The 55,763-nt window shown below is 55.1% G+C and carries 59 protein-coding genes and 2 tRNA genes (1 of these 61 cut by a window edge); 47 read left to right on the top strand and 14 right to left on the bottom strand.

The features are described 5' to 3' along the window. The 33 genes from FHS90_RS03815 to FHS90_RS03655 all read left to right on the top strand — a co-directional run. Window positions 1-1,557, top strand: the 3' portion of a protein-coding gene (locus FHS90_RS03815; protein ID WP_182511863.1) for a BT4734/BF3469 family protein. Its footprint begins 873 nt before the window's first position; the window shows 1,557 of its 2,430 coding nt (coding positions 874-2,430); its start codon lies beyond the left edge, outside the window; the stop codon is at window positions 1,555-1,557. A gap of 158 nt (window positions 1,558-1,715) precedes the next feature. Further along, window positions 1,716-1,922, top strand: a complete 207-nt coding sequence (locus FHS90_RS03810) for a hypothetical protein (protein WP_182511862.1) — start codon at window positions 1,716-1,718, stop codon at window positions 1,920-1,922. A 48-nt stretch (window positions 1,923-1,970) separates the two neighbouring features. Beyond that, window positions 1,971-2,342 (top strand): VRR-NUC domain-containing protein, encoded by a 372-nt coding sequence (locus FHS90_RS03805; RefSeq protein ID WP_182511860.1) that lies wholly within the window; start codon window positions 1,971-1,973, stop codon window positions 2,340-2,342. Beyond that, the gene (locus FHS90_RS03800; RefSeq protein WP_182511858.1) at window positions 2,329-2,568 is read left to right on the top strand and encodes a hypothetical protein; all 240 of its coding nucleotides are present in this window, start codon (window positions 2,329-2,331) and stop codon (window positions 2,566-2,568) included. The genes FHS90_RS03805 and FHS90_RS03800 overlap by 14 nt, the downstream gene beginning before the upstream one ends. Window positions 2,569-2,591: 23 nt before the next feature. Then, the gene (locus FHS90_RS03795; protein ID WP_182511856.1) at window positions 2,592-2,837 is read left to right on the top strand and encodes a hypothetical protein; all 246 of its coding nucleotides are present in this window, start codon (window positions 2,592-2,594) and stop codon (window positions 2,835-2,837) included. 186 nt (window positions 2,838-3,023) lie between these two features. Next, a complete protein-coding gene (locus tag FHS90_RS03790) occupies window positions 3,024-3,467 on the top strand; it encodes a hypothetical protein (RefSeq protein WP_182511854.1) in 444 nt (147 codons plus the stop codon). Continuing rightward, window positions 3,467-4,231, top strand: a complete 765-nt coding sequence (locus FHS90_RS03785) for a DNA cytosine methyltransferase (RefSeq protein WP_182511852.1) — start codon at window positions 3,467-3,469, stop codon at window positions 4,229-4,231. Before FHS90_RS03790 ends, FHS90_RS03785 begins: the two co-directional genes overlap by 1 nt. Before the next feature lie 29 nt (window positions 4,232-4,260). After that, window positions 4,261-4,455: a hypothetical protein gene (locus tag FHS90_RS03780; RefSeq protein ID WP_182511849.1), complete on the top strand. Its 195-nt coding sequence runs from the start codon at window positions 4,261-4,263 to the stop codon at window positions 4,453-4,455. A 161-nt stretch (window positions 4,456-4,616) separates the two neighbouring features. Further along, window positions 4,617-5,063 (top strand): DNA-packaging protein, encoded by a 447-nt coding sequence (locus tag FHS90_RS03775; protein ID WP_220482972.1) that lies wholly within the window; start codon window positions 4,617-4,619, stop codon window positions 5,061-5,063. A 10-nt stretch (window positions 5,064-5,073) separates the two neighbouring features. After that, window positions 5,074-6,495: a phage terminase large subunit family protein gene (locus FHS90_RS03770; RefSeq protein WP_182511845.1), complete on the top strand. Its 1,422-nt coding sequence runs from the start codon at window positions 5,074-5,076 to the stop codon at window positions 6,493-6,495. A 22-nt stretch (window positions 6,496-6,517) separates the two neighbouring features. Further along, on the top strand, window positions 6,518-6,847 hold the full coding sequence (locus tag FHS90_RS03765) for a hypothetical protein (RefSeq protein WP_182511843.1): 330 nt from the start codon (window positions 6,518-6,520) through the stop codon (window positions 6,845-6,847). After that, window positions 6,844-7,551, top strand: coding sequence for a hypothetical protein (locus FHS90_RS03760; protein ID WP_182511840.1), 708 nt, complete (start codon window positions 6,844-6,846; stop codon window positions 7,549-7,551). The genes FHS90_RS03765 and FHS90_RS03760 overlap by 4 nt, the downstream gene beginning before the upstream one ends. Before the next feature lie 75 nt (window positions 7,552-7,626). Continuing rightward, window positions 7,627-8,100 carry a hypothetical protein gene (locus FHS90_RS03755; protein ID WP_182511838.1) on the top strand — a complete coding sequence of 158 codons (474 nt, stop codon included), beginning with the start codon at window positions 7,627-7,629 and terminating at the stop codon, window positions 8,098-8,100. Further along, on the top strand, window positions 8,100-9,350 hold the full coding sequence (locus FHS90_RS03750; RefSeq protein ID WP_182511836.1) for a hypothetical protein: 1,251 nt from the start codon (window positions 8,100-8,102) through the stop codon (window positions 9,348-9,350). Before FHS90_RS03755 ends, FHS90_RS03750 begins: the two co-directional genes overlap by 1 nt. A gap of 2 nt (window positions 9,351-9,352) precedes the next feature. Next, complete coding sequence (locus tag FHS90_RS03745) at window positions 9,353-10,171, top strand: hypothetical protein (RefSeq protein ID WP_182511834.1); 819 nt, start codon at window positions 9,353-9,355, stop codon at window positions 10,169-10,171. Beyond that, entirely contained in the window at window positions 10,172-10,726 is a 555-nt protein-coding gene (locus tag FHS90_RS03740; RefSeq protein WP_182511832.1) for a hypothetical protein, read from the top strand. After that, window positions 10,726-12,822 (top strand): hypothetical protein, encoded by a 2,097-nt coding sequence (locus FHS90_RS03735; protein ID WP_182511830.1) that lies wholly within the window; start codon window positions 10,726-10,728, stop codon window positions 12,820-12,822. The genes FHS90_RS03740 and FHS90_RS03735 overlap by 1 nt, the downstream gene beginning before the upstream one ends. 95 nt (window positions 12,823-12,917) lie before the next feature. Next, window positions 12,918-15,035 (top strand): hypothetical protein, encoded by a 2,118-nt coding sequence (locus FHS90_RS03730; protein WP_182511828.1) that lies wholly within the window; start codon window positions 12,918-12,920, stop codon window positions 15,033-15,035. A 152-nt stretch (window positions 15,036-15,187) separates the two neighbouring features. Then, complete coding sequence (locus FHS90_RS03725; protein ID WP_182511826.1) at window positions 15,188-16,087, top strand: ATP-binding protein; 900 nt, start codon at window positions 15,188-15,190, stop codon at window positions 16,085-16,087. A gap of 30 nt (window positions 16,088-16,117) precedes the next feature. Beyond that, entirely contained in the window at window positions 16,118-16,414 is a 297-nt protein-coding gene (locus FHS90_RS03720; RefSeq protein ID WP_182511824.1) for an STAS-like domain-containing protein, read from the top strand. Window positions 16,415-16,592: 178 nt separating this feature from the next. Further along, window positions 16,593-17,060 carry a hypothetical protein gene (locus FHS90_RS03715; RefSeq protein ID WP_182511822.1) on the top strand — a complete coding sequence of 156 codons (468 nt, stop codon included), beginning with the start codon at window positions 16,593-16,595 and terminating at the stop codon, window positions 17,058-17,060. A gap of 95 nt (window positions 17,061-17,155) precedes the next feature. Beyond that, window positions 17,156-18,511 carry an XkdF-like putative serine protease domain-containing protein gene (locus FHS90_RS03710; protein WP_182511821.1) on the top strand — a complete coding sequence of 452 codons (1,356 nt, stop codon included), beginning with the start codon at window positions 17,156-17,158 and terminating at the stop codon, window positions 18,509-18,511. A gap of 26 nt (window positions 18,512-18,537) precedes the next feature. Next, window positions 18,538-19,527, top strand: a complete 990-nt coding sequence (locus tag FHS90_RS03705) for a hypothetical protein (RefSeq protein WP_182511819.1) — start codon at window positions 18,538-18,540, stop codon at window positions 19,525-19,527. Window positions 19,528-19,530: 3 nt separating this feature from the next. Continuing rightward, window positions 19,531-19,803: a hypothetical protein gene (locus FHS90_RS03700; protein ID WP_182511817.1), complete on the top strand. Its 273-nt coding sequence runs from the start codon at window positions 19,531-19,533 to the stop codon at window positions 19,801-19,803. Next, window positions 19,803-20,342: a hypothetical protein gene (locus tag FHS90_RS03695; protein ID WP_182511815.1), complete on the top strand. Its 540-nt coding sequence runs from the start codon at window positions 19,803-19,805 to the stop codon at window positions 20,340-20,342. Before FHS90_RS03700 ends, FHS90_RS03695 begins: the two co-directional genes overlap by 1 nt. 1 nt (window position 20,343) lies before the next feature. Next, the gene (locus FHS90_RS03690) at window positions 20,344-20,829 is read left to right on the top strand and encodes a hypothetical protein (RefSeq protein WP_182511813.1); all 486 of its coding nucleotides are present in this window, start codon (window positions 20,344-20,346) and stop codon (window positions 20,827-20,829) included. A gap of 6 nt (window positions 20,830-20,835) precedes the next feature. Beyond that, window positions 20,836-22,311 (top strand): hypothetical protein, encoded by a 1,476-nt coding sequence (locus FHS90_RS03685; protein ID WP_182511811.1) that lies wholly within the window; start codon window positions 20,836-20,838, stop codon window positions 22,309-22,311. Continuing rightward, window positions 22,295-22,672 (top strand): SH3 beta-barrel fold-containing protein, encoded by a 378-nt coding sequence (locus FHS90_RS03680; protein ID WP_182511809.1) that lies wholly within the window; start codon window positions 22,295-22,297, stop codon window positions 22,670-22,672. The genes FHS90_RS03685 and FHS90_RS03680 overlap by 17 nt, the downstream gene beginning before the upstream one ends. Beyond that, on the top strand, window positions 22,672-23,160 hold the full coding sequence (locus FHS90_RS03675; RefSeq protein ID WP_182511807.1) for a DUF6712 family protein: 489 nt from the start codon (window positions 22,672-22,674) through the stop codon (window positions 23,158-23,160). The genes FHS90_RS03680 and FHS90_RS03675 overlap by 1 nt, the downstream gene beginning before the upstream one ends. Beyond that, window positions 23,160-23,354, top strand: coding sequence for a hypothetical protein (locus tag FHS90_RS03670; protein ID WP_182511805.1), 195 nt, complete (start codon window positions 23,160-23,162; stop codon window positions 23,352-23,354). The genes FHS90_RS03675 and FHS90_RS03670 overlap by 1 nt, the downstream gene beginning before the upstream one ends. Further along, on the top strand, window positions 23,351-23,866 hold the full coding sequence (locus tag FHS90_RS03665; RefSeq protein WP_182511803.1) for a hypothetical protein: 516 nt from the start codon (window positions 23,351-23,353) through the stop codon (window positions 23,864-23,866). Before FHS90_RS03670 ends, FHS90_RS03665 begins: the two co-directional genes overlap by 4 nt. Beyond that, entirely contained in the window at window positions 23,863-24,054 is a 192-nt protein-coding gene (locus FHS90_RS03660; protein WP_182511801.1) for a hypothetical protein, read from the top strand. The genes FHS90_RS03665 and FHS90_RS03660 overlap by 4 nt, the downstream gene beginning before the upstream one ends. Then, a complete protein-coding gene (locus tag FHS90_RS03655) occupies window positions 24,054-24,533 on the top strand; it encodes an N-acetylmuramoyl-L-alanine amidase (RefSeq protein ID WP_182511800.1) in 480 nt (159 codons plus the stop codon). Before FHS90_RS03660 ends, FHS90_RS03655 begins: the two co-directional genes overlap by 1 nt. Before the next feature lie 102 nt (window positions 24,534-24,635). Here FHS90_RS03655 and FHS90_RS03650 read toward each other — a convergent pair whose 3' ends face one another. The 4 genes from FHS90_RS03650 to FHS90_RS03635 all read right to left on the bottom strand — a co-directional run bounded on the left by FHS90_RS03650 (window position 24,636) and on the right by FHS90_RS03635 (window position 27,536). Continuing rightward, window positions 24,636-24,899, bottom strand: coding sequence for a hypothetical protein (locus FHS90_RS03650; protein ID WP_182511798.1), 264 nt, complete (start codon window positions 24,897-24,899; stop codon window positions 24,636-24,638). A gap of 30 nt (window positions 24,900-24,929) precedes the next feature. Next, window positions 24,930-25,430, bottom strand: coding sequence for an RNA polymerase sigma factor (locus tag FHS90_RS03645; protein ID WP_182511796.1), 501 nt, complete (start codon window positions 25,428-25,430; stop codon window positions 24,930-24,932). Window positions 25,431-25,594: 164 nt separating this feature from the next. After that, window positions 25,595-25,667: transfer RNA gene (locus tag FHS90_RS03640), tRNA-Met, on the bottom strand. 75 nt (window positions 25,668-25,742) lie between these two features. Beyond that, window positions 25,743-27,536 carry a BamA/OMP85 family outer membrane protein gene (locus tag FHS90_RS03635; RefSeq protein WP_182511794.1) on the bottom strand — a complete coding sequence of 598 codons (1,794 nt, stop codon included), beginning with the start codon at window positions 27,534-27,536 and terminating at the stop codon, window positions 25,743-25,745. 84 nt (window positions 27,537-27,620) lie between these two features. On the opposite strand from FHS90_RS03635, the gene hemW reads away from it, so the two are divergent. The 10 genes from hemW to FHS90_RS03585 all read left to right on the top strand — a co-directional run bounded on the left by hemW (window position 27,621) and on the right by FHS90_RS03585 (window position 38,554). Continuing rightward, window positions 27,621-28,760 (top strand): radical SAM family heme chaperone HemW, encoded by a 1,140-nt coding sequence (hemW, locus tag FHS90_RS03630; RefSeq protein ID WP_066838125.1) that lies wholly within the window; start codon window positions 27,621-27,623, stop codon window positions 28,758-28,760. Between the two features lie 877 nt (window positions 28,761-29,637). Continuing rightward, window positions 29,638-30,762 (top strand): MBL fold metallo-hydrolase, encoded by a 1,125-nt coding sequence (locus FHS90_RS03625; RefSeq protein ID WP_220482971.1) that lies wholly within the window; start codon window positions 29,638-29,640, stop codon window positions 30,760-30,762. Between the two features lie 129 nt (window positions 30,763-30,891). Next, entirely contained in the window at window positions 30,892-31,803 is a 912-nt protein-coding gene (locus tag FHS90_RS03620; protein WP_066838120.1) for a bestrophin family protein, read from the top strand. 120 nt (window positions 31,804-31,923) lie between these two features. Next, the gene (locus tag FHS90_RS03615) at window positions 31,924-32,223 is read left to right on the top strand and encodes a hypothetical protein (RefSeq protein ID WP_182511792.1); all 300 of its coding nucleotides are present in this window, start codon (window positions 31,924-31,926) and stop codon (window positions 32,221-32,223) included. 106 nt (window positions 32,224-32,329) lie between these two features. Beyond that, window positions 32,330-33,424 (top strand): SGNH/GDSL hydrolase family protein, encoded by a 1,095-nt coding sequence (locus FHS90_RS03610; RefSeq protein ID WP_182511790.1) that lies wholly within the window; start codon window positions 32,330-32,332, stop codon window positions 33,422-33,424. A gap of 127 nt (window positions 33,425-33,551) precedes the next feature. Next, window positions 33,552-34,124: a pentapeptide repeat-containing protein gene (locus FHS90_RS03605; RefSeq protein WP_182511788.1), complete on the top strand. Its 573-nt coding sequence runs from the start codon at window positions 33,552-33,554 to the stop codon at window positions 34,122-34,124. Between the two features lie 70 nt (window positions 34,125-34,194). Beyond that, window positions 34,195-34,875 (top strand): 2'-5' RNA ligase family protein, encoded by a 681-nt coding sequence (locus FHS90_RS03600; protein ID WP_066838113.1) that lies wholly within the window; start codon window positions 34,195-34,197, stop codon window positions 34,873-34,875. A 157-nt stretch (window positions 34,876-35,032) separates the two neighbouring features. Continuing rightward, window positions 35,033-35,893: a LytTR family DNA-binding domain-containing protein gene (locus tag FHS90_RS03595; RefSeq protein WP_066838111.1), complete on the top strand. Its 861-nt coding sequence runs from the start codon at window positions 35,033-35,035 to the stop codon at window positions 35,891-35,893. A gap of 132 nt (window positions 35,894-36,025) precedes the next feature. Beyond that, the gene (locus FHS90_RS03590) at window positions 36,026-37,318 is read left to right on the top strand and encodes a TraB/GumN family protein (RefSeq protein WP_182511786.1); all 1,293 of its coding nucleotides are present in this window, start codon (window positions 36,026-36,028) and stop codon (window positions 37,316-37,318) included. 420 nt (window positions 37,319-37,738) lie between these two features. Next, window positions 37,739-38,554, top strand: coding sequence for a cyclase family protein (locus FHS90_RS03585; protein ID WP_182511784.1), 816 nt, complete (start codon window positions 37,739-37,741; stop codon window positions 38,552-38,554). A gap of 1,503 nt (window positions 38,555-40,057) precedes the next feature. Here the strand turns inward: FHS90_RS03585 and FHS90_RS03580 are convergent. The 7 genes from FHS90_RS03580 to FHS90_RS03550 all read right to left on the bottom strand — a co-directional run bounded on the left by FHS90_RS03580 (window position 40,058) and on the right by FHS90_RS03550 (window position 49,202). After that, entirely contained in the window at window positions 40,058-40,738 is a 681-nt protein-coding gene (locus FHS90_RS03580; protein ID WP_182511782.1) for a proline and serine-rich protein 1 family protein, read from the bottom strand. A 156-nt stretch (window positions 40,739-40,894) separates the two neighbouring features. Further along, window positions 40,895-42,064, bottom strand: a complete 1,170-nt coding sequence (locus FHS90_RS03575; protein ID WP_182511780.1) for an AIR synthase related protein — start codon at window positions 42,062-42,064, stop codon at window positions 40,895-40,897. Between the two features lie 148 nt (window positions 42,065-42,212). After that, window positions 42,213-42,416: a hypothetical protein gene (locus FHS90_RS03570; RefSeq protein WP_182511777.1), complete on the bottom strand. Its 204-nt coding sequence runs from the start codon at window positions 42,414-42,416 to the stop codon at window positions 42,213-42,215. A 1,189-nt stretch (window positions 42,417-43,605) separates the two neighbouring features. Beyond that, on the bottom strand, window positions 43,606-45,534 hold the full coding sequence (locus FHS90_RS03565; protein WP_241499126.1) for a CHU_0125 family OmpA-like outer membrane integrity protein: 1,929 nt from the start codon (window positions 45,532-45,534) through the stop codon (window positions 43,606-43,608). A 22-nt stretch (window positions 45,535-45,556) separates the two neighbouring features. Beyond that, window positions 45,557-46,039, bottom strand: a complete 483-nt coding sequence (locus tag FHS90_RS03560) for a hypothetical protein (RefSeq protein ID WP_066839796.1) — start codon at window positions 46,037-46,039, stop codon at window positions 45,557-45,559. A 564-nt stretch (window positions 46,040-46,603) separates the two neighbouring features. Then, window positions 46,604-47,377 (bottom strand): (Fe-S)-binding protein, encoded by a 774-nt coding sequence (locus FHS90_RS03555; RefSeq protein ID WP_066837217.1) that lies wholly within the window; start codon window positions 47,375-47,377, stop codon window positions 46,604-46,606. 466 nt (window positions 47,378-47,843) lie between these two features. Next, complete coding sequence (locus FHS90_RS03550; protein WP_153042806.1) at window positions 47,844-49,202, bottom strand: 4Fe-4S dicluster domain-containing protein; 1,359 nt, start codon at window positions 49,200-49,202, stop codon at window positions 47,844-47,846. Window positions 49,203-49,378: 176 nt separating this feature from the next. Here FHS90_RS03550 and FHS90_RS03545 point away from each other — a divergent pair. From FHS90_RS03545 to FHS90_RS03530, 4 genes are all read left to right on the top strand, one after another. Further along, window positions 49,379-49,454: transfer RNA gene (locus FHS90_RS03545), tRNA-Phe, on the top strand. Window positions 49,455-49,627: 173 nt separating this feature from the next. Beyond that, window positions 49,628-50,755 carry a Fic family protein gene (locus FHS90_RS03540; protein ID WP_343049568.1) on the top strand — a complete coding sequence of 376 codons (1,128 nt, stop codon included), beginning with the start codon at window positions 49,628-49,630 and terminating at the stop codon, window positions 50,753-50,755. Window positions 50,756-51,099: 344 nt separating this feature from the next. After that, a complete protein-coding gene (locus FHS90_RS03535) occupies window positions 51,100-51,966 on the top strand; it encodes a DUF5694 domain-containing protein (protein ID WP_066837227.1) in 867 nt (288 codons plus the stop codon). Between the two features lie 154 nt (window positions 51,967-52,120). After that, on the top strand, window positions 52,121-53,074 hold the full coding sequence (locus tag FHS90_RS03530) for an HNH endonuclease (RefSeq protein WP_066837230.1): 954 nt from the start codon (window positions 52,121-52,123) through the stop codon (window positions 53,072-53,074). Between the two features lie 4 nt (window positions 53,075-53,078). Here the strand turns inward: FHS90_RS03530 and FHS90_RS03525 are convergent, their stop codons facing one another. From FHS90_RS03525 to FHS90_RS03515, 3 genes are all read right to left on the bottom strand, one after another. Then, window positions 53,079-53,846 carry an HNH endonuclease gene (locus FHS90_RS03525; protein ID WP_066837233.1) on the bottom strand — a complete coding sequence of 256 codons (768 nt, stop codon included), beginning with the start codon at window positions 53,844-53,846 and terminating at the stop codon, window positions 53,079-53,081. A gap of 102 nt (window positions 53,847-53,948) precedes the next feature. Then, entirely contained in the window at window positions 53,949-55,130 is a 1,182-nt protein-coding gene (locus tag FHS90_RS03520) for a putative sensor domain DACNV-containing protein (protein WP_241499066.1), read from the bottom strand. Window positions 55,131-55,485: 355 nt separating this feature from the next. After that, complete coding sequence (locus tag FHS90_RS03515; RefSeq protein ID WP_066837236.1) at window positions 55,486-55,746, bottom strand: hypothetical protein; 261 nt, start codon at window positions 55,744-55,746, stop codon at window positions 55,486-55,488. Window positions 55,747-55,763: the final 17 nt, after the last annotated feature.

The following is a 55,763-nucleotide window of genomic DNA, read 5'->3' as shown; positions in this document are numbered from 1 at the left end:
CGCACCGGCCGCCGCCACGGCGACACCCAGGAGGTGGTGGTCTCCCGAATCGTGGCCAGCAACGGCGGCAACACCGCCGCCATCGCCCAGGCCGTGCAGGAGATCTACCTGGAGAAGGAGCACAAGATTGAGGCCTTCTGGAGCGTGGACTATGACGAGAAGAAGGATACCTACAAGCTTATGCTCTCCCGCGTTAAGTACACCGCCTTCCTGGAGGAGGCCGGTTTCCGGAAGTATAGAGTAGGTGAAGGCTGTATTTTCGTACAGGTAGCAAACAACGTTGTGAAAAGGGTTGTTCGTGACCAAATCAAAGACTATGTAATAGGTTACCTTAATGCTCTTCCCTTTGAGTTTGACAATATTTTCCGAAGCCAGTTAATTGACCAAATACAGCGGGAACACCGACAGTTTTTTGAAGAAGGTATACTTGAATTTCTTAAAGAACTACCTGACAACTTCCTCCGAGATACAAAATTGAAATCGTATTTCTTTTTTACTAACGGCTATGTAGAAGTAAGCAAGGATACTACAGTCCTTTTAGAATATAATTCACTTCCAGGCCTTATCTGGGAAAAGCAGATAGTGCCACGCGAGCTCTCCCTCATGGATGCCGACGAGGTAAACGATGAGTGCGACTTCTACCGGTTCCTGTTCAACATTTCCGGAGAAAACCCGGACCGCCTAGCCACCCTGTTAACCGCCGTCGGTTACCTCCTACATGGGTATAAGGCCCCGGCCAACCCGAAGGTGATCTGCCTGGTGGACGAGGCCATCAGCGACACACCCAGCGGCGGCACGGGCAAGAGCCTGGTGTTTGAGGCCATCGGGCACATGCGGGAGATGGTGCGCCTGGACGGCAAGAATATAGACTTTAAACAACAATTCGCCCTGCAGGAGATATCGGAGTCGACCCGCGTGGTGTTCTTCGACGACTGGGACGGCAAGCGTCTTTCGTTTGAACGTCTCTTTGTGATGGCAACGGGTGAAATGAAGATAGATAAGAAATTTGTTGGTGTATCTGCAATCCCCTATGCCCGCTCCCCCAAGATAGGCCTAGCCACCAATGACATGGTAGGCGGTGAAGGGGATAGCAATGCGCGCCGCAAGTTCGAGGTGGAGGTGGCCCCTTACTATTCCAAAGAACTATCGCCGGCCGAGGACTTCGGCCACGAGTTCTTTAATGACTGGAACGAGGCAGAGTGGAACCTGTTCGACAACCTTATGCTGGGCTGCTGCAAGCTGTTCCTAAAGGTAGGGCTCAAGGCCGCCGCGCCCATCAACCTCCAACGGCGCAAGCTGCTGCAGGCCACGAACCCTGAGTTCGCCGAGTTCTGCGACGGGCTCACCCGCGACTTCCCGCACCGGAAGGATTTGGCCTATGACGAGTTTATCCAGACGTTCGGCTTTGACTCCAAACAGCTGACTCAAATCAAGTTTAGTAAGTGGCTCAAGACCTACGCCAGCCTTACCGGATTAGAGTATTCTGACTGGCAAAATCAAAGCGCTGGAGCAGATTTCAAGAAGTATTTTTTCACCCTAAATAACTTAAGAACTTAAGATTCCCCTAATATCTTTTTACCCTTATTTATTTTATACTTTTCCTATACACTATATATAAATAAAGTACAATATAAATAGTATAGGGTATATTATAGAGTAAACTTAAGTTCTTAAGTTTTAGAAATAGATTTTTCACTTTAACCAATTATTTACACATGAGACATTTAGTAGTAGAAGTACAGGAAATTGCCAAAGACCTTAGACAGGATCAGCCGGAATTGACCTTAGTTGAATCTCTGCAAATTGCTGCCACCATTCAACAAAACAGAGTCCTGGAAAGAGCCTTCTGTTTGAGCAGCGAAAATATCCCCGTCGCCCTCGAAGCAATAGCGATCCAGCTCGGTTCCAAAGGAACCTACTAACCTAACCCACCACCCGCTTACCCATTTCAATAATCCACCTTACCGCTTATGGAATCCACCACCCGCATCTCAGAGGCCCGCCTGCAGTCCTGCTGCGTGATCTGGTTCAAGAACACCCACCGCCAACACGCGGACCTGCTCTACCAGATCAAAAACGACGGCAGGAAACATGCCATCTCCGCCTCCTCCGACAAGGCCCTGGGCCTCACCCCCGGGATCCCCGACACCTTCATGGCCATCCCCCGAGGCCCCTGGCACGGCCTCTACGTCGAGTTCAAACGCCCCGGCGAAAAACTGTCCGACGCCCAGAGGAAGGTGATCCCCCAGCTCCAGGCCCAGGGCTACCGCGTGGAGGTGGTCACCACCGAGGAGCAGTTCCGCATGCTGGTCTATGAGTACCTCGCACATGGAACCGCGTGAGGAGCTTCTGGCGCTGGCGGAACGGTACCGGAAAAGCAAAACCCGTCGACTGGCCGCCATCTTCACCGACACCCCCAGCCCCTTTAAGGGAGCAGTAGCCGAGAGCCTGGGGGTTGACCGGTCCGCCGCCTACAAGTACCCGCACCAGATCAGGAAACGGGAACTGGAACAGCAGGAGCTCCGCCAGAAGATCGCCTCACTCCGCCGACCAAACCTTGCCGCCTAATAATCCGCTGAACCCTTACGACAATGCAGCTAAACCTATTCGCCCAGCAGCCCCCGCCGCTGCACCTGAAGCTCTCCCGTACCGCCAGAAAGCGCAGGGACTTCACCACCGCCGACCGGCGCTTCATCATGGCAAACTACACCCACGGGTGGATGCGCGCCAAGGAGGTGGCGCAGAAACTTGAAAGGACCTACGACTCTGTGCGCGTGTTCATTGAACGGAACCCCGAGCTCCAGAAACACCCCAGACCCGCCAAACAGGCGGCATAATTGACGCAGAAACGATTTCGTGTAACAATAAAATCTAATGGTTTTTTAATACGCCTATGGGAGCAGCAACCGCACCTTTCATCCATCCAGAGCAGCAAAAGTATCACCTGAACATTTGGAGTTGGGTATCAACAGACCAAAAAAGAATACCCAGAAAATTAAAGAAACGTCTAAAGAAACAAAGCCATGAAAACGCCAGAACAAATCTTATTACCCTTTTATAACCAATCCCACAATGGATTTCAGGAGTGGATAGAATGGGATGATGCAGTAAGAGCAATTAAAGAGGACAGAGAGCAGCGTTCTGCCAAAGCAGAGGATATAGTTGCCAAAATCCAGAAAGTGATTTCCTACCATGTTCCTTCAACAGTAAAAGGAGAGCATAATGCCAAAAATGCCATTGAAGATATTATAAAAATCTTAAATGGTGGCGAATCAACTGACCAAGAAGAATATAGGGACTACTACGAAGTTATGCGTGATACTTGGGCGCAATCTTTCGGATGTTGGCTTATGGGTAACAAGAACAGTGAAAAATACGCCAAAAACCCAGAGGAAAACATTAGTGACATTTGGCGTGATTATCAGGATTTCAAAGAAGAAATGGTTAAGTGTGGCAAAAATATCTAATGATTTTAAAGCACAACGCCTTTTTTAATGGTATCGGCGGATTTTGCCTAGCCGCAAAGCAAGAAGGCATAGAGACAGTGGCCACCGTTGAAATTGATGAGTGGTGCAATAAACAATCTAAAAGACATTTTCCGGATGCAATACAGTTCACAGACATCAACACAGTTACCTCTCTTCCCTTTGCCGACATCTGGAGTGGTGGGTTCCCCTGCCAAGATGCAAGTAATGCCAGGACACACAGCTCAGGAGGAAAGCACACCGGCCACGGAGTTGACGGCGCAAGAACCGGGCTCTGGTGGTCCTGGCTTGAGCTTATCAAAACCCACCGGCCGCAAATCATTGTCGGAGAAAACGTCACCGCTATCAGAAGCAAAGGACTTGACAAAATTCTTCAAAGCCTTGCCGAAATCGGGTACGATGCGGAATGGTGTGATCTGTCAGCCTCTGAGTTTGGTGCACCACACAGCCGTGCGCGTACGTGGGTTGTGGCTTACCCCCATGGCTTCGGACGGGGAGAAGAGAGCATCATTTTCAGCCAAATCGTTGGCAGGCCGATTCCACAAGCACCCGAATGGGAACCTAGCAGAGCAATATGCAGCACTTACCGGAAAAAGACTTTGCCCGAGGCTTACGGAATACATGATGGGTTACCCAGAAAACTGGACAAAGGTGGCCTAGACCCTGAGATTAAGGCATATGGCAATGCAATTGCGCCTCCTGTTGCAAGAGCCATATTTAGAGCTATAAAGGAGGTGTTACTATAAAATCTAATGATAAACTAAAACACAAAGCCATGAAAATTACAATAGAAGTAAGTGTTGAGAATTTTAAAGATGAGGATGTAGAGCAAGAGTTTACCCGTGTAAGAACAGAAGCTCCTCATACACCAGCTAGTGACTATCCACGCACAAGGTCAGACAAAACTTATAAATCCAGACAAGAGGCTGTGGCCGCTTTGACAGATTTCTTAGCCAAGCAGTTACTATAAAACCTAAAGGTTAAGCCAGTAACGCATACGCTTTATACGCACCAGAACAAATCTAAGTGCCTTTTCCGCAACCCTGCGGGAAAGGCTTTTTAGTTTCGGGTATTATGGCAGCACCTGAAGGAAACCAGTTTTGGAAGCAACGCGCAACACATGGAAGAGATATGCTTTTCGCATCCCCAATACTTCTATGGGAGTCGGCGTGTGAGTATTTTGAGTGGTGCGACAACAACCCCTGGTTTAAAAAAGACTGGGTTGGTAAGGATGCTAACGAGGTAGACCGCCCTAATGCCCGCCCCTACACGATGAGCGGACTCTGCCTGTTTCTGGACTGCAGCGAGTCATACTTTAGGGTGTTTAAATCTAATCCACCCAAAAAAGCCTCCGAAGATTTTTTAACGGTCATTACGCGCATAGAGCAAACCATCTACACCCAGAAGTTTGAGGGCGCAGTAGTTGGTGCGTTCAACGCCAACATCATTTCTCGCGACCTCGGGTTGGTGGATAAAAAAGAGGTGTCTGACCCGAGCGCCACCCCTGACCTCACGAAGCTCTCTGATGAGGAGCTGGATCTTTATATCACCCTAAAGGAGAAAACGAAGCGTGGCTAGGGAGGCAACCTTGGATGAGCTGAAGGGCGAACGCTGCAAGCGCCGCTTCTACTTCTTCTTCCTGGAGTTCTGGGAAACCATAGAGGCCGTGGAGCTGGTGCCCAACTGGCACATTGAGGCGGTGTGTGATGAGCTGCAGGAGGTGTACGAGATCTGGAAGCGGGGCGAGAGCCAGCCGGACATGCTTATCAACATCCCCCCGGGCTCCTCCAAGTCAACCATGGTGACGCAGCTCTTCCCTGCCTGGCTATGGGTGAACGAGCCCAGTATACGGGTGATCTCCAACAGCTATTCCTCCACTCTGTCCGTGGGGCATGCGGTCAAGACCCGCGACTGCCTGAAGTCTGACAAGTTCCAGCGGTACTACCCTGGACTTATTGAGTTCAAGCATGACAGTGACGGCAAGAGCGCCTTCAAGAACACCAGGAAGGGCGAGCGTTTTACCACCAGCACCGGCGGTACGGTGACGGGGGTACACGGTGACTTCATCATAGATGACGACCCCCTGAACCCTGAGATGGCAGAGAGTGAGGTGGAGCGGAACACCGCCAACCGCCACGCCTCCAGAACGCTCTCAACCAGAAAGACCAACCGCAACAGGACGGTGACAATCCGGGTGATGCAGCGCCTGCATGAGGACGACCCCGCCGGGCGCATGCTCAAGAAGAAGCGCAAGCCCCGGCACATCTGCCTGCCCGGTGAACTTACACCCAATGCGGTGGTGAAGCCGGAGCGCCTACGTGAGAAATATGTGGACGGGCTGCTGGACGCAAACCGTCTGGACCGTGAGGCGCTGGCCATCCTTGCCGAAGACCTTGGGAGCTACGGCTATGCCGGACAGGTGCAGCAGAGCCCTAGCCCCGAAGGCGGGGGGCAGTTGAAGAAGTCCTGGTTCAAGAAGATTACCTGGCCTGAGTTCCTGGAGAAGACAAAGGGCATGCAGCTGGATTGGCAGTTTGACGCTGACACGGCTTTCACAGAAGACCAGAAGAACGACCCTAGCGCATTCATGTCATCGGTGTATATCCCGCCATTGCTCTATATCAGGAATGTGGCTGAGGAGTGGCTGGAGTTTCCGCAGCTAAAGAAGCGCCTCCCTGAGTTCTGCCTACAGAACGGGTATGGGCCGAGGAGCAAGGTTCATGTGGAGCCCAAGGCCACGGGCAAGCCCATCGTGCAGGAATTGCGCAGCATACGTGAATTGAATTTTGTGGAGGCACCTAACCCGGAGAAATCAAAGCGGGTGCGGGTAAACGGTATTGCCCCCTTCTGCGAGGCCGGGCGTGTAGTGCTGATTGACGGTGCATGGAATGATATGTTCCTGGACCAGTGCGCCGGGTTCCCCATGGCCACCCATGATGACATGGTAGACGACCTGGTGCAGGCTGTCAACAGGGCCAACGGCAAGAAGAAGTCCTTTGGCTACGCATAATCAAACCCAAATCAATAATCCAATGGCAAAACACACACTTACACCAGAGATGGACCACGCCTTGAAGCAGTTCGCCGAGCGGCTGCCAGAACCGGAGCAGCAGAAGCCAGGAGTAGTACAGGCACCGCGAACCGGTGCGGAGATACTGGCCGAAAACCCCGAGATCAGAGATAAAGACGGAAAGCCGCTGAACCCTGAGAAGCATTACTACCTGGCCGAAACACACACCCGCATCAACCACCTGCGCCGGCTGCGCAAAGCCTTCCGGAAGGGCGGCAAGGACGCGGTGGTGGAGTACCTGCGCCCCTATGAGAAATTCCTTCACACACCTGAGACGGAGGCAGCGCAATGAAAACCCTCACCCTCACCGATGCCGACGGCACACAAGTGCAAGGCCGCATCCCCACCGGCTGGCACGCCGTCACTCTCGCCACCTATCTGGACTATCACGCCGCCCTGAAGGGCAAACCCGAAGGCATGGAGGCACTGGTGGCGGTCTCCTGCCTCTGCGATCTGCCCACAGACATACTGAGGGAAGATGTCTCTCTGGTACCCGCCCTGATGGGGTACATGCCGTTCCTGGCCCAGCTGCCTGAAGCCTCCCCCCTGCCTTACTTCTCCCATGAGGGGCAGCTGTACGAGCACGTTGGCAACCTGGAGAAGGTCAGCGCGGGGCAGCTGGAGGCGCTGCTCACCTTTCTGCAGGAGGCAGAGGGTAACCCCATCGCCGCCGCCCCGCTGCTGCTGGCAGTGCTCTACCGCCAGCAGGGGACTGAACAGGACTCCACCACGGTGGCCGCCGCCTCTGAGGTGTTCCGCAGCCTGCCCATGTCCACCGCCTGGGGGGCGCTTGCTTTTTTTTTGACCAGCTCGACCAGGCTAGCCGAGCGCATCCGTCAGTATTCAGATCTGCGCGCCGAGGCGGTGGGGACAGTGGAGAAGATGATGCGGCAGACAGCAGCGGCGCCACCTTCACCGACCTCCTCTTCACGTACTGCGAGGTGGCTAAGGTTGAGATATTTGAGATCCGTCCGCGTAACGCTGGCGAGGTTCTAGAGGCAATGGACCGCAGGTTTAAAAATATTTCCAAGCAAAGGGCGTAACAGAACGCCCTTTCTGCATTACCCTACCATGGAAACACCCCAATCACTGACCGCGGTTACTGGCTACCTGCGGAGCTTGGCCGAGCGGTACGAGCCGCTGGCCTCGTTCGGTTACGGCTTTGAGGAGGAGCAGGGTAGCGGCGGGAACACCGCCTATCCGCACCTGTTCCTGGAGGCGGAGATGGAGGTGACAGAACCCAACCCCGGGCTGGACGGGTACAACGTCGCCCTGCTGTTTCTGGATAAGCCGCAGCAGCAGGGCACCCAGCCCGGCACCGCTGCCGAACTTCACATCAGCAGCAGCACCAAACAGATCGCCGACGAGGTGCTGGAAATTCTGCGGATGGAACAGCAGCTGCTCAGTATCAAGGTGGGGTCGCGTCTCTCCCTCTCCCAGTTCGGGCCAGACAGCGCATACGGCTGGCGCGTGGAGGTGTATTTCGAGATTCCCAAAGCCATAGACCGCGCCGCCATCCGGCAGCGCTTAACTCCGCTACAGTAATGCAGGAACAGGAATTACAGAACCTATTAAACTCCACCTTCAGGGATGAAGGCACAGATGCGCATAACCTCAAAGGGCCTACCAAGGCCGCGGAGGCGCGCACCTTCTTCTCCGGGATTATCAGCTGGGCAAAGGTCAGCTTTGCTACCATCGCGGCACTAGGAGGCAAGGAGAACACTGGCGTGGCGCAACAGTTGATCAACGAGCTGAAAGGAGATGTCCCTATAGCCGGCAACACGCTGGCCAAACTTCACGCCACCCTCTCAACCCTGAGCGCAACCAGCGCCGCGGAACAGGAGAAGGTGGCAGCCATACAGGTGTTGCTCTACAGCAACGACCTGACACTGGACACGGTGCAGGAGATCGTTGCCTACATAAAGGCCAATAAGAGCCTGATTGACTCTGTCACCACCAACAAACTGGACAAGAGCATCTATGATGCGTTCCTGCAGCAGTACGCACAGGACCTGGCGGGGAAGGAACCGGCACTTCCCGCCCCCACTACCTCGGGCTGGGCGCTGTTCTGGAACGGCGTAGCCAAGGTGTGGGCCCCGGTCACCGCCACGGCCACTGGTGGTACAGGGGCCGTTCAGGTCGCCTCTGTAAACGGCACTAGCGAAGGCAACCCCAACCTGATCATGGACGCGGTGAACAAGCTGCTCACCCTTGGGGTTGGCTGGAAGTTTAAGATCAACAGTACCGTAAGCCGCATCACCGCCTTGCCCGGGAAGACGATGGAATTTATCTTCTCTGACGGGCTGGCGGTGGCGGCGGTGTTCAAGTCTGTAACGGGGAAAGTTTTCCTGTTCTTCAGGACTTCCGGGGACCAGGCCGTGATTGTGGGCGAGGCCTTTGACCACAATGCCAATATCGGAATGACCTCCAAAAAACGGATGGGGGCAGTTGCCACCGCCTCTGCCACGAAAACCTATTTTAAGATACCGGACGGGAGCGCAGACATTCAGATGAACATCGCTAACAACGGCAACAACATCACGGGCCGCATGGTGTTTATCGGCCGCAGCGAAACGCAGTACATAAAGGTGATCATGGAGGTTTCCGCCTTCAAGACGGGAGGGGTGATCACCGTGGACAACCAGGTGGCCCGCACTACCTCGCTGGGTTCCTCCATTACTGCCACCTGCGGCATTGAAGCCACCGGGGACAACATGGGCATTAAGGTGTTTGTGACGCCGGGTGTGGCCTCTGCCCTGGACTGGACATTGTACAACGACTACTTAGATATCTAGCCATGGCATTTCTGGAGGGACTTGAACTGGAGGGCTGTGAGTTGGGAGGTGTCTCCGTGGAGGAGATGCCGGGGGCTGTTTTTTACCTGAACACCAACGAGGGTCTGGAGCGCAGCGTGGGGAACTACGTCAACAGGTGGACAGACCGGATTTCTGGCATGGTGCTGGACCGCGTGGGCACCAAAGTGGAGGCGACTCCCACCAGCGTGCCCATGGTGAAGATGCCAAACGGCAACTATCTGCGAAGCGGCAGCGCCTCCAGCAACTTCAAGTTGGCGTGGGTGGCCACAGGCGTACCCTTCACGTTCTGGGTGTTCCTTAGGGACGCCACCGTTACAGCGGGGACCAACAACCCGGTGTTGCAACTTGCCATCACGGCCAGCACCGGGGGGAACAGCAGCTTCTATGTGAACAAGAACGACCTGAGCGGGGCAAACATAATCACCGCCGGCATGGCGAACATTATTCAGGTGGCGGGGGCCAACGGCTCTTTCCCTTCTGTCCCGTCCATCCTGAAGTTTAGATACAAAAGGGTAGACAGCCAGAACCAAGCCTCTCTGTACCGGCACTACGTGACCGAGGCCGGTGGGGTGAAGACGCTGCACCGGGATTTGCTTATAGGGTCCAACACCACCGCCTCTGCTATAAAAAACCCGGCCAACTTTACAGCGGAGCAGTTCCAGCTAGGGGGTGCGCCCACTGCCGCCACATTCGGGGATATGGTCTTCATGCGGGAGGACACCGGGCTGGCCCAGGCCGAGATAGACAAGAACATCCTGGAGATAGACAACCTGCTGATAGCCCGCTTTCTGGGAATGTAAATGGAGGCAATAAAAGACACCCTGCAGGCCATCGGCGAGGCGATGCGCCTGCACATGATCAAGGCCCTGGAGAGTGGAAAGCACCCGCTGGACCGGAATACCAGCAAGTCGCTAAAGTCGCTCTCGGTGCAGGTCAACCAATCCCGCAATGCGGCGGGGCAGTTCCAGGGGTTCAGCCCCAGCTCTCAGGTAGTGTTATGGGCGGAGGATTATCTGGAATACCTGAACTGGGGGCGGTATTCGGTTAAGGAGAAGCCCAGCATAAAAAAGGTACCGATCTCGGCCCTCCTCAAATGGATAAAGCAGCGACGGATCAGGGGCAGGGTGCGAAAGGGTAAGGGGGCCGGGCGGTTTATATCTGACAACCGCCTGGCGTTCATGATCCAGAACTCAATTTACAAGAACGGGATCAGGGGCCGCCACTTCATCCAGCCCGCCCTGAAGCATGGAGACGAACTGTTTGACATTTATATCAACAACCAGCTGCTGGAAGATATGACCTACGAGTTTGACAGGGTAATGAAATTTGGTTCCACAGGAAGAACAATGAGATAATGGCCATCATACTGCTTAAAAACGTTTACGAGTACACCGGCTCCCAGCAATACGAGCAGTACACGGACTATTTCTACAACTATACCAAATGGGAGTTTGACACCGCCACCAGGCAGACTGTGACAGTCACTGTCCCCATTACCATTTCGGATCCGTCCAATGCTGAAAACTACAGCCGCCCAACTGGCGAGATGTTCTATTGGGAGTGTCTGCAGGGGACAACCACCCGCCGCGACTACTACCACAACGGGAACGGCGGTTTCACCTATCAGGACACCCCGAACTCCACCAGCTGCAACTACACACCGGCACCGCTCACCCTTTTGGTGCAAAGCAAGACCAACCCCACCTCCGCCACCAGCAGCGACGGGGCGGCAACACTTTTGGCATCTGGTGGTGCGGCCGCCTATGAATACAGGCTTCTCCCGTCTGGCCCCTGGGTGGGGTCCCCTGTTTTTGCGGCTTTGTCGCAGGGTGCCTACTCCTTTCAGGTGCGCGACTCACTGGGGGCGCTGGCCTCTGCGCAGGTGACGCTGGCGGCCCCGGTGCCTCCTGTCTATGGCTGTACTGACCGGGCCGCCACCAACTACAACCCAGAAGCCAATACGGATGACGGTACCTGTGATTACCCGGTGCCGATGACCGCCACCCTCCCCGCCCCGCTCACGGTGGTGGGCAACCCGGTGGAGGCCGTGCTGGTGAGCGGGCCGATGGGTACGCCTGCCGCTAAAGCCACGGCCGAGATCACACTGGGCGAGATGGCGGACGGTAGCGCGCTTACTGTAAACGGCGTCAGCCTCACCTTCTCGCTGGAGCCGGAGGCGGGCCAGTTCTACAACGGGTCCACCCTGGCACAGGCGCTGGCAGACGAGGAGACCATCACCCTGCGCTATGCCATCTCACAACCCTCCTTCAACCAGGTGCGGCTGGAGGCACTCAGGACCGGGTCCGGGTTGACGCCAGAGGTAAGCGCCTCCCCCGGCATTACATGGGTTATCACCCCCGGGCAGGACGGGCTACGCTCCCAGGCCTATGGCGACTGGGGCTGCTACGTGGAGGTATGGGCCTGCAGTGGTATGTTTGGCGGCGAGGTGGACAAAGAGGGTGCGGTGCTGCTGGAGCGCCAGGAAAAGCTGCGCCAGCCGGGGAACAGCTACCGCTTTGACCTGGCCCCGGTCCTGTCAAGAAACCTGCGCCACGCGCTGTTCACCGAGAGCGACAGGATGCAGGCTTATTTCGTGCGCTATGGCGAGACCTACACGCCGGACGGGCAGAGACTCAGACGCAGGGTCCCGGTGTCCGAGAGCAGCGTCCTGTGGACAATGGAGGGGGCGTTGCCCCTTTACACCCTGAACCAGGTCACCGCACCGCGCCTGCTCACCGCCACGCCTGGGAGACTCCGCACACCTCTCCATGGGTTGGCGTATGCCGAGGCGTTATACGTTCTCTCAGGTGGGGGGACGGTGATAGTCGGCGGGAAATACACAGCCTTTGACGGCACATACACTGAAGAGGAGTCCATTGTGCAGGAGGTGCCAGGCGGTGTGTGCCGGATACCGTTGCAGCCTGTTTACACAAGGGCCTTTGCACTGGACGGCGTGAAGAAGCTGGCGGTACTTACCCTGACGGTAACGATACAAGCGGGGTCGGCAAGTTCCACCCTTGGCGTTTACACGCTTTTTTTTCAAAAACAGGCCGAAAACATGCGGTGTGTGGTGTTCGCCAACAGCATGGGCGCCTATGACACCTTCTGGATGGAGGGGCTCCCGGAGACCAAAGCAAAACGGAGCACGGAAGTGTTTTCCCGCGGCCTCCCTGCCGTCCGTACCTCCTCCTCCCGTAGCCTCGTCACGCGAAGTGTGACACTTGAAAGGCAGCAGGTGCTGCATACCGGGGTACTGGACAGGGAAACCTTTGAGTGGCTTGCCAGCGAAATGGCGGGGTCCCCTGACGTCTTCCTGTTCAACCCCATCACATCGCAGTTTTCCGCCGTCAATATCTCAGACTTTGACCTGAGGGAAGATGTTGCCGAGGAGGAGTATTCCATCAGCCTGGCGGTTGAGCCGGGGTTACCAATCAACACACTCACGAACTGATGCAGCCGGAAGTTAGACTCTTCATAAACGACACCGAGGCAGACCTGCCCTCGAACTTTGCACGCCAGCTGAAGGTGAACAAAGGCGGCATGGACATGGCAAACATCGACAGCCGCACCGCCGACCATTCCTACACCCTCACCCTGCCCCCCACAAGGGTGAACGATGCCATATTCAAGGGGAGGGCGTCACACCATCAGACGGGCAAATTCTTTTTTGCCGAGCCGCTGGCGGCAAGGCTGGAGGCGAATGGTCGGGTGGTGCTGTCCGGCAGTTTCCGCCTGTCCGGGATAAAGGGCGGGTACGAGGGGCGTATCACCTCCAGCGAAATTGACATCTTCGCCCTGCTGGGCGAGAGGACGCTGCGGGAGATCACCACCTTTGCCCCTTGGCGGTACCGTGGTAAATACTCCTTCCCCGCCGTATTAAGCGCCACCGCCGACACCTCACCCGTGTGCATGGCGCTGGTGGCGTACGGCAACTTCTACGCCCCGGAGGAAACCGCCGGGGTAGATGTGCCACCCTCCAACAGAATCCACGCCGGGCTGGAGGTGGACGATTACGTGCCCGGCTTCTTCCTTACCCCTGTGGTGCGGAACATCTTCCGCTCCCTGGGCTGGATGGCCAAGGGGGAGCCGCTGGAGGACCCTTTCTTCAGCGAGCTGTACATGCCTTACACCGGTGACGGCTTCGCCTGGAACTGGGGGGAGCTGCTGAAGCTCACCGCCTACTCCCCCACCATCAGCAATACCACCGAGGCGGATCGCTTCTCTGAGGGGTTCAGCCTGTTCGGTTACGACGAGGAGGCGAACACAACCAGCTTCTACAAGCGCATCTCCCCGGGCGAGACCTACAACCCCGCGCAGCGCTACCGCAACTGGGATGAAGACTTTCAACTGCACAGCGTCTACAGCACCCGGTTTGCGGGTTCTCTGGATGTCAGGTTTTCCTGTTCTTCCGCCTCGGTGGATTTCTCCTATACCGTGCCGCCCGCCTCCTACTCCATCTCAGCCCAGCTGCTGCGCCTTCCGGTCGGGTACAACCACATGGACCTGAAGGCTACTGCGGAGGTGCTGGCTAGCTTCCCGCTTGGAAAAGGCGTCAGCACCCCGGTCAGCCTTTCCGCGCCGCTGGCGCTGGTGGAGTCGGGCGACGTGGTCCTTCCCGTGCTGGTGATCACGGTACCGGCGGGCTACGGGGTGCCAAATAGCACCTATGAGCTGCAGGGTGTCCGCCTGTCCATTACACCGGATGCGCAGACGGGGCCTGAGGCGGTGGACGTTGCGGCCAACCTCCCAGACTGGAACCAGCGAGATTTCATAAAAGCCTTCCTCACCCTGGGCAATCTACGCTTCACGGCTGACCCGGTGCGCAGGGTGTTTACCTTCCATTACCCGTGGCGGTATGAGCTGCCCGCCGATTTCGCGGTTGACCTCTCCCCGTTTGCCGACCCGGCCCTGAGCCAGGAGGCACCGGCCACAGAGGCGAGGCGGCTGCTGTTCAGCTATGCGGGCGACAGCTCAGACGGGCTGCTGGCCGCTGACTGGGAGTATGGCAACCTGACCATTGACACAGGCAACGCCAATGCGGAGGGGAAGCAGGAGGTTTCAGTGCCTTTTGCCGCCACAAAAATGCGGGACTACCATGTGTGGGACCCTGTGGAGGGGAAGATAGCGCAGGTTTCCCTGCCCTGCATCGCGTCTTCTGAGCAGCTGGACTCCCCCCTCAACACCGTCTCATGGTCCCACTCCTATACACCGCGGCTGCTGCGCTACCTGGGCCCCTCCGCCGCGGGTGAGGTCGTGCCCCTTGCCTTCCTGCCGACGGTAACCAGCACGGGTGCCGGGGAGCCCTCCCGCTCCCGTTTCGGCAAAAGCAGCACGCATGGGCTCACATGGGGGGAACTGTACGAGCGCCATTACGGGGGGCAAGTGGGGCAGCTGGCCAGGGGGCACATTACAAAGAACAGCTTCGCCATCGGGGCGGACCTGTACGCGCAGCTGCACCCGGCGCGGCCGGTCCTGTTCCACGGGGTGCTCTACCGGCTCAACAAGCTGCAGGGGTTTGCGCTGGCCGACCCGTCCGCAAAGGCGGAGATTGAGCTGTTCCCGGTAGTAAAGACCGCCTACGGGGGCGGTAAACCCACAGACAGCGGGGAGTCCGGCGGCAAGGAGTTTTACGGTAAAGAGTTTTATTCTAAAGAATGGTATTGAAAAAAAGAGGAACACTGTTTAACAGTATTCCTCTTTTTTTTTAGCTCTGAAACGCATAAAGCTCTGAAATGTGAGGCTTTGTGCTTGCAAGCTCTCTTATCATCCTATGAAATTTAGATTAATATAGTACCTTTGCACCCTCGTTTCAAAGAATGGCAAAGGAGCACAGGATTACCGTTATAGCTTATAATATGAACCAATGGCTGAAACTCATTGGGGATAACAGGCTATTATCAAGGCCTGTGGGTGCTTTGGACAAGCTTGTAGTGGATTTTTCCAAAGCTAAGTTTTTACAGCCTTGTCATTTGGTGTCTCTTGCTTGCTTGATTGAGGAATATTATAAAGCTGGTGTCCAGATAGAGTTTATAGAAGCTGTAGGCGATGTTCACAAATACCTTTGCAATATAAAGTTCTACCATTATTGGACACCTGGGTTCAATCGTAACAGGTATACTAGGGGTGAGATCAATACGGCACTTTGCCTTTGGCAGGTTGATGAGGAAATGATTGACACTTACAGTACCGAAGCCAAGCGCTACTATGAGGCCAATTATTTTAACGATAAGGATCTCGGGAATTTAAGCAGACCCCTGCAGGAAGTCTTCAACAATATCTATGACCATGCGGAGTCCCCAGTCTCAGGTTATGTCTTGACGCAGTACTACCCCAATAGGGACGAGATCAAATTATCCGTTTGTGATTTCGGCATGGGTATACCTACCAAGTTGAACGATACTTGGAAAACTGAGGGGAAGGAGCGCTTGTCGGATGAAGACACTCTCAAGGCTGCATTCGAGGCTGGGGTGTCATCTAAATCAACCCCGAGGAACAAGGGGTTAGGGTTGTTCTATCTTCTGTCAAATGTAAAAGAATTGGCGGGGAGCTTGACTCTTTGGAGTAATAACGCTTTATTAGAATATGGAAACGCTAACGGCGAATCAGTCTTCAGGCGGAATAACAATTTCTTTGGGGGCACGTTAATAGATGTAGTTCTCAAAACGGACTTTCTTCCAGACGCGGAAGAAACAGAGGAATCTGAATTTATTTTTTAATATACATGTTATAAGGGAAAAGGAAACCACATGGATGCACGCACAATTAAATTGATGGACTGTGTAACGGGTACTTCCACCAACACTGAAGGCTTAGCATTATCATTAGTACTCTTGACTGAGTTGAAAGATGGTAATGTCGTGAAGCTTTCCCTAGACGGTTGTACTCCGATGTCATCGTCATTCTTAAATTCTTCTTTCGGCGAGGTAGTTGAAGAGGTAGGTATGGATGTAATCAAAAACCAATTGAGATTGGTGGATTATAAGCCATCTGAAGCAAAGCAGATTAAAGACTACTTAGCACTGGTTAGCTCTTTAGTGAAATAAGCGTATTTTTAACACAACAAAAAAGCCCTTCCAATATGGTGGGGCTTTTTTGTTATTGTTGTAGCAGCCTTCCGGTGTTCATGTAAGAATAACACGTCTGCTTATTTACTTTATAACCCTCTCCGCTACCCTTGCCTTATTTCACGTTTTTCCCGTACTTTCCGAAAACAGGCCGAAAATGAAGAAGTTTATCATATTCCTACTGCTGGTGTTGCCGCTGGAGGTGTTCGCCCAAAAGTACGAGTACAGGGGAATCAAGAATTTCCCTGTGAACGCCGAGACCGGCAAGGTGTCCTATGACAGCGTGGTGGCGGTGGAGAAAATAAACCGCCTGGGCCGCAGCATGCGGTTCGTCGCCATCCCCGCCCACCAGGTGCGGCGAATGGCCGAGGGCGGCGCCCTGCCCGGGGACGGCGGGGCGCAGGCGGCAGGCAATGCCCCCGAGGGCTACACCATGGTGCCGAATGTGACGCTGGAGCGGATTGAAGGTTATCTGGCCGACATAGCGGGCTCTAATTCTCAGATAGCCACCTCTAATGCGCACATAGCTGCAAAGCCGCCGATTGACAGGACCGGGGCTTGGCAGCTAACCCAAATGGCGAAAGAGGAACAGGCGGACATAGATTTTGGCCAGCTTCTTAAATAACCCGAAGGGCACCCCACCGGTGCCCTTTTTCTATGCCCCTTAAAATATTTTTTCCCTAAACCTGTAACAGAACCGCACTTCTGCATTACTACTTTATGAAGCGGAAGGAAAAGGCCCCTGTTTACGCCATCAGCATTGACGACACGGAGAAGACCGGGGTAAACCTGATCTCCTTTGTGAGCCGGCCCGCGATTGAGGCGGACTTTGTGGCCCTCTCCAAACCCGCACCCCTCCTACTGGCGAAAGACGCCCACAAGCAGATTCTTACCGGGCCCGTCCTGGTGCCCGATAAGAAGATTTTCCGCCTGTCTGAAGACGAGGAGCCGTTTTACATCACCTTTTCAGCGGAGACCATTGAGGGGATCCGCAATAAGTTCTTCAAGCAGGGGCATACCCAGGCCACCAACCATGAGCATGAGTTGCCGCTGGACGGAAATTATGTGGTGGAGTCCTGGATTATTACCGACGCCGAGAAGGACAAGGCCTTTGCCCTGGGCCTCTCCGGCCTGCCTGTGGGCACCTGGATGGTTTCCTACCATGTGCCGGATGCTGACTACTGGAGGGACAAGGTGATGACCGGAGAGGTGAAAGGCTTCTCGCTGGAGGGCTTCTTCAATAATGAGGAGGTAAAAGAGCAACTGTCAAAAACCGATATGCCAAACCCCAAAGGCTGGCACGCCAAAATGAGCGGCCTGAAGCTCTCTACCATTGAGTTGGAAGACGGCAGCACCATCGTGCACGACCCTATCAGCAACAAGCTTTACAGCTCAGATAACGATATCCTGCCCTCCGGCATCTACAAGACCAAGCAGGGCGTGTCCTTTAAGGTGGAGACCTCCACCAACGTGTACCAGTGGTGGTACGAACAGACCGAGCAAAAACTATCTACTGATATGTCTAAAAACACCAAACCCGCGAGCCTCTTCGCCCGCATGATGAAGACCTTCAATTCTGATAAGGCCGCCTACAACAAACTCCTCATGGCCGCCAAAACCCTGGAGGGAGGCGACCAGATCGAGATTGACGACGACACCAAGGAGGTGTTCAAGCTGGACGCCGAGGGCAACCGCGGCGAGGCGCTGCCTGACGGCACCTACACCCTGGAGGACGGAACCACCATTGAGGTGGTGGAGGGTAAGCTGAAAGAGGCAGAGGAGACACCTTCCGCCGAGGAGGAGCTTTCCACCGCCAAGGCCATGATTGCCGACCTCACCAAGCAGCTGCAGGAGGCCAACGCCGCCAAGCTGGCCGCAGAGACCGCCCTGGCCGCCGAGAAGGAGAATAGCACCAAACTGGCCGCCGACAAGGTGGCCCTGCAGGCGCAGGTGGACAAGAAACCCGCCGCCGCGCCGGTGAAGTTGGGCGGCGACCAAGGACCGTCGGGGGACGAGAAGCTGTCAGTAGGAGCCCAACACTTGGCCGAGGCCCGGAAACGCGCCGGAAGAAACTAATCAACTAAGCACCCACATAAACCGATATGGAATATAATCCTAGAGTCTTTAACGGCGAGCATGCGGAGGATATCTTCGCCGAAGTCGTACACTCCAACCGCATGGCCGAGAAGGTGCGTGTGCTGGAGAACGTCAAAAACGAAATCGTGGTAACCTCTATCACCGGCGAGCTGGAGTATGTGCCTTACAAGGAGAAAATCCGAGAGGCAGACATCGACGCGGCCAACAACAACCTGAAATTCGGTGACAGTAAGGTTGCCCCGAAGAAAATGATGGCTTTCACGGTCTTCACCATGGATGAGCTGCGCAACTCACGTTTCTCCAAAGACATGGCAGGCGGGGCGGCGAACACTGGCTCGAACGAGTTTGAGCAAACGGTAATCAACCATACCCTGCCGCGTTTGGGCCTTGGCTTTGAACGTACCGGGTGGAACCACATCTCTGCCGCCACCAAAGCGGCTATCGCGGTCAGCGATGCCACAGCGGCACAGAAGGCCTGGGCAGCCGCTCAGCCCGCCAAGTTGGTGGATGGCCTTCTGGCACAGATGATCGCTGCTGGGACCATCAAAAACCAAGACTTCGGGAAAGTCATTCCCATTGTAGGTGACAGCGCAGGCTCGCTGAAAGGTGAGTACAAGAAAATTTACGAGAAAATCCCTTCGGAGGTACTGGAGAAAGGTGACGCTGTCATCTATTCGCCTTTCGTGGATAGACAGAAAATCAACATGGCCAACATGGATGAGCAGTTCCGTGATGTGTTCACAGTTGCGAACGGCAGCTACTCCTTCCTGGGCGTGAAGATTGAGTTTATCCCCATCCCCAACAATATGAAGGCAGTAGGACGCGGCGGCTCAATGGGAGACTTCATCTTCGCCACTGACCTCCTTTCCGACATCAGTTCCTTTGAGATTAACAAAGTGAACAATGCCGGTGATGAAATCTTCATGAAGCAGGTGGCTGTGCTGGATACCGCTATCGTGGTGCCGACCCAGAAAATCCTCTACATCGCAGCCTAACCCATGGAAGGGAATAAGGACTTAGAGCAGGGCACCCCAGGCGGTGCCCCTGCCAACTCCCCGGAGGCGGCGAAAGCCCAGGAACCGGCCAAAACCGACAAGGCCAAGAAACCGGAAGACCCGCGCGTGAAGGAGTGCCTGAACGCCCTGGCCGCTTTCCCGGTGCTGGAGGAAGGTTACATCTGCAAAAAAGGTATCTATTTTGACAAAGAGGTGGCTGAATCCAAACTGGAATCAGGCGAGAAACTGATTGTCATCAAACGCCCTAAGAAATAATGGCAAAGCTGACCAAAAGCATCCGCAAAGAGAACGGGTACGCCCTGGGCGGACTCACCCAGATTCTCGCCTTCGCCACCTTCCTGGCGAACGGCATCACACCGAGCGCCACCCTTACGTTCGGGGCTGACGGCCTGGTTTCTGACATCGACCTGAACGAGGCGGTGAAGCCGGTCCTGATTGAATCCGAGGAGGATAAGGCTAACTTCACCGACAACCTCGCCATCGGCGCGGGACGCTATAAGACGCAAACGCTGGGCTTCAACCTGGCGGGCATGAGCGCGGCTAAGTCCAAGGCGCTGGAAGATATTGACCTGGTGAAGCACTCCTACGTGGTGCGCGCCAAGTCCGGCAAGTACTTCCTGTTGGGGGCAAAGAACGGCCTTATCGCCTCGCAGAACAACGCAGGCGTGGGTGCCGGTGTGGGTGACGCCAACGGCTATGACATCATCGTAGGCGGCGCTGAGAACGGCCCTGCCCTTGAAGTGTCAGAAGCCGCCTGGGCCGCCCTGTCCCTATTAGTCCCTGCCGACGTCTAAGATGGTACGGCACCTCACCCCGAAGTACGCGCAGGCAGGTGTAAAAGCCTGCCTGCTTACTTTTTTCCAGCCGGAGGCCACCGTGTACTACACCACGCCCCAGCTGGACACCATCGGCACGCTAGGCCTCTCCTTCCAGGCTGGGCTTTCCGCGCTGGTGGAGGGTGCACAGGGCAATCTCTTCTCTGAGACCTACACCAGCGACCGGAACGGGAGGCTGTATGTGCAGGTGGTAAACCTCTCCAGCCCGCAACTGACGGCGGACAGGCGCACCCTCATGGAGGCCATCTCCCGGGGGAGGGCACACGCCCTGATCCAGGACATGGACGGCCAGTGGTGGCTCTACGGTCAGGAGCGGGGGCTGAAGCTGCGCTATAAGACCGACACCGACACATTTCTCACCATCTCCCTATCAGGCATGGAGCGGGAGCCCGCCCGGCTGGTTTCCCCCAACCTGATCCCCGGATTTTTAGCCTTTCTGAATTAGACACCCATGAATGCGGAATATATATCTGTAGCGTTAGCTGTGCCCGAACCGCCCGAAGTGAAGGTGAACACCTCCAAGGGCTGGGTGGAGTACGGGAAGAAGCACAGCTACTGGGGTGAGCTGATCAAGCTGCGCAAGAAAAGCCCCACCCAGCGCTCAGTCACCGCCACCAAAGCAGCCCTGCTGCGCGGGGGCGGGTTCTCCTACGACCAGAAAAACAAGCACCTCCATGAGTTCATACAGAACATGGGGGGTAAAGGAAAATCTGGCAATGCCCAGCTGGGCGGCGTGACAGCCGACAAAGGATTCCTGAACGCTTGGGCGGTACAGGTGGTCTGGAACCAGGCAGGGGACAGCATCGCAGAGATTCACCACCAGCCTATCCGGACGGTGGCCTGCGGTCCCATGAATGATGACGGGGTGATTGAGCAGTACTGGCTCTGCCGGGACTGGAGCAAAAGCGGGGAGGCCAAGTTTAAGCCGGTTTCCATTGCAGCCTTCAACCCGGAGACCGCCGCAAGAGACAAGGTGCAGCTGTACGTGCGCATGGTACCGTCTGACAGCAACGACTATTACCCGGAGCCGGAGTGCGACGCCGCGCTGAACTACCTGCAGCTGGAGTCTGACCTGTCTGAGTTCCACCTCTCCAATGTGCAGAACAACTTCGCGCTGGGGAATATCCTGACCGTGCCGGAAGATCCTGTTGATGACGTAAACGGTACGGCTGACTCCAAGCGCAAAGCCTTCAAGAGCGAAGTGGAAAAAAACTTCGTGGGCCCAAAAGGCAAAAAACTGATGGTGCTGTTCGGTATCACCGGCGACAACGCCGCTCAGGTTCTCTCCTACAACGCCCAGAACAACGACAACCTGTACGACACCTACTCCAATCTGTGTGTGGAGAAGATACTGGCCGCCAACCGTGTCACCTCACCGGTGATTGTGGGCCTGCCAGGTGGTGCCTCCCTGGGCGGTGACGCCAATACCATCCGCGCCGCCTACGAGTTGTACTACAACACCGTGGTGCGCCCTGAGCAGGTGGATATTATCGACGGCTTCCTGGAGCTGCTCTCCCATGTGAAGGGGGTGGAGCTGGACGGTGACGCCGACACGCCCGCCCTGGATATCGTGACCACCCTCCCGGTGAAACAGACCTTCTCAGAGGGATTGCTGCAGGACATCGCCGACGTGGACGAGCTCCGCGCCATGGTGGATATGACACCTAGGGAACAAGAAGAGGAGGACGGTGAGAACCCGATGAACCCGCCCGCCGCCAATGACCCCAACGCTGTTGCCCAGGCCGCCTTACGGGGCTCCGTGGGTGGTATCACTGCCATCATGGACTTGATGGAGCGGGTAAGCAAGCAGGTGATTGACCGCGCGGCCGCCATCGGGATTTTGAAGAACTTCTACGGATTGACCGAAGAACAGGCGGAGGAAACGCTGGGCAAACCTAAACCGCTGGAAGTTGGAGAAGAAATTTAACCAGGTAAAGCTCCATACCCGCAAAGGGAAGAAGTGGGGGCAGCGGGAGTACCTGATGCAATTGCTGGCCAAGACGGCGGTGCGGTTCACCTATATCACCGTCACCGACGGCAGCAAGAACGGCGGAAGCCCCAAGGGCAGGACACGCCTGGCGGACGGCACCCGTAACCTGGCGCTGGTCCCAAAGTCCAAACACCCCAAGAGTTTCCGCCCCTACAGCTCCAGGCTGAAAACCTACTACGATTACACGAAGAAGGCGTGGCGCTCCTTCCGCACAATGGAGGTGGTGAGCATCATCTCCTACAAAGACCCCAAGACGGGCGAGATTCTGCCCTTCTCCAAACTTTTAGACGTGGACTGATGGCACAGAAATATTTCGTCACACCCGAGGAGGTGAAACAGCATACCGACGCGCAGCAGAACGTGGACAACCAGCTGCTGGAGCCGCGCATCCCGCGCTGCCAGGAGAAGTACATCAAACCCGTCCTGGGGCCTGACCTGTACGAGGATCTGGACGCCGCGCTGCAGGCCGAGCAGCAGGAGATGCCGGTGACCATGCCCGATCACCTGGACGCGCTGCTGGAGCAGATTGTTCCGGTTCTGGCCCAATGGGTGTTTCTGAAATCGCTGCCCTTCCTGACGGTTAAGGCCACCAACGCGGGTCTGAAAGGGTTGCAGGACGCCCCAAGCGATGCCGAGCAGCGCGCCTACCGGAAGGAAGTGCAGGAGGAGGCGGAAGACCGCACCAACGACCTGAAGGATTGGCTGGAGCTGCACAAGGCCGATTACCCCAACTACATGTCCACAGCCAAAACCGCCCGCCCCATCGGCGGCATAGTATTCGACTGATGAAGTACTTCTACAATATCCTGCTAGGCGTCCTCTCCATGGAATTGGGGCAGCTGTGGAACTGGTTCCCGGAGCCGGAGACCACCTTCAAGGCGGGGTGCCTCGCCATCTGCACCGGATTCCTGGCCGCCTTCGGCCGCTGGTGCTTCCACCGTGTGCACAAACTATTCACCAACACTAAACCCAGATTATGAGAAAGCTCCTCTACCTCCTGCTGGCCATGTGCCTGTTGTTTGGCTGCAAAACAGCCCAAAATCAAAACACCGCTCCCCCTGTTTCTGGGCTGTTTTCCGGAAAACAGGCCGAAAACGCGTCCGGGAAAAATTCTCCGGAAAACTTTCCGGACTCTGTTTCGGCGAAAACAGGCCAAAAACAGACGGAGGGAAAGAAACCAGGTCTGCTGCAGCGCATTTTCGGCCCAAAATCGGCCACCGTACCCAGGAAGTGCAAGAACTGCTACATTGTGAACGTGACCGCAGACAACGGCGCCGCGGCCACCGTGCCGGTTTCACAGGGGGATGCCGAGATACGGGCCAAAAACGGGACAGCGGTTGCCCCGCAGACCCAGAACGTGGCCCCTGGCGGCAGCATCAACGCCCCGCAGGAGCTGGTGGCCACCACCGAAAACAAACGCCCCTTCCCGTGGTGGCTGTTCCTGCTCCCGCTCATATTGTTATTGGTGTACCTAGCCCGCAGATACCTATGATCAGGATTCCCCTTTGGCTGCGCACTGGCGCCAGACGCATCGTGCGGTGGCCGTTCCGGTCATTCAAGAACTTCTTTGTGGCAGGTGTCTCCATCTGGGCCGTGTGCCGCTGGGGCTTCGGCTACATCACCGCCGACGAGATGCTCACCGCCCTGTCGCTAATTATTAAACTTTTTGGATTGGTATAATGGCAAAGATCAGATACAAATTCCTGATGCTGCACTGCTCCGCCAACGTGGAGGGAAGCAAATTGACCGGGGCGGACATAGCCGACTACCACACCCGCCCAGTCGCCAAAGGTGGCCGGGGCTGGAAAGTACCGGGCTATAGCCGCGTGATTCGCGTAGACGGTACCGTGGATAAACTGCGGGAGAACAACGAAGACCAGTGGGTTGATTCCGGTGAGATCACAAACGGGGCCACGGGCTTCAACAGCAACACACGCCACATCTGCTATATCGGCGGCCTGGACAAGAAGCTGAAGGCGAAGGACACCCGAACAGACGCGCAGAAAGAAGCCCTTAAAAAAGAGGTGCTCCAGATCCTGCGGGTTTGCCCAGATATCAAGATACTAGGGCATGGGCAGGTAGCACCGAAGGCCTGCCCCTCGTTCAACGTACCCGGGTGGCTGCGTGAGATAGGGGTGCCTGAAAAGAATATTTACTAGGTTTGTTTGATTTGGGAAAAGCAAAGGCCCGTTCTTCTGGAGCGGGCCTTTCTTGTTTTGAGTCTGTTTTTTGTAAATCAAGCCGAAAACAGGATAATTATCTTAAAGCTTTTGAATGGCGTAGAATTCCCAATAAACTTCTGCATCGGGAGTCGTGGGGATTGACTTCCGGAAAACACAAACTTCTCTGTGGTCTGACGGGGATGGCAGTAGGCGGGCTTGGGAAAAGGGCATTAATTCATTTTCCGGAATGAGTACCCTGTAATACTCTTCGGCATGGCCACTGGGCAGAGGCAGTTTCTTTCTGGCTTCTTTGATAACCGGTAGTTCTTCCTCTTCTTTTCTAGTACGAGTGTAGGCGTCCATGGTATGGGAGTGTTTTAACAAGTATACGTATTATCTCCCAAACGCCACCCTTACCCCCTTCTTTATTTTCTGCACCACCCGGTGCACCTGGACCTTGTTGGGATAGTCCGTCAGGAAGGACACCTCCTCCATGGTGCAGCCGTGGGCGTGCAGCTCAAACGCCGCCACTTCCTCGGTGGAGTAGTGCGCCACGATGTAGGCCCGCACCGCCGCGGCCAGCGCCATGCGCTCCTCCCCGCTGTCCTCCCCCGTCTGCACCTCCAGCAGCTCCACCGGGTCAATGACCCGCCCCTGCCGCCTGGCGTAGTAGAAGTTCCCCTTCAGCGAGGTGATCATGTAGGCCACATAGCCCTCTCCGTTGAAACCGGACACCGCGATCCTGTCCCGGCAGCGCAGCAGCGTGTCAGAGTAGAGGTCGTGCGCCTCGTCTGTGTCTTTGGTGAGGTGGAGGGCGTAGGCCAGGAGCTTCTTCTGCTCCCCCGCCACTTTCTCCAGGAAGGTGGCGGCCTGCGCCCCAAAGGTGGGTTCCATAGCTTGGGTTAATAAAGGTCCCCGAAGCTATTCCAATAAAATCGCAGGGTTGCGGAAAAGGCACTTAGATCACATTTTCAACCCAATGTTTTACTCATGTTTTACCCGTAAAAGCAAAAAGCGGTGTAACTGATTGAGTTACACCGCTTTTCTGTCTGTCCAGGTAGCGGGAACAGGACTCGAACCTGTGACCTTTGGGTTATGAGCCCAACGAGCTACCAACTGCTCCATCCCGCACTGTTATTGTGATACAAAAGTAGTACCTTTTCTCTTATACTCCAAATGGTTTTGCAAAGTTTTTCAAAAAACAGGCTAAAAACGCCCGGTAATCCCGAAATGAATCTTCCCCCGCTGCAGGCTAAACCCTTCCTGCGCCGTGCGCCCCACTGAGTAAACTAGCTGAAACACACCGGCTCCCGTTGAAAAACTGATCCCGCCGCCCACGCCACTGGCCCACTGGTAATTTTTTTCCTGCGCCAGGTCCCTTCTCAGATATCCTTGGTCATACAACAGGAAAACATAAGATTCCTCCCCCGTGTACAGGCGATACTCCAGTGTACTGATGGCGTAAGAAGAGGCGTAAAAGGAATAATCATCAAAGCCCCTGATAGATGCCAAACCGCCCAGGCGGAACAGCTCATTTAAATAAAGCCGCTGGTTCACCAGTGCCTCAGACTTCAGCCGCGTCAGTACCACCCCATTTTTAGACATGGGCCAGTAGCGCTCCACCCGCCCCGCCACCGACAGTTGCGTACTACGCATCTGCAGCGTATCATAGTAGCTGGCTTCTACCCGCGCGTTGCGTTGCACCCGCTTGGTGCCCACCGCCCCCTGAAAGAACGCCTGCATGCCCCTTCTGGGGAAAAACAGATCATCCAGAGAATTCCATGAATAAGAAAGCCCATAGGAGGTAAAATTAGCATCAATGGCCGTGGAGTCTGACCGCCGCTGCCGCAGCGCAGTTGGGGAGAGCAGCTGGGAGCTGAGCACCTCGGCAAAAAACGTGAGACGGCTGGTGGTGGAAAGCGGGTAGGCAATCTCAACCCTCGGTCTGAGGTTCAGGAACGACGTATCTTGCTTGTACAGGTGAAAGAGGGTGGCCACTTCAAACGGCGTAGAGAAAATATGCGGGTGCCTGTATTCCACATCCAGCAGCTGCGAATTCTGGTCTACCTTGCGCCAGTGCAGGCCAATCTGCTTCCCGCTGCCCCGCAGGTTGCGCACCTGCAGGTTCACCTCACCCGTGATGAGCAGTTTATTTTCGTTGGAGTTGGGGTCTGGCAGAAAACCGATGATCCCGTCAAACTGGTTGGCTTTTTTTTCATCCAGCAGAAAATAGAGGCGGGCTTTGTTCTGGGCAAAGGCTACCTGCGGCTCGCCCGCCACCCGCACAAACGGCAGCTGCCGCAGTGCCCGCATGGCCGCCTCAATGCGCTGCTGCGAGTAAGGCTGCCCCGGAAACAGCTGCGTGTAACGGTACAGCGCCCGCTGCTGCAACCTACTGGTGCCCACCATCTGCACAGAATCTATCAAGATCAACGGGCCTTTCTCCACCCGCAGCACCCCTTGCAATGAGTCATTGTACAGCCGCAAAGAATCAAGTTTCACCGCCGCAAACGGGTAGCCCGCATTCTCCGCTTCGCGAAGCAAGGCCTGCTGCAGCTTGGCAAACTCGGCGGGCTTGAAGGGCGAACCGTTGTAGAGTTTCTCCCTGAAACCCACCCGCTCCAGCAGTCCTTCGCCCACGTTGCCGTTGCGCAGATACGCCCAATGGTACGGCCTCCCAGCGTGCACATGCACCCACAGCGAGTCGTTCCGGCGCACCGTGCTGTCAACAGAGGCGGTGAGGTAACCGTCTTCCTGCACCCGCAGCAGCCAGTTCTGCAGTTCCTGCAGTCGGCCTAGAGAATCCTGGGGAAGGGTTTTGGGCTGGTACCGCCGCCACACCTTGGCCTGCGCAGGATCTGGGCTTACCACCTGCACCGCCCGCTTGTCCTGCGCCTGCGCCCAACCGCTCAGCCACAGCAGCCCCCAAAGCAACAGCACAATTGTGTACCTTTGCCGCAGGAACTTCTGGCGCAGACGGGAACTCAGCAATAGAATCATTGTTTCTAAAGTACGGCAAGCCGATGGATTTTCAGGCACCGCCCATTTCTTTTCAGTAAACGCTCCTTAAACCATAAACGCATTTTGGCTGGTATCTATCTTCATATTCCTTTCTGTAAACAAGCCTGCCACTACTGCGACTTCCACTTCAGTACGTCAATGGGCATGAAAGAGGCGGTGCTGAACGCCATGCAGCAGGAACTCCTCCTACAGAAAGACTACCTCAACGGTGAGCCCATCAACACCATTTACTTCGGTGGCGGTACGCCCTCCATTCTTGAGGTAACTGAGCTGAACGCGCTGTTGGAGTCTATTTATAAACTGCACCAGGTTTCGGCCACGGCCGAAATCACCCTGGAAGCCAACCCAGACGACCTTACCCCTGAGAAACTGCAGGCACTGCGGCAGACGCCCGTGAACAGGCTGAGTATTGGGATACAGTCGTTCCATAACCCGCACCTGCAGCTCATGAACCGTCCGCACACCGCCACTGAGGCCGAAGACTGCGTGCGCCTGGCGCAGGATCTGGGCTTTGACAATATCTCCATAGACCTCATCTACGGCATTCCCGCTCTAGATTCTTTACTCTGGGAGCAGGACCTGGCCCGCGCCTTCGCGCTGCAGGTGCAGCACCTTTCCTGCTACGCCCTGACCATTGAACCCAACACCGTGTTCGGGCACCGCGTACGCAAAGGCAAATTCTCGCCCGCCGACGAGGAACGCGTAGCCCAGCAGTTTGAGCTGCTCATGACGCAGGCCCACGCCCACGGCTTCCTGCACTATGAGATCTCCAACTTCTGCCAGCCTGGCTTTGAGAGCAGACACAACAGCAGCTACTGGAAACAGGTGCCGTACCTGGGCATTGGCCCCAGCGCCCACTCCTTCAATGGCCAGAGCCGCCAGTTCAACCTTGCCAACAACCCCAAATACGCACAGGGGCTGGAGGCGGGGCAACTGCCCTGCACGGTAGAAGCGCTCACCGTAGAAGACCGCGTGAACGAGTACGTGATGACTACCCTGCGCACCAGCTGGGGCTGTGACACCAACTATATTCAGGAAAAGTGGGGCATTGACCTGCGCACGCTGCACGCACCGTACCTGCAGAAAATAAAAGACCAGGGGCTGCTGCAGGAGGAGCAAGGAATTCTGCTGCTCACAGAGGCAGGCAAGCTGCTGGCAGATGAAATTGCGTTAGACCTTTTCCTGCTGCAGGAAGAGGCGTAGCCTCACAAGTTGGGCATTCCTGTTTCTAGTCTGTTTTTCAGAAAACAGACTGGAAACAGAAACTCCTGCTTTAGTCTTTCCTGCACACTTCCCTTCTTGCAAGACAGACTCTCTTTCAGTCTGGTAATCTCTCTGTTTCATTCTAACTTGGAACTGGAATGGCTGAAGTTTTGAACTTCAGTGAGGCGATAGCCTCAAAATTTGCAATGACGGGAGTTGCTTTGTGGGTTAATCTTGGCTCCAGGCAAGAGTTCAACGGCCCTACTCCTTGTAGGGAGGAAGCTGTTAGCTTCTACTATCAACAACTTTGCTCTTCTGGCCTTGTAATCTGGCAGTATGCATTCAAGGGTATTACAACCTCTGTTAAGACCTTTTTGATCTGCCAGCGTCGCGAATTACAAATCTGCAGGCACCCAAGTTTGGGATTGCAAATCCTGCACAGCCGACAGCCCTGTTTTTGGCCTACTTTTCAGAAAACAGGCTAAAAACAGACATAACATTACCACCAAGCTTTTCCACGCATTCCGGCCCCCTTTGAAGAGGGTAGGAAGATGATTACTCGTGCAGAGTTAAGCATTCCCGAGGCTCCTTTCTTTCGTCCTGCTAATATTAGCAGTTACATCTTCTACGGCCTTTGTCATCCCCCCACCCCCTTCAAAGGAGGACGGATGCGTACAAAGGATATGGGAAATGATGACTATTAATAGGAGAATCTGCAGATGATCGCATTCACCATCTACAGAACTTTTACACCTGTTTTCGGCCTGTTTTTCAGAAAACAGCTCCAAAACGCACCCCTACCGTTCTGATCGCGTTTTGGCGGTGGTTAAACAATTTACCGTTTCAGAAGTACTACCTTGGGGCTTTCGTTTAGACCATGAAGAAGTTTATGCTGATTTTTCTTTCCATCATAGCCGCGTTGGCGGTGGGCATTACGCTGTTTGTGTGGTTTGCCCCACAGTTTGGCGCCGCAGCGCACGGGCAGAGCCTGGAACGCATCCAGAAATCACCGCAGTACCGTGACGGCAAGTTCCAGAACATTTCCCCCACCCCCATGATGGGGGAGCAGTCCCTGACAGAGAAAGTAAAGATCTTTGCCAAGTTTCTGGGGGGCGTAGAAGGGGCTACGCCCGAAGATGAGTTGCCGCAGGTGAAACTGACGCCCGCAGATTTCCCGGCACCGTCTGCCTCAGAGATAAAAGTCACGTGGTTTGGGCACTCGGCGGTGCTGCTGGAGGTGGGCGGTAAGCGCATTTTTGCTGATCCCATGCTGGGGCAGCGGGCGTCGCCGGTGTCGTTTATTGGTTCTAAGCGCTTTAATAAGGAGCTGCCCATTGCCATGGAGAACCTTCCGGCGCTGGACGTGGTGCTGCTTTCACATGACCATTATGACCACCTGGACCACGGCTCCATCAAAAAACTGATGGGCAAGACCCGCCATTTCTTTGTGCCGCTGGGCGTGGCGGCGCACCTGGTGAAATGGGGCGTGGCCAAAGAGAAAATCACCGAGCTGGACTGGTGGGAGACGGCCCAGTTTGAGGGGCTGTTTCTAGCCGCCGCCCCCGCCCGCCATTTTTCGGGCCGCGGCCTCACTGACCGTGACCAGACCCTCTGGTGCTCCTGGGTGGTGAAAGCCGGAGAGCAGTCTGTCTACTTTGGCGGGGACTCGGGCTATGACCGGCACTTTAAGCAGATTGGGGAGAAGTACGGCCCGTTTGACCTCACCATGCTGGAGTGCGGCCAGTACAACGAGGCCTGGAAATACATTCACATGATGCCCGAGGAGACGGCCCAGGCGCACTTGGACTTAAAAGGGAAGGTACTGATGCCTACCCACTGGGGGGCCTTCTCGCTGGCGTTGCACCACTGGAAGGAACCCATCAAGCGCCTCACCAAAGCGGCCGCCCGGCAACACATTCAACTGGCCACGCCCCTAATGGGGCAGCGGTGGCGGGTGGGGCAGGAACTGCCTACCCAGCAATGGTGGAAACCGCTGCTGTAGCATTTCTGTTTTGGGGCTGTTTTTCTGAAAACAGCCCCAAAACAGAAACCATATCCTGAGAGACAGAACCTCGTATTACTACGCACAGGCTGCTGCTGCTGCTGTACATTGTTTTGTTTCTCAACGCCTATGCTCTTAGCTGAAAGTATTCCGTACCGGTACATCTTTAACATGGTGAAAGTAGATGTGCTGCGGGTGTTTCTCTTCTCCCTCTCGTTTCACATCATAAAGCTTATCTGGGCAGACGACTGGCCCCCGGTGCCGTCTGCGTTGCCCTCGGTGCTGGGCACGGGCATTTCGCTGCTGCTGGCGTTCAACCTGAACCAGTCTTATGAGCGCTGGTGGGAGGCCCGTATTGTCTGGGGCGCCATTGTCAATGACTCCCGCTCGCTCCTGCTGGAGCTCAAGGCGTATATCTCCCCTGAAAAAATGGAGGACCCCTCTATCATGGCCACTTTCAGAAAGATTGGGTTCCGGCAGATTGCCTGGTGCTACAGTCTGGGGCAGAGCCTCAGAAAAGAAGACGCCACCGCCCATCTGCACCAGTTTCTGCCTGAGCAGGAGTTGGCGTACATCCAGGACAAGATGAACAAGCCGCTGTCTCTGCAGGTGCTGCACATGCAGGACCTGAACCAGCTGTTCCAGCACCAGGCGCTCAACCAGATGCAGCAGACGCAGGTAGCCAGCACGGTGGTGCGGCTGGTAGACTCCATGGGCAAGGCAGAACGCATCAACACCACGGTCTTTCCGGCCACGTACAGCATGTTCATTCACTTCTTTATTTACCTGTTTCTGGTGATTCTCTCGGTGACGCTGGTAGAGGCCATTGGTATTTATGAGATACCGGTGCTAACAGCGGTGGCATCAACCTTCTTTCTGGTGGAAAAAACCGCCCGGCACATACAAGACCCGTTCCGGAACAAACCCACTGACACCCCGGTCACCGCCATTGCCCGCACCATTGAGATCAACCTCAAGCAGATCTTAGACGAGAAAGAGGTGCCCCAACCGCTCCAGCCAGACGGCTATTTCCTGATGTAACCCCTTTGCCCGGCAGTAATCACTCCGGCGGCTAACGCCGAAACGGGAGATGCGTTTTTGGCCTGTTTTATGAAAAACAGGCCAAAAACGCATCTTCATGTAAACTAACCGTTTACTGTTATGGCAAAGCACCTTCACCCCGGCACTTCCGTCTCCGCCCCTGATTTCAAACCCCGCAAACGCGTTTCCCTCACGTGGCCTGGGTTTGCCAGCCTTGTCCTTCTGCTGCTGGGCGCCGCCTTCTACTTTTACCAAACCGGCCGGCCTGCTGTGCAATCACCACCCCAGGTTCTGGAGCCTGCGGGTGCTGTACCCCCCTTGCCAGACCACCCCGGTTTCCCAACCTCGGCAGACCTGGCCTCGCACCCTCTGTTTGCACCACTCACAGGCACGTCGGCAGATTCTCTGGAAGAGCCGTAAGAACCGCACGGGCTGGCTGAAAAGGGGCGTCGACCCCGGGTTTGGGTGACTTGGAAAGTAAAGCGGTTCTCAGCATCTTTACCGCTCGCAACTTTTCAATTTGCCCATGCGCCCACGCTTCCTACTCCACGTTTTCGCCCTTCTCCTCCTTTTTACGGCCAGCCTGTGCACTTCCAGCCAAACCGCTCTGGTTAAACCGCAAGACCCGCGCCTGGCGTACATGGGCCGGGTGGGGAAGCCATCGCCGGAGGCGGCGGAACTCTACTGGTCAGGCACCTCTGTGAAGCTGAACTTTGAGGGGACAGACGTGCAGGCGCGGCTCAAAGACAACACGGGCAACAGCTATTACCAGGTGGTACTTGACGGGGACACGGTGGGGACCATTCAGCCAGACACGGCTTCCAGGCTTTTCACCCTGGCCCGTCAGGTAAAGCGGGGCCAGCACACGGTTGAGTTGTTCAAGCGCACTGAGTGGGACAAAGGCACCACCACCTTCTATGGCTTTGAGCTGGGGAAAGGCGGCAAAGCGTTACCCCCATCGGCCAAGCCGAAGAGGAGCATTGAATTTTACGGGAACTCCATCACCGCCGGCTACGCGGTGCATGACTACTCGGGCAAAGATTCTCCGCTGGGGCTGAACACAGACAATTACCTCAGCTATGCCGCCCGCACCGCCCGCCATTTCAATGCAGACTATACCTGCGTGTGCAAAAGCGGCATTGGCATTCTGGTGAGCTGGGGGCCAATCATCATGCCTGAGATCTTTGACCGCCTCAACCCGTCTGACCCGGCCAGCAAGTGGGACTTTACCCAAAAGCAGCCCGATGTGGTGGTGGTCAACCTCTTCCAGAATGACTCCTGGCTGGTGAACCGGCCGGAGCATGAGCAGTTCAAGCGCAGGTTTGGCAATGAGAAACCAACAGAGCGGCAGATCATTACCGCTTATCAGAACTTTGTCAAGAGTATCAGGGCCAGGTACCCCAACGCCCACATCATTGCCATGCTGGGCAATATGGACATAACCCGCCAAGGCTCCCCCTGGCCAGGTTATGTGGAGCAGGCGGTGGCGGGGCTGCAGGACAAGAACGTCTATACCCTCTTCGCGCCCTACAAAGATACGCCCGGCCACCCGCGGGTAGAGGAGCAGCAGGCCATGGCAGAGCAGCTGATCCGGTTTATTGAGAAGAATATTGAGTGGTAGGTGTTAGAGGCATTTAATGCAAAGCTTCACCTAAAGAAAGCCAAGCTCCCACCTGGTTTCCCCTTCCACTGAAAAAACACACCAAAAACAACTTCTTCTTTTCCTGACTTCTGGAGAATATTGCACCATGAAACAGGCACTGCGAGAGAACGAACTCTTTGAGAACCTTGACTACGCCAGCCAGGGCATCACGGGGCGGGAGTTTGAGGAATGCACCTTTAGGAACTGTGATTTCTCTACCGCCAACTTCTCCAACTTCAGCTTTACAGACTGCGCGTTTGAGAACTGCAATTTGAGCAACCTCAGACTGAGCCACGCCAAACTACAGGATGTGCGGTTCACCAACTGTAAACTGCTGGGCGTTGATTTCAGCACCTGCCATGATTTTCTGCTGAGCGTGCAATTCACCGGCTGCTCTCTGGATCTGGCCTTCTTTGGGAAGCGGAACTTCAAAAAAACCGTGTTTGACAGCTGCAGCATCAAAGAGGCCAATTTCACAGAGACCGACCTGACTGAGGCTTCCTTCCTGAACTGTAACCTGAACGGCGCCGTTTTCCAGCGCACCAATCTGGAGAAAGCCAACTTGTTGACCGCCGTGAACTATGCTTTAGACCCGGAGGTGAACCGGATCAAGAAAGCAAAGTTTTCTGCGCAGGGCGCATTGGGCCTGTTGGCGAAGTATGATATTGTGATCAAGTAACCCAGCCAACGCATTTCCTGTTTTGGGCTTATTTTTAGGAAAACAGGTCCAAAACGCACAGAACTGCACCATGAACCTTTTAGAACATTACACCTGTCTGTGGGAAGAGACAGAAGCCCAGTTCACAGCGGGTCACTTTGAACTTGACCCGCTGCTGGATTCTCCCCATGATTCCCGGAGGGGACTTACGGTATTGATTCGTCCCGGCGCAGAAGTGAAGGCGCGGCTGCGGCAATTTCTACAGGAGCTGGCGCAGCTGGAGCCGGCGCAGTACTACTATCCCGCCTCTGACATCCACATCACCTTGCTGTCCATTATTTCCTGCTATCCGGGATTTCAGCTGGGGCAGATCAACCTGGCGCCATATAGCCATCTGGTGCAGCAGGCGCTGCAGGGCGTTTCACCTTTTCAGGTGGAATTCACGGGCATGACCGCCTCGCCGTCTTGCGTGATGGTGCAGGGCTTTCCGCTGGGGGAGCAGCTCAACCAACTGCGGAACAACCTGAGAACAGCTTTCCAGGCCTCAGGGCTGCAGCAGTCCATTGACCAGCGGTACGCCATCCAGACGGCACACAGTACGGTGGTCCGGTTCAGGAAACCCCTACAGCAGCCGCAGCAGTTTCTGGAAAAGCTGCGGGAGTACCGGCACCAGGCGTTTGGCAGCTGTGTGGTGCGGGAGGTGGAGCTGGTGTACCATGACTGGTACCAGCGGCAGGAGAACACGCAGGTGCTGGGCAGGTTCTCCCTGTAGAGCGTTTTCTGTTTTCGGGCTGTTTTTCAGAAAACAGGCCCAAAACGCACCTCCCCGCCAGAAAGGAACCAGGTGCGCCTCCTTTCTTCCGCCAGAGCGGAAAATATCCCTTATCTTTAAGGAGTGACACCTGCGCCGCAGCTTTAGTGTAAAGACCATGTTTTCCTTTTTCCGGCAGCCGTACCCGCTCAATGAGCTCACCCTTTCCAGAAGCCTGTTCCTGTCTTTCCTGTTTGGGGGCATCATTGCGTTCAGCCTGATTGTGTTCCAGCCGTTTGGGTCTTATAACTGGCATGACCCGTCTAAGAATCTGATCCTGGGTGGCTACGGCGGGGTGGCGGCGCTGTCTGTGTTTCTGAACTTCTATGCGTTTAGAAAACTGCTGCCCACCCTGTTCACCGAAACCCGCTGGACGGTAGGCAGGGAAATCTTCTGGAACCTGGGCCATTTTTCTACGGCCGGCTTTCTCTGCACGGCCTACGGCGCGGCGGTGGGCGTGATGTCTTTTTCACTGGCGCAAGTCACGTACATGACCTTGATCGCCTTCTTGATGGGCATTGTGCCGGCCGTGCTGCTGGTGCTGCTCAACTACGTGTTCATGCTGCAGAAGTACAAGCCCTTGGCCCCGCCAGCCAAGCCAGAGCCGGTGCTTACCGTCCAACCGGTGGCCACCCCGCTCCTCACCCTCACCGCCGAAAACGACAGAGACACCTTCTCCCTGCCCCTCCAGGACCTGCTCTTTATTGAAGCCGATGACAATTACTGCACCGTCTATTTTCTGGACAACGGCAAGCCGAACAAAAAGCTCCTGCGCAGCAGCCTCAGCCGCCTGGAGAATCAGATTGCCACTGACAAAGTGGTGCGCTGCCACCGCTCCTATCTGGTGAACCTGCAGCAGGTGACCCAGGTGAGCGGCAACGCGCAGGGGTACAAACTGCACTTTGAGCAGATAGAGCTGGCGGTGCCGGTGGCGAGGTCCTCCTCCAGCGTGGTGAAGTCGGCTTTTGCGGCGGCCTAACCACCCCAAGCCCTTTCCCGTTCACCCCAAAACCCGCCTGCTGCCCCAAAAACGCGGTTGTTCACCCCATTGGCCAGCGGCGCATTTCTGGGCGCCCTACTTTTGACGAAAACCAGTCAACACCCCTTCGTCATGAAAAAAGCCCTGAAAAGAATCGCCCTTTTTCTTCTGCTCACCCCTCTGGTACTCCTCCTTTTGGGTGTCATTGCCTACGGTATCTATGCGCTAACCGCCGTGGGCGGGGAGAGCACCCCGCACCAAACGTATCTACAGCAGCACCAGCAGGAAGTGACCTTTACAGAAGATACGCCCTTCCCCCTCTTTGACAGCGCCTTCTACCAAAAGCAGATCATTCTCTTAGGCGAATCACACGGCACCGCCACCCCACAGGAGCTGGACTTCGCCCTGCTGAAGCACCTGAACCAGAAAGTGGGCCTGCGGCATTACCTGGCCGAAGTAGATTACAGCCAGGCTGCGCTCCTGAACCAGTACCTGCAAACCGGCAATGAAGAGCGGCTGCGCTTTGTGTTCCAGTTCTGGGCCCGCCACAACGCCCAGTGGGGCAACCAGGAGTTCTACAACAAGATCAAAAAAATCAGAGCCCTCAACCAAACCCTGCCCCCGCACCGCCAGATCTGGTTCTTAGGCGTTGACCGAATTCAGGACACAGACGCACTGCACCGCCACCTGCGGGAACTGATAACGCAACTCCCCGCCAAACCGGAAGACACCACTACCGCACGCCTAAAACAGATGGCGGCGGCAGACACCCTAGACACAGATGCGCTCGCCCGTACTGCCGCCCAGTTCCTTTCCTCCCGCGCCCAGGACACGGCTAATTTTGATTTGAGGCACACGTTGCAGAACGTGGTGTACCTGCAAGACAAAATCAAGCGAGACAGCGTAATGTACCTGAACCTGCAGACCTTGGTGCAGCAGAAAGGCTTGGAGCGGGAGAAACTGTACGGCATGTGGGGCATCTTCCATACTATTCCGGTACGGGTGCAGCGGGGCGTGCCGTTTGCCTATCTGCTGCAGGGTGACACTTCCCCCTTCAAAGGCAAGGCCGTGTCTATTGGCGTGTACACCGTGGAGAGCGAGAGCATGATGCCCGCCGCAGCGTTACCAGCGGCTATCAACAAAGGCCAGCGCTACGTGAACACCACGTGGGCAAACCAGGACGGTCCGCTGGTGTTTGTGAACGGGATCAAAGACCTGAAAGCGGTTTCCCGGGGCCATGTGTCCCTCTTCAAAACCGATGCCGCCCATTCGCCTTACCGCACCTCCCCGCGCCTGGCCAGCTTCAAGACGCTGTTCCCCGGCCAGAGCATTGAATTTGCGGGAGCGAATCCTCGTGTGGCTACTATCTTCCCGTACATCTGCCTGGTGAAGAACTCCAAGGCGCTTACGCCGGTGAAGTGGTAAAATCAGTGGCAGAAAAGCGGTGGTATTAAAACTCTTTCTGTTGCCCACTATGCCCTGGAAGTTACTCCCCAACCAAAAAATTGGGGAGTAACTTCCAGGGCATAGAATGTTTCCTGGGGAATGCTGCCATACATCAGGCCCTTTCACTTTTGCCATCCAGAAAGGGACTTAGGGAACAGCGGGCCAACTAGAAAAACACCTGCTACTACCGTTCGCCACCAAGATTCTTTACAGAATGGCAATAGGAAGGCTGAGGTTGCCATTCGTGCATAAGATTCTTTTCAGAACAACAGGATCATGCGGTACGCTTGACCACCAATTCATTAAGAGAAGGGAAAGGCACGGGCAAAGAAAACATCTTGCTTGCGCCTTTTCCTGTTTTTGGCCTATTTTCGTAAAAACAGCTCTAAAACGCCCGCCATGCATGCACCTACCGCCACCCTTACCTTTAGAAACAGAAACTACACCTTTGACCCGTTGCAGCCGCTGGATATCTCCCTGCCGCTGGCGGCGGGGCCGGAAAACGTAAACTGCTTCTGGGCGGAGCCGGTGCAGGTGGAGACCATCACCGTTGGCGATTTTGTGGGCAGCGTGGCCGCAGGGGGCGCAACCAACTACCAGCGCGTACACCTCACCCCGCACGGCAACGGCACCCACACCGAATGCTACGGCCACATCTCGCCAGATCCCGCCGCTACACTGGATCAATGCCTGCGCCGTTTCCTGTTTGTGGCACAGGTGGTAACCGTAGCACCGCGGCGGCAGGAAAACGGGGATCTCATGGTGATGGCCAATGACGTGCTGGCGAAGGTAGAGGGCACGCATTTACCGGAGGCGTTGGTGCTTCGTACGCTCCCCAATTCAGAGGCGAAACGCACCGCCCACTACTCGGGCACCAACCCTGCGTACCTAGAGCCCGCTTTGGCGCAATTCCTAGCAGAAAACCAAATAGAGCATTTGCTACTGGACCTGCCCTCTGTTGACCGCGAGGAAGACGGGGGAGCCTTATTGGCACACCGTGCGTTTTGGCAGTACCCGGCGGCTGTTCGTACCAACGCCACCATTACAGAGTTGATTTTTGTACCAGATGCGGTGGCAGACGGGTTGTTCCTGCTGAATTTACAGGTGACCAGCCTGGTGCTGGATGCCAGCCCAAGCAGACCTGTCTTATATGCATTGGCTCCGGCTGCCGCTGCTCCCGCACCTACTGTGTTCTTCTCTGAGGCCCCGCATTAAACCTTCGCTTTCCTCCGGTTATTTTGCTGGTGGTGGTGGTATGAGTAGTCCGCTTTCACCAACTCTCTCCCGTTGCCGGAAGGCAGAATAAGTGGTCTGTTGTTCCTTTGGGCAATGTGTTGTCTGTTGTTCCTTTGGCTGTGGCGCTTAATGCAGCAGTGGTAGTGCGTAGTCTGCTGTTCCCTTTGCTGGGCAGTTGGATGCATTGCCGTTGTTTTAGGAATGCGTAGTCTGCTGCTCCCCTGGCTTTACCGTTTGCTCCGGTGCCTCACTCACTGTACTGTTTCATCTTTTCCGGTAAGCGCTCACGGCCGCGGGGCCCCGTCCTGGCGGTGAGCACTGCTGTTAAAACTAGGCCCTCCGGCCTTGCCGCTGAAGCGGCACCGTATTAACAGAGGCGCTCACCCCCAGGACTGGTTTAGGTTCCTCTCCTGCTACTTCCTATACTTGCTCTGTCTGTTTCAGCAGGTAACTACTGCTGTCCCGCTAGCCTGAGGCGAGCCCGTGCTGCGCACATCAGCCAGAGGCAGAAGTGCTAATTTAACAGAGGTGCCACTAGCAGAAGTGTTCATTGTTGTTTGTTTGCTTATTGCTGCTTGTGTGTCGCTTTCTCTGGTTCAAGTTTCCAACCTGGACCTATGGTGGCGGAAGCTTTAAGCTTACATGGGGCGGCAGCCTCACATGACCTCTGCCCTCTATAGCTCCCTCTTCTGCCCTCTATGGCGCGGAAGTTACTTCCGTGCCTTCTAACTCCAGCTGATACTCCCGCGCTGGCGGAGTCTCCGGACTCGTGCCTACAGCTGACGGGCGGTCTCTGGCTGCCCTCGCAGCGCGGCAGCGAAACCAGGCATTGCTGCTTCATTCCTGCTGAAGTACCTAAGGGGAAAAGGAAGGACTCAAGACTCAGAACTCACTTTGACACTCCCCCTTTGAAGGGGGTGAAGGGGGATGTTTACACAGGAGGGCACGCATTCCTGATCACCCTCTTTTTTGGCGCATATCGTTGAGTTCTGCCAAGCATCGCGCTCTTCCGGATTTGCAATCCGGAAGCTGGTACACGGGGATTTGCAATCCCCGCGGCGGGACGTTTGATCTGCAGGCGCCGCAGATTACAAATCCGCAGGTACTAGGCCCAGAATTACAAATCCCGGACAGCTGAGGGACACGCAGGCCAGATGTACGGTCACCCGCCATTTGCCCCGCGCATGCCAGACAACTCCCCCCGGGAGGGGCTGGGGTGGGTCTCACGCGTGGCATGTTGTTTTCCCAAACTAAGCCCCAATCTCATTCGTGACTCAAGACTCAGGACTACTACCAGCCCCCGCTGCGTCTTTCAGACCTGCGAGGGTTTACGCCAAGACCCTCTGCTGGATCAAGATGCTTCCTTTTCCGCGAGGGGGAACACCGTTTTCCTGTTTTGGGGCTGTTTTCTGGAAAACAGCCCCAAAACAGGAAAGGCTCTACCGGTTACCAGTAGAGCCTTTCCTGTCTGCACAGCAGTTTTTACCGCTTATAAATAAAATCCTGGAGTTCACGTTTGCTGCTGGTGAACTCCAGGGCTTCTAGCACCCGGGGGAACTCGCGGCGGTCGCAGACAAACTGATAGGCGTATTTTGCCAGGGCTACGCGGCGGTCTTCAAAGCTCAGGGCCTTCATGAAGTGGAAAAGGTCTTCGGTCATGATGCTGCCGGCTAGTCTTATTTCGCCTTTGGCGATCTCCAGGCGACGGTCATCAAAGCCTTCGTCTTTCATAAAACGGAGGGTGCGGTCTACCTGGCGCTCGTCCATGGCCGAACGGCAGTCATCATACACGGGCCCCTGCACGGGCGGGACTGGGCGGTGCAGCGGCACCTCCTCTACTTTTCTTAGAATGAAGTTTCCTCTGCGGGCAGGCTCCAATACAAATACCGTTTCATACCCGTTGTGCAGGAACACTTCAGCCCTGATAGTCAAAGGTCTGCCTCTGCGCACCACCCGCACGTCTATCCAGTGCCTTCCGGCGGGCAAATCACCTACCGCCACGCGGTTAGAGGGAACGGTGTTGATGACGCGGGGGCCAATGGCGAGGTAGAACAGTTCCCCGCGCTGGCTTTCTACCAGAATGGCGGCGTCACGGGGTACCTGCGCCTGCACCAAACCAAGAAACAGGAAAAAGGCGATAATGGTAACGTATAGACGGTTCATAGCGGTAAGACTTAGATTTCTCTCTGTTGAGAAGCCAAATCCAAACATTGTGCCAACTCTATATAGAAAAAGCAAGCCGCAGCCGTTTTTGGCCTGTTTTCTGAAAAACAGGCCAAAAACGGCTGCGGCTCCGCTAAATGAGTCTGCGGTTACCGCTTATCCCTGGTACTGGAATTCGCCGTAGGCGCTCTTGATGGTCAATTCATTGTGAGCACTGGCTTCTACGCGGCCAATAACCTGCGCCCCTAAGTTGAAAGAACCGGCAATGGCAATGAGATCAGCGGCAATGGCCTCCGGCACATACAGCTCCAGGCGGTGGCCCATGTTAAAGACCTTGTACATCTCCTGCCAGCTGGTGTTGCTCTGCTCCTGAATGAGTCTGAACAGCGGCGGCACGGCCAGCAGGTTGTCTTTGATGATGTGCACGTTCTGCGTGAAGTGCAGCACCTTGGTCTGCGCCCCGCCGCTGCAGTGCACCATGCCGTGCAGTTGGCTTCTGTAGTCTTTCAAGATGGCCTGCACCAGCGGTGCGTAGGTTCTGGTGGGCGACAATACCAGTTTGCCCACGGTCAAGCCGGTTTCTTCATTGATGTCTGTGAGCTTGCAGTTGCCCGAGTACACCAGGTTAGACGGCACGGCGGGATCAAAGCTCTCTGGGTAATTCTGGGCCAGGTAATTGGCGAACACGTCATGGCGGGCGCTGGTGAGGCCATTGCTGCCCATGCCGCCGTTGTACTCGGTTTCATAGGTGGTCTGGCCGTAAGACGCGAAGCCCACAATCACATCACCGGGCTGAATGGTGTGGTTAGAGATGACGTCGCGGCGTTTCATGCGGGCGGTCACGGTGCTGTCTACAATGATGGTGCGCACCAGATCCCCTACATCGGCGGTCTCGCCGCCGGTGCTGTAGATGCCAATGCCGTTGTCGCGCAGCATCTGCAAAACTTCCTCTGTTCCGTTGATGATGGCGGCTATGACCTCGCCGGGCACCAGGTTCTTGTTACGCCCAATGGTGCTGGAAAGCAGGATATTATCTGTAGCGCCCACGCACAGCAGGTCATCTGTGTTCATGACAATGGCGTCCTGGGCAATGCCTTTCCAAACCGATAAATCACCGGTTTCTTTCCAATACAGATAGGCCAAGGCGGATTTGGTGCCCGCGCCGTCGGCGTGCATGATGTTGCAGTACTCGGGGTCGCCCACCAGCAGGTCCGGAATGATTTTGCAGAACGCTTGCGGGAACAGGCCTTTGTCAATGTTCTTGATGGCGTTGTGCACATCTTCTTTTGAGGCCGAGACGCCCCGCTGCAGGTACCGGTTTTCCATGGAATGGGTTGGTGGTTGGCGAAAACTGTTTTGGGCTTGTTTTCTGAAAAACAGGCCCAAAACGCGAAATCATGAATAACGGAGCAAAAATAAGAAAGCCTCCCGTTTCTGACGGGCTTTTTCTTCCGGTATTTCTGAAAAGGTGCGGTTATTTGAGCAGCTCCCTCCCCTGCTTCCGTCTCACAAAAGCGACAATGACCCATACCGGCCCAAGCCCCAGCAGAAAGCCATGGAAGAATACCTGGAACTTGGAGGTATCCAGATTCCCTAGAAATGGAACATCCAAGAAGACGGTGGCTACGCCGATGGCGGTACAAATAATACCTGCGAGAAAGAGAAGGGGGCTTTTCATGTTCCAGAGGATGCTTGGCGGCGTATAAGTGATTGATCTTCAGCAAAAGGAACAGGTTTAGCCATGTAACGCGGGCTGTTGCCAATGTTATGAGGCTTGCTTCTGCCGTTGGAAGGTTCGCTTCGCTGTTCCCGGCGGGGCAGTCTGTTGCCATACGTGTTCTGCAGTTTCCTTGGCTGGGCTGTTGGATGCAGTGCCTCTGCTGCCTGTGGCAATGCGTGGTCTGCTGCTCCTCCTGGCAGCGGCTTTCCATCCCATGCGTAGTCTGTTATTGCCTTGGCTGCGGCGGGAAGGTGTAGTCCGTTTTTCCCTTGGCTAGTCTGCTTGACGCGGTGGTTTATTTACTGAGTTGTTTCATCTTTTCCGGTAAGCGCTCACGGCCGCGGGGCCCCGTCCTGGGGGTGAGCACTGCTGTTAAAACTAGGCCCTCCGGCCTTGCCGCTGAAGCGGCACCGTATTAACAGAGGCGCTCACCCCCAGGACTGGTTTAGGTTCCTCTCCTGATCAGACTTACTTTCTCGGTCTGTTCCAGTAGGTAACCGCTGCTTATCCGCTAGCCTGTGGCGAGCCCGTGCTACGCACATCAGCCAGGGGCAGAAGTATTGTTTTTTTATTGCTGCTTGTTTGCCGCTTTCTCTGGTTCAAGTTTCCAACTTGAACCTATGGTGGCGGAAGCTTTCAGCTTCCATGAGGCGGCAGCCTCACATTACTTCTGCCCTCTATAGCTCCCTCTATGGCGCGGAAGTTACTTACGTGCCTTCTAACTCCGGCTGATACTCCCGCGCTGGCGCGAGTCCCCAGACTCGTGCCTACAGCTGATGGGTGTTCTCAGCCTGCCCTCGCGGCACGGCAGCGAAACCAGACATTGCTGCTTCATTCGTGCTGATTTGCGTAAGGAAAAAATGAAAGGACTCAGAACTCAAGACTCATAACTCAGAACTCACTCTGATGCTCCCCCTTTGAAGGGGGCGAGGGGGATGTTGACACGTGCCGGTCCACGCGTTGCTGAGGTACGGTCACCCGTCATGTGCCCTACGCATGCCAGATAACACCTCTACCGGGAGGGGCAGGTTCTACGCATGGCTGATCCTGCCTTGGAGCAGAAGCTACTCGCTTCCCGGTCCCTCTCAAACAAATCTGGCCTGTCTCGCTTTGGCAAGACAGGCCAGATAACTTGGCTCAGGCTATGCTATTGTTCGTCAATACGCGTCACTTTAAACTCAGTGCGGCGGTTGCGCTGGTGTTCGGCTTCGGTTTTGGCGTTTCTAACTACTGGCTGGGCTTCGCCATAGCCGCGGGCGGTGATGCGCTTAGGATCTATGCCTTTGGAGATGATGTAGTCTACGGCGCTTTGGGCGCGGCGCTGCGAGAGATCCTGGTTGTACTTGTCATTACCGCGGCTGTCTGTGTGTGAACTCAGCTCAATGGTAATGCCGGGGTTGTCTACGAGCGTCTGCACCAGCTTGTCCAGCTCCAGGGCCGCATCTGGCCTGATATCGGCTTTGTCATAGTCATAGAAAATGTTTTCCACCACAATGGCTTTGTTGCGCACAATTTTGGTGAGCGTGAGCGTGGCCGTGAGGCGGATGTCCGTAACGGGTTGGGTCAGTTGGTTCTGCGGCGGCGTTTTGCCCTGGGTCACCACAGATTTACGGTCGGCAAAATACCCGGTCCTCTCCGCCAGTACCGAGTACACGCTGGCGGTATCCAGCTTGAAGGTGAAGTTACCGGCGGCATCAGACAGCACCTCGGCCACTTTGCCGCCCTGGGCCGCCTGTAACGTTACCCGCGCATTGGCCATGGGCGTGGTGGCATTGGTTTTCTCGTTCCGCTCCAGCACCCGGCCGTCTACAAAGAAGTTCACCAGCTTAGGCTTGCGCTTCTCAAAAGAGTACACATCATCACCGCCCTGACCGCCTTCACGGTTGGAGGCAAAGAACCCTCTGTCTTTCTCAGTGTAGAAGATAGAAAAGTCATCTCCCGAAGAATTGATGGGCGTGCCCATGTTGATAACCGAGTCGCCGTTGATCCGGAAGATGTCCAGCCCGCCCAGGCCGGGGTGCCCGTCTGAGGCAATGTACAAAGTGCCGTCTGGCGCCACGTGCGGGAAGGCCTCGTTGCCTGGCGTGTTAATCACCGGACCCAGATTCACCGGGCGTGAAAAGCGGCCACCGGCGTCTAAGGTAGTTTTCCAGATGTCATTCCCGCCCTGGCCGCCTTTGCGGTCTGAGGAGAAGTAGAGGGTGCGCCCATCGGGCGAAAACGCGGGCGTGGCATCCCAGGCGTCATCTATGTTGAAACTCAGCAGCGTTGGCTCAGACCAGGTGCCGGTTTTGAACTGTGACACATACAGGTCTACGTCTTTGCGGCCGCTTTTCTTGCCAGAGTTGCTCCGGGCGAAGACCATGGTGCGGCCCTCATTGGTGAACGCGGGGGTGGCATCATGCATTCCTTCAGCATTCACCTGCCCCGGCAAGGCTTTTACCGGGGCCGCTGCTACCACGCCGGTGTCTGACAAAGCAATGAGGTACAGGTTCTGGAACCCCTCGCCGTTGCCCAGGTATTTGGTTTCTTCGCGGGAGGCCGTGAACAGCAGCCCGCCGCTGTGCACCACGGGGGCATACTCAGACGCGGCGCTGTTGGTGCCCGGTACGGGTTTTACAATCTGGTAAGAAGGGGTGCTCACAATGGAAGGCACCACTTTCAGGTTCTCCACTTCGCGCTGCGCCTCTCTCATGAACCCTTTGTTGGTGGCCACCGCCAGGTAGTTGCGCAGTTGCGCGGCGGCTTCCTCGTATTTGCCGCTCGCCTTCAGGGCCATGCCATAGCGGAAAAGGGTTTCCTCGCTTTTCTGGCCGGCGTCCAGGGCCGCCTTGTAGTGCGGCTCGCCCTGAGAGAGGCGGTTAGACATGCGGTACGCCTCTGCCAGTTTGAAGTTCACCGTGGCCGGGTTCTTCCCTTTCTTCAGCGCCTCCTGGTAATGCTCAATGGCCAGTTGGTATTCGCCTTGGGCAAAGTCTTTGTCACCCTTCTTCACCACGCCCCTGAAGGGGCCGCAGGAGGAGGCGGCCAATGAGAGGGCCAGGCCCAGCACCAGAATGTTGTTTTTCCGCATCATGCACTCATCATGTTTGATGGCTCTAAAAGTAACGGGCGAGCCAGGTATCTTTTGCCGGTTTAGGCCACTGCTCCCGCAGGCCGCCCACCGTTTCTACTAAGGTATCAAAATAAAGCGACTCCGGCGACAGCGACCCTGCGGCCACCAGCTGCTTCACCTCGGCCATGGGCACCGTCTGCACCTGGTTTCCCTGCTGGAACGCCAATCTGGTACGGTCAAATAATTGAACGTGAAACTCCTGCTCTAATTGTCTTAAAAACCCCACTGATTTATCAATGGAGCAACCGCTGGCGGTGGCTACTTTTTCATTGGTAGCCAAGATGATAAAGTGGCGCGCCCGTATTTCAAAAGAAGCCTGCAGGTCATTGCCGTGGCTGCTCCATTCGGTTACGAAACCCTGCAGCCGCTGGTTCATGCTCTCTTCTTCTTCTGGGGTCAGGGGGCGGCTGATCTGGTACACCCACACCCGGCTATACGGTGGCAAGTCTTGAAACGGAACGTACATGTTAAGTAAAGTGCTAATTTTTATAACGAAGTATCACGTAGCAGGTATCACGCAGCAAGACTTCTATGGTTTCTGTTTTCGGGCTGTTTTGGCCAAAACAAGCTGAAAACGCAAATCTTCTTTTCAGCAACCTCTGCCTTACCCGCTCCTGCCGCAAGCTTTCAGCAAGTGATGTTGTATGGTGGAAGTTCTTCAGCTTCCGGCTGGCCTCCATAGTCCCACACGCAAGCGTGCAAATGTGCGGCAATGGGTGTATCTGCTTTTGCTGCATACGGCTCTTGCTCTCTGCCCTTCCGGATTTCAAAGCCGGAAGTTCTCTGCCGGGGATTTCTAATCCCCGTAGTGCGGCGGCTTTCTAAATAGCCCAGCATTGGGGATTAGAAATCCCCAGACAGAAGAATTCGGGATTAGAAATCCCGAATAGCGCAGTCATGCAGGTATCACGTAACAGATATCACGTAGCAAGAGTTTTTCTAACTTCCGTTTTGGGGCTGTTTTGGCCAAAACAGCCCCAAAACATATTTACCCGGTCTTACGCCCTGATACGTGCTACTTGCTACGTACTTACGCGTTTAACCCTTCGGCCTGGGCAATGAGTTCGGCAATGTCAAAGACTTTGACTGAGTCTTCTTTGTTCTGGCTCTTTACGCCGTCGGCCATCATGGTCATGCAGAACGGGCAGGCGCTGGCAATGATGCTGGCCCCGGTGCCAATGGCTTCTTCGGCGCGCTCTACGTTGATGTCTTTGAAACCGGGCTCGGGCTCTTTCCACATCTGGGCACCGCCGGCCCCGCAGCAGAGCCCGTTGGCGCGGCTGCGCTTCATCTCCACCAGATCTGCGTCTAAGGCGGCCAGCACTTCACGCGGCGCCTCATAGATGTTGTTGGCGCGGCCCAGGTAACAGCTGTCATGGAACGTGATGCGCTTGCCTTTGAACTCGCCGCCGCCGGCTATCTTCACCTTGCCCTCGTTGATGAGGTTCTGCAGAAAGGTGCTGTGGTGAATGACCTCGTAATTTCCGCCCAGGGCGGGATATTCATTCTTGATGGTGTTGAAGCAGTGCGGGCACGCCGTGACAATGGTTTTGATGCCGTAGCCGTCTAGCGTGGCAATGTTGGTCATGGCCTGCATCTGGAACAGGAACTCATTGCCGGCGCGCTTGGCGGGGTCACCGGTGCAGGATTCCTCCATGCCCAGCACGGCGTACTTGGTGCCCACGTGCTCCAGAATGCGCACAAAGTCACGGGTTACGCGTTTGTAGCGGTCGTCAAAGGAGCCGGCGCAGCCTACCCAGAATAAAACTTCAGGGGTTTCACCGCGGGCGGCCAGGTCTGCCATAACGGGTACTTGTATCTGTTTTTTCTCTGACATCAGTGGTTAAGGGCTAAGTTGTAAAGGTGCTAGTGTGCTAATTTACTCGGCATGCCGCACAATTGCTAATGGTTGTTAGGCTGTTTCTGCAATTCAGCGTTTTTCAGGTGGCGAGTAAGGAACGCGTGAAACCCACCCCTACCCCTCTGAGGAGGGGAAGTATCTGGCAAAGTTGTTAGCTATTACTCGCTGTTCAGGAGTTCCACTCCTGAACTTGCCTGCTGCGGAGTTCTACTCTGCCGGGAACCACGAGCAGAAGTTGCAGAAGAAGGGGGAGTGGAACTCCCTGGCAGACTACTTCCGGAGCAGAACTCCGGAAGAGCTGGTTTACAAAGCAAAAAGTGCTTTTACCTTCCCCTTTTGCGAAGACAACAGCCTTGTCTACACAAAGGAATGACTTCTTTTCCTTCGGCTGCGCCGATGCGTTTATGACCTAGTTTTTGGAAACCATGAACAAATCATCTGCCCAGTTGAAACGGTCACTTGGGGAGAAGGCCCACGGGGCGCCGTTGTTCTCAATGTTGTTGAACATGGCGTTGAGGGCGGCCGGCGCGGCAGACTCTTCCAGCACCAGGAACCGGCGCAGGTCAATGATGGTAGACAGCTGGTTGATGTTCACCGGGCAGGACTCTACGCAGGCGTTGCAGGTGGTGCAGGCCCAGAGTTCCTCTGGGGTGATGTAGCCGCGCAGCAGCGTCTTTTCATCAGTGGCGTTTACGCGCTCAGACTCCTGCTGGTAGCGGGCCGGCGCGAAGATGATGGGCGAATGGCCTTTCTCCTCCAGGCGGTCACGGGTGTCCATGACAATCTTGCGCGGCGAGAGCAGTTTGCCCGTGATGTTGGCGGGGCAGACGCTGGTGCAGCGGCCGCACTCGGTGCAGGTGTAGGAGTCCATGAGCTGCTTCCAGGTGAGGTCTTCCACGTCTTTGGCCCCAAACTTCTGCGGATCTGCCCCTTCGGGCGCGGGCGGCACCTGGTAGCTGGGGTCCAGCATGGCTTTGATCTCATGCGTGATGCTCTCTACGTTGCTGAACTGGCCCTTGGGCTCCAGCTTGCTGTAGTACACGTTGGGGAACGACATGATGATGTGGAAGTGCTTGGAGCTGGGCAGGTAGTTCATGAAGGCCAGAATGCCTACAATGTGCACCCACCAGCCCACGGCGGCAATGATTTTCAGGGTCTGCACATCGCTTCCAAACAGGTCTACCAGGCCAGATGTGACGGGGAAGGCGCCCACCAGGTGCAGGCCGCCCAGCTGGGTCAGCTTCTGGTCAGCAATGTTAAAGGCGAAGAGCGCCAGCATGAGCACAATCTCCGTAACCAGAATAATGTTGGCGTCCAGCTTGGGCCAGGCGCGCATCTCAGCGCCGTTGGTGAGGCGCGGCACTTTGGTCACGTTGCGTCTCACCAAAAAGATGACACAGGCAATGATCACCAGCAGGCCCAGAATTTCATTGATGGCCATGAGCACGCTGTACACCGGCCCCAGCACGCCCAGCACCCGGTGGGTGCCAAAGGTGCCGTCAATCAGGATCTCAATCAATTCTACGTTGATCACCAGGAAACCCACGTACACAAACAGGTGCAACACGGCGGGCAGCGGGCGCTTAAACATTTTTTGTTGGCCAAACGCCACCAGCAAAAGGGTGTTGATGCGCTGGGAGACGTTGCCGGAGATCTCTTTGTCACGGCCCATGTTAATGTTCTGGGCAATTTTTCGGATCTGCCAGATAAACAGGCCAATACCTACTACAGCTACAATAATAAACGCGATGCTACTAATCACAGGCAGGAAGTTTAGCGGTGGAATTTGCTTCTATTACGAACGAATTTAGCAAAGTATTCGGAAACCGGTATAAAAGATTTTTTTGCCAGAAGTTTTGCAAATGTGCGCAGGCTGCTTACCTTTGCATACTTTTTCACGGGAACGGCAGCAAAACAGCTCCTGACCAGAAGTGAAAAGATGCTGGTGATGTAGCTCAGTTGGTAGAGCAAAGGACTGAAAATCCTTGTGTCGTTGGTTCGATTCCAATCATCACCACCAGCAGAAAAGAGAATCCCGCTTCATGATTTGGAGCGGGATTTTTTGTTTTCGGCCTGTTTTGGCGAAAAGAGGCTTTAAATAGGAATAGCTCCCCTTGGTGGTTCAGCCGATATGTACCAAGTTGGTACACGTAGGTGCGTTCATGCACCCCATTGGTACATAAGCGCCCCTACGTGTACCAATTTTTGTATTTTTGTCTCATGACACAGCCAACCTTTACCCCTGACCAGCCTTATAACCAACTGCCCTTGCTCCCTCCTACCTTAGAAGAGATAGAATCTATTGCTATCTTAAAGCAGGAAAGCAAGGCTGCTGTAGCCGTAGCAGAGTTAAAAGGATTGGCTAGGACACTCCCTAATCAGGGCATTCTAATAAATGCTATCGTTCTGAAAGAGGCCCAGGCAAGTTCTGAAATTGAAAATATCATCACTACGCATGACAAGCTGTACCAAGCCCTTGCCGCTACCTCTGTACAGGCTGACCCCGCAACCAAAGAAGTACTGCGCTACCGCGAAGCATTGTTACGTGGGTTTCAGGAAATACAGGAAAGAGGCTTCCTCAACACCAATAGCATTTGCCGCATCCAGGCCATTTTGGAAGAGAGTGAGGCTGGCATAAGGCAGCTCCCTGGCACAGCCCTTAAAAACGATGCCACCGGTAGTACTATTTATACGCCACCTGATGACAAAGACACGTTACAGCGCCTGATGCATAATCTGGAAGTATATTTAAATGAGGAGCCCGGCGAGGTATCAGCCTTGATCAGAATGGCAATTCAGCATTACCAGTTTGAAAGCATCCATCCCTTCTATGACGGCAATGGCAGAACCGGGAGAATCCTGAATGTCCTTTACCTTATCCTTCAGGGGCAATTAGACATACCTATCCTCTTCTTAAGTTCTTATATCATCTCTCATAAAAGCACCTATTACCGCCTGCTGCAGGAAGTGAGAACCACCCGTAATTGGCAAGAATGGATTCTATTTATGCTGCAAGCCACTGAAAGTACCGCCAGGCAAACCATACAACAAATTAATGCTATCCATCAGCTGTTTGATGCAGTGCAGAACAAGGTAAAACAAGAAGCACCAAAAATTTATTCCAAAGACTTGATAGAACAGCTGTTTATACACCCTTACACCAAGATTGAATACATTTCCAATGGTTTAGGGCTGGAAAGAAAGGCAGCTTCCAGATATTTAAAAGCCCTACAGCAAATTGGCGTATTATCCCAAAAACAGGTTGGCAAAGAGGGGATATACATCAATGATGCACTTTATACGATCTTGCGCAGCGCATAGGTAGCACCCAACTTTAATAAAGTTTGACCTGCCCGTGGTCTCGCTTCGCATTTTCTCGGCTAAAATTATCTGAATTGAGCAGAAGCCTATCTGTCTGACTCTAGAGCAAAGGACAGAAAAGCCATATGTCACTGGCTCAATTCCCTGCATCTCCACCAGCACAAAACAAAATCCCGCTCCAAACTTTGAGGCTGGATTTTTTGTTTTCGGCCTGTTTTGGCGAAAAGAGGCCAAAAACGGAAAATCTTCTGTGCCCATCCTGCTCTCCCCAGCAGCACAAACGTATAGGCTGGCCATTAGGCTTCTCGGGCAAATTGTGGTAATTATGGGAAACCATTGATCACATGCGGCTTAAAACAGTCCTCTCTCTGCTGGCCTTCGGGTTCACCCTCCACACCTTCGCCCAGGCGGGCAAAACCAAAATCACCGTGATGGCCTCTGACCATCTGGCCCAGATCTACCGCAAAGACAAACCCACCACCGATGTGCTCACGCCCCAGGGCCAGAAAGCCATGCAGGACCTCACTAATCTGGCAGCTAAATTTGCCCCAGACATGATTCTGGTGGAGGTGCTGCCTGAGCGGCAGCGCGAGATAGACAGCCTGTACGCCCTCTACCTGCAAGACCAGCTCAACCTGGAAACCCTGGAGAACGGCCGCAGCGAGGTCTATCAGTTGGCCTTTCGGCTAGGCAAGCAGCTCAAGTTGAAGCGCATTGTGTGCGCCAACGCGCCGGGCGGCACCTCGCAGGGCATTCTGGCCAACGGCGACAACATAGACCTGTACACCCAGGAGATTGCGGGCCTGCGGAAAGAGGTGAGCAAACTGAGCACGGGCCTGCAGAACGGCACGCTCTCGCTCAAAGACTACACGGTGCTGCTGAACCAACCCGAGCTCTACAACCTGGTGTACCGCGTGCGCTACATTGTGCCCGCCCGCGTGGTGAACGGCAAATTCAAAAACCCAGACGCCATGGTAGACACCGCCTTTGTGAACCCCCAATACATTGGCGCTGAACTGACCTCCATCTTCAAGAACCGGGACTACAAAATCTACTCCAACCTGGCCACAGCCCAGCTCAAGGAGAAACCCAAGCGCATGCTGCTCCTCATTGGCGCGGCCCATATTGGCTCATTGCACAGCATCCTGCAAGATGACACCGCGTTTGAACTGGTGCCGGCCACTACATTTTTGGGGAAGAAGAAACAATAAGCTTTTCCTGTGCAGAGAATCCTGTTCCAGTCTGGGAGCAGGGTTTTCCGTTTTTGGCCTGTTTTTCTAAAAATAGGCCAAAAACAGAGGCAGGCGACAAGTAATTTGAAGAACATTTCTTTCTACCTTCGGCACCAGCCTAAGCACCTGTTCCATGTCTCCGCTTACAGATTCATTGCAGAAATACCTTCACAAGTTCACCCACCTTCGCCAGGGCATGACTAAGTTTGGCCCGGCACCACACAAACCAGTCCTGCTGTTAACTGTTCTGGAGTTGTTTGGGAAGGCTGAGTTTACTGAGAACAAGATCTATATCACGCCAGAGCTGGTGGGCACGTTCAAAGAGAACTTCGCCCTATTGGTCACCACAGACAACCGGGCAGATTTCTTTCTCCCTTTTTACCATTTGGCTGGTGATGGTTTCTGGTTTGTCAAAACATGGCCAGGCAAAGAATTGAATTCAGTGATCAAGAATTTCACTGTATTGAACAATCTGGTGGAGTATGCTTTTGTAGCCGATGACGTATACCCTCTTCTATTACACCCAGAGCAGCGGAATATTTTGAAAGCAGCAATACTCAACCGCTACTTCCCTGCCAGTAAAGAGGCCTACCAACAGGCTAAGAACGGCGGCGGCTACATGTATGAGCTGGAAAAATACCTGCTGAACGAAAGCGCTGCCACCTACACCCTTACGCCAACCGCCCCAGATGAAGAGCAGCTGTTTGTGCGGGGCGGCCTTTTCAAAAAACTGGTACCCCAAGTTTACAACTTTACCTGCTGCATCTCTGGCATGCGCCTCAGCTCGTTGCACGGCTTCTCTATGGTTGATGCTTGCCATATTGTGCCCTTCAGCCAAAGCAACGATGACCGCGTCACCAACGGCCTTGCCCTCTGCCCTAATCTGCACCGCGCTTTTGACCGGGGGCTGATTTCAGTAGATCCTCAACTGAAAGTCATGGTATCTCCGGCCATAGCCGAAGATGAACGCAACGCCTATGCGCTCAGAAAGCTGCAAGGACAACGGTTGAACTTACCGTTTGGGGCTATTCATTATCCGGCGGCAGAGAATCTGGCGTGGCACAGGGAAGTGGTGTTTAAAGGGTGACCTGCTAGCATTGGAATCTTTCCCTACAGTGATAATCAAGAAATTCTTTGTGAGGCAGAAACCTAGACGGCAAGATCATGCTCTTGCCATTGTACTTGTGAAAGAAATCATCATGCGCGCCTCCAGCTTCTTTCAGCATGGGAGAAACCTTCACCACATACTCTGGGGTGATCGTTAAAAGGCCCGCTTCAAAGGCTTTGTCATGGAGAGCATTTATTGCTAACCCATTGTGCGGGTTTAGTCTGTTCTTCTCATCTACACTCCATGGCCTAATATGGCCTGCCACAAGAAGCGTCGGGGTTTGCAACCCGGTAATACAGCAGGTTGAGTTATAAGAGGCAAGAACAGCTCTTCTAAAGAAAGCTTGGTTCACCCTAACCTTCACCATTTGCTCCCTTACTTTCCCTTCATGGGGTAAGTCTTGCTCAGGAATAAGGTTCCTGTCTTCTATTCTGGCTCCCTCTGCCTGAGCTCGCAGCATTTCGCTCTCAAACGGCAGCACCTCCCAATTGTCATTAAATTCATTCCAGATCTCCTGGTCAAGCTTACTGACATTCTGTGCCCCTTTGACACCTCTTGCCCGCAGGCTCGGGTCTAGGCTTGCCAGATTCACCAGCTTGAAAGCGACAGAGCCTGCCGTCCTCCCAATTAACTCTGCAAGCTTTACCACCTCAGGATTGTTCCTATGGAGCCGACCGAAGGGCAGCTGACAGTAAAGGTTCATTGCTAAAATCAGTTCTTCCCTTGTCCAGAGGCGTTGGCCCTGCTTCATAGGCGTTGGTAGAAGTAGTCAATATCGGCTTTGCCGAAAAAGTTTGTAACGCTAATGGCTGTTTCCAGCCTATTTTTCTTAAAACAGCCCCAAAACGTACCCCTACAACAACAAAGAATCTATCCGGTGCGCGTGTACCATCTCTTCACAGCTGGACCAGCTGAAGACCGTGAACCGGCCGTCTTGCGAGGCCACCAGGGCTAGGGCGTCGCGTTGGTCATACACAAACTGGGCGGCAGAGAGGTGGCGGGTGCCCCCGTTCTGGCTGGGATGGATGACTCTGCCCTCATTGCCCACAATGGGCTCGGTGATCATCATCTGCTCTACCGGGTCATGCCCGTAGGCGCGGCCAATCTTGGTGCCAAACGCCAGCAGCTCGTGCCGGTCATTGATGATGGTAGCGCCGTCAATAGCGGTAAGCCCCGCCAGCGCCCCTACCTCCTGCCTGACTGCCGCCAGCCAGGGGCCTTTCTTCTTCTCGTCGTCGGGTTGTTGCATGAGCCCAGAGAGATTAGAGAAAGCAGGCGAAACCGAGTACAGGATAGGCTTGATGATGGAATCCTGCCAGGTAGTAGCTTCGGCCGGAACCACCAGCAGCGTGCCCCCGCGCTGGTGGGCGCGCATAGAGACGGCCAGTTGCACCAGCACGTTCACCGTGCTGTCACCAGAAAAGGGGGCAGAGAGGTTGAGCAGCGGCTTGAGCAGGCCGGGGCAGTCGGGGAGGCTGGCGCTTTCTTCGTTAATGAGCTTCACCTGGTCGCCTTTGAGTACGGCCACGTTGGCAAATTTCCCAAAGCCATCGCCCCGGCGGTGCTTCACCACCAGCAGGCCCGGCTCTGAGACATCTACCACAAACCCGTAACTCATGACCTCCTGCGTAGTGCCCCAAATGTACAGATGGTCGGCCTCGTACCAGACGCCCAGGTGAATGCCCGGGCGCTCCACCCCGGGCGCCAGCTTGGCCAGAATGGTGGGCGTTAACGGGAAGCGGTGCTCAAACACCAGCGGCTTGCCCGCCATCTCTGGCGACAGGTAAGCCAAAGAGATTTTAGGCGACTGCCCTTCTTCCTTGCGCAGGCTGGCCCAGAAGGCGGCATCCAGAATGGCTTCTATCACATGGGCGGGCGGGGCCGGGGCCAGCGCAGCCTCTGGCCCGTTTTGCCGTGCCTCGGCCCGGTGTTGCGCGAAATGGCTCTCTACGGCCTTCGCCACGGCGCGGGCGGCTTGATACGTTGACTCTTGCTGCATAGACTGCGCGTACGCCCCTGGGGCGACTGGGTTCATGAAAGGTTTGCGTGCAGGAGTGAAAGTAAGAAGAAAAGTCATACCCCGCCAGGCAGGCCGCCACAATCTGTGGTTTCTTAAAAGATAGGCAGGGAGGCTGCGGCCCTTTCAAGGGGCAGCTGCGCAGCCAGGTGCAAGCGTGCGTTTGAGAGAAGTGGGCCAGCGGTGCCAAACAAGAACAGGAGGGCCGTACTTGACCGACGTGGAGCAGCCTTCCTGTTTTGGGGCTGTTTTTCAGAAAGTAGCCCTAAAACGCATTTCCGCTTTTGCCGGGGCAGGGACATGAGCCCGGCAGGGAAAGCATAGGGACGGTTTCAGGCGTAGCCTGAAGTAAAATACAGGAGGCCGAGGCCCGTTATACCAGCTCCTTCAGCACGTTTTCCATAGAAGTGGTGTGCAGGTACGGCTCCAGCTGCTTCTGGTCTGTAAAAGTGCGCACCAGGGCAATGCTGCCGCAATGCTCCAGAAGCCACACCTCCACGTAGAAGGAGCCCAGGTAGTACAGACTGATATGGCACCAGCCTTTGAGGCGGGCATGCAAGTAACGGCCGCTGTCTTGCACATATTGAATCTGCTCCCGCAACGGCATTTGACTAAACTCCTTCACTTCCATCATCCTTCTTTCTCTGGCCC

Source organism: Rufibacter ruber (assembly GCF_014138425.1).
GTDB lineage: Bacteria > Bacteroidota > Bacteroidia > Cytophagales > Hymenobacteraceae > Nibribacter > Nibribacter ruber_C.
The sequence above is the reverse complement of the archived record's forward strand: the minus strand, read 5'-3'. Positions and strand labels throughout refer to the sequence as shown.

Excerpts from the sequence above, each read along its gene's own strand:
- FHS90_RS03810 (WP_182511862.1), top strand. The coding sequence starts at position 1,716 with ATGAGACATTTAGTAGTAGAAGTACAGGAAATTGCCAAAGACCTTAGA.
- FHS90_RS03805 (WP_182511860.1), top strand. The coding sequence starts at position 1,971 with ATGGAATCCACCACCCGCATCTCAGAGGCCCGCCTGCAGTCCTGCTGC.
- FHS90_RS03800 (WP_182511858.1), top strand. The coding sequence starts at position 2,329 with ATGGAACCGCGTGAGGAGCTTCTGGCGCTGGCGGAACGGTACCGGAAA.
- FHS90_RS03795 (WP_182511856.1), top strand. The coding sequence starts at position 2,592 with ATGCAGCTAAACCTATTCGCCCAGCAGCCCCCGCCGCTGCACCTGAAG.
- FHS90_RS03790 (WP_182511854.1), top strand. The coding sequence starts at position 3,024 with ATGAAAACGCCAGAACAAATCTTATTACCCTTTTATAACCAATCCCAC.
- FHS90_RS03785 (WP_182511852.1), top strand. The coding sequence starts at position 3,467 with ATGATTTTAAAGCACAACGCCTTTTTTAATGGTATCGGCGGATTTTGC.
- FHS90_RS03780 (WP_182511849.1), top strand. The coding sequence starts at position 4,261 with ATGAAAATTACAATAGAAGTAAGTGTTGAGAATTTTAAAGATGAGGAT.
- FHS90_RS03775 (WP_220482972.1), top strand. The coding sequence starts at position 4,617 with ATGCTTTTCGCATCCCCAATACTTCTATGGGAGTCGGCGTGTGAGTAT.
- FHS90_RS03765 (WP_182511843.1), top strand. The coding sequence starts at position 6,518 with ATGGCAAAACACACACTTACACCAGAGATGGACCACGCCTTGAAGCAG.
- FHS90_RS03760 (WP_182511840.1), top strand. The coding sequence starts at position 6,844 with ATGAAAACCCTCACCCTCACCGATGCCGACGGCACACAAGTGCAAGGC.
- FHS90_RS03755 (WP_182511838.1), top strand. The coding sequence starts at position 7,627 with ATGGAAACACCCCAATCACTGACCGCGGTTACTGGCTACCTGCGGAGC.
- FHS90_RS03750 (WP_182511836.1), top strand. The coding sequence starts at position 8,100 with ATGCAGGAACAGGAATTACAGAACCTATTAAACTCCACCTTCAGGGAT.
- FHS90_RS03745 (WP_182511834.1), top strand. The coding sequence starts at position 9,353 with ATGGCATTTCTGGAGGGACTTGAACTGGAGGGCTGTGAGTTGGGAGGT.
- FHS90_RS03740 (WP_182511832.1), top strand. The coding sequence starts at position 10,172 with ATGGAGGCAATAAAAGACACCCTGCAGGCCATCGGCGAGGCGATGCGC.
- FHS90_RS03735 (WP_182511830.1), top strand. The coding sequence starts at position 10,726 with ATGGCCATCATACTGCTTAAAAACGTTTACGAGTACACCGGCTCCCAG.
- FHS90_RS03730 (WP_182511828.1), top strand. The coding sequence starts at position 12,918 with ATGGCAAACATCGACAGCCGCACCGCCGACCATTCCTACACCCTCACC.
- FHS90_RS03725 (WP_182511826.1), top strand. The coding sequence starts at position 15,188 with ATGGCAAAGGAGCACAGGATTACCGTTATAGCTTATAATATGAACCAA.
- FHS90_RS03720 (WP_182511824.1), top strand. The coding sequence starts at position 16,118 with ATGGATGCACGCACAATTAAATTGATGGACTGTGTAACGGGTACTTCC.
- FHS90_RS03715 (WP_182511822.1), top strand. The coding sequence starts at position 16,593 with ATGAAGAAGTTTATCATATTCCTACTGCTGGTGTTGCCGCTGGAGGTG.
- FHS90_RS03710 (WP_182511821.1), top strand. The coding sequence starts at position 17,156 with ATGAAGCGGAAGGAAAAGGCCCCTGTTTACGCCATCAGCATTGACGAC.
- FHS90_RS03705 (WP_182511819.1), top strand. The coding sequence starts at position 18,538 with ATGGAATATAATCCTAGAGTCTTTAACGGCGAGCATGCGGAGGATATC.
- FHS90_RS03700 (WP_182511817.1), top strand. The coding sequence starts at position 19,531 with ATGGAAGGGAATAAGGACTTAGAGCAGGGCACCCCAGGCGGTGCCCCT.
- FHS90_RS03695 (WP_182511815.1), top strand. The coding sequence starts at position 19,803 with ATGGCAAAGCTGACCAAAAGCATCCGCAAAGAGAACGGGTACGCCCTG.
- FHS90_RS03690 (WP_182511813.1), top strand. The coding sequence starts at position 20,344 with ATGGTACGGCACCTCACCCCGAAGTACGCGCAGGCAGGTGTAAAAGCC.
- FHS90_RS03685 (WP_182511811.1), top strand. The coding sequence starts at position 20,836 with ATGAATGCGGAATATATATCTGTAGCGTTAGCTGTGCCCGAACCGCCC.
- FHS90_RS03675 (WP_182511807.1), top strand. The coding sequence starts at position 22,672 with ATGGCACAGAAATATTTCGTCACACCCGAGGAGGTGAAACAGCATACC.
- FHS90_RS03670 (WP_182511805.1), top strand. The coding sequence starts at position 23,160 with ATGAAGTACTTCTACAATATCCTGCTAGGCGTCCTCTCCATGGAATTG.
- FHS90_RS03665 (WP_182511803.1), top strand. The coding sequence starts at position 23,351 with ATGAGAAAGCTCCTCTACCTCCTGCTGGCCATGTGCCTGTTGTTTGGC.
- FHS90_RS03660 (WP_182511801.1), top strand. The coding sequence starts at position 23,863 with ATGATCAGGATTCCCCTTTGGCTGCGCACTGGCGCCAGACGCATCGTG.
- FHS90_RS03655 (WP_182511800.1), top strand. The coding sequence starts at position 24,054 with ATGGCAAAGATCAGATACAAATTCCTGATGCTGCACTGCTCCGCCAAC.
- FHS90_RS03650 (WP_182511798.1), bottom strand. The coding sequence starts at position 24,899 with ATGGACGCCTACACTCGTACTAGAAAAGAAGAGGAAGAACTACCGGTT.
- FHS90_RS03645 (WP_182511796.1), bottom strand. The coding sequence starts at position 25,430 with ATGGAACCCACCTTTGGGGCGCAGGCCGCCACCTTCCTGGAGAAAGTG.
- FHS90_RS03635 (WP_182511794.1), bottom strand. The coding sequence starts at position 27,536 with ATGATTCTATTGCTGAGTTCCCGTCTGCGCCAGAAGTTCCTGCGGCAA.
- FHS90_RS03625 (WP_220482971.1), top strand. The coding sequence starts at position 29,638 with ATGAAGAAGTTTATGCTGATTTTTCTTTCCATCATAGCCGCGTTGGCG.
- FHS90_RS03620 (WP_066838120.1), top strand. The coding sequence starts at position 30,892 with ATGCTCTTAGCTGAAAGTATTCCGTACCGGTACATCTTTAACATGGTG.
- FHS90_RS03615 (WP_182511792.1), top strand. The coding sequence starts at position 31,924 with ATGGCAAAGCACCTTCACCCCGGCACTTCCGTCTCCGCCCCTGATTTC.
- FHS90_RS03610 (WP_182511790.1), top strand. The coding sequence starts at position 32,330 with ATGCGCCCACGCTTCCTACTCCACGTTTTCGCCCTTCTCCTCCTTTTT.
- FHS90_RS03605 (WP_182511788.1), top strand. The coding sequence starts at position 33,552 with ATGAAACAGGCACTGCGAGAGAACGAACTCTTTGAGAACCTTGACTAC.
- FHS90_RS03600 (WP_066838113.1), top strand. The coding sequence starts at position 34,195 with ATGAACCTTTTAGAACATTACACCTGTCTGTGGGAAGAGACAGAAGCC.
- FHS90_RS03595 (WP_066838111.1), top strand. The coding sequence starts at position 35,033 with ATGTTTTCCTTTTTCCGGCAGCCGTACCCGCTCAATGAGCTCACCCTT.
- FHS90_RS03590 (WP_182511786.1), top strand. The coding sequence starts at position 36,026 with ATGAAAAAAGCCCTGAAAAGAATCGCCCTTTTTCTTCTGCTCACCCCT.
- FHS90_RS03585 (WP_182511784.1), top strand. The coding sequence starts at position 37,739 with ATGCATGCACCTACCGCCACCCTTACCTTTAGAAACAGAAACTACACC.
- FHS90_RS03580 (WP_182511782.1), bottom strand. The coding sequence starts at position 40,738 with ATGAACCGTCTATACGTTACCATTATCGCCTTTTTCCTGTTTCTTGGT.
- FHS90_RS03575 (WP_182511780.1), bottom strand. The coding sequence starts at position 42,064 with ATGGAAAACCGGTACCTGCAGCGGGGCGTCTCGGCCTCAAAAGAAGAT.
- FHS90_RS03570 (WP_182511777.1), bottom strand. The coding sequence starts at position 42,416 with ATGAAAAGCCCCCTTCTCTTTCTCGCAGGTATTATTTGTACCGCCATC.
- FHS90_RS03565 (WP_241499126.1), bottom strand. The coding sequence starts at position 45,534 with ATGATGCGGAAAAACAACATTCTGGTGCTGGGCCTGGCCCTCTCATTG.
- FHS90_RS03560 (WP_066839796.1), bottom strand. The coding sequence starts at position 46,039 with ATGTACGTTCCGTTTCAAGACTTGCCACCGTATAGCCGGGTGTGGGTG.
- FHS90_RS03555 (WP_066837217.1), bottom strand. The coding sequence starts at position 47,377 with ATGGCAGACCTGGCCGCCCGCGGTGAAACCCCTGAAGTTTTATTCTGG.
- FHS90_RS03535 (WP_066837227.1), top strand. The coding sequence starts at position 51,100 with ATGCGGCTTAAAACAGTCCTCTCTCTGCTGGCCTTCGGGTTCACCCTC.
- FHS90_RS03530 (WP_066837230.1), top strand. The coding sequence starts at position 52,121 with ATGTCTCCGCTTACAGATTCATTGCAGAAATACCTTCACAAGTTCACC.
- FHS90_RS03525 (WP_066837233.1), bottom strand. The coding sequence starts at position 53,846 with ATGAAGCAGGGCCAACGCCTCTGGACAAGGGAAGAACTGATTTTAGCA.
- FHS90_RS03520 (WP_241499066.1), bottom strand. The coding sequence starts at position 55,130 with ATGAACCCAGTCGCCCCAGGGGCGTACGCGCAGTCTATGCAGCAAGAG.
- FHS90_RS03515 (WP_066837236.1), bottom strand. The coding sequence starts at position 55,746 with ATGATGGAAGTGAAGGAGTTTAGTCAAATGCCGTTGCGGGAGCAGATT.